The sequence below is a fragment of the Caulobacter sp. 1776 genome (genome assembly GCF_040545685.1).
GTDB lineage: Bacteria > Pseudomonadota > Alphaproteobacteria > Caulobacterales > Caulobacteraceae > Caulobacter.
This window is the reverse complement of sequence record NZ_JBEPMI010000005.1, coordinates 229,879-284,529: the sequence shown is the minus strand read 5'-3', so window position 1 is coordinate 284,529 and position 54,651 is coordinate 229,879. Positions and strand designations below refer to the sequence as shown.

Annotated in this window: 55 protein-coding genes and 4 pseudogenes (2 of these 59 cut by a window edge); 30 read left to right on the top strand and 29 right to left on the bottom strand. The window is 68.2% G+C overall.

The genetic code is table 11. The annotated features are described in order from the left end of the window. The 6 genes from ABIC66_RS15020 to ABIC66_RS14995 all read left to right on the top strand — a co-directional run. A protein-coding gene (locus ABIC66_RS15020; RefSeq protein WP_354071083.1) for a chorismate mutase crosses the window boundary here: on the top strand, positions 1-698 show its 3' portion. 103 nt of this gene lie to the left of the window's left edge; 698 of the gene's 801 nt are visible here — the last part of the coding sequence; its start codon lies beyond the left edge, outside the window; it ends in the stop codon at positions 696-698. Positions 699-740: 42 nt separating this feature from the next. Next, positions 741-1,862 carry a histidinol-phosphate transaminase gene (gene hisC / locus ABIC66_RS15015; RefSeq protein WP_354071082.1) on the top strand — a complete coding sequence of 374 codons (1,122 nt, stop codon included), beginning with the start codon at positions 741-743 and terminating at the stop codon, positions 1,860-1,862. 171 nt (positions 1,863-2,033) lie between these two features. Beyond that, positions 2,034-2,972, top strand: coding sequence for a prephenate/arogenate dehydrogenase family protein (locus tag ABIC66_RS15010; RefSeq protein WP_354071081.1), 939 nt, complete (start codon positions 2,034-2,036; stop codon positions 2,970-2,972). 650 nt (positions 2,973-3,622) lie between these two features. Beyond that, entirely contained in the window at positions 3,623-4,099 is a 477-nt protein-coding gene (locus tag ABIC66_RS15005; RefSeq protein ID WP_354071080.1) for a hypothetical protein, read from the top strand. A gap of 26 nt (positions 4,100-4,125) precedes the next feature. Next, on the top strand, positions 4,126-4,584 hold the full coding sequence (locus ABIC66_RS15000; protein ID WP_354071079.1) for a hypothetical protein: 459 nt from the start codon (positions 4,126-4,128) through the stop codon (positions 4,582-4,584). A 131-nt stretch (positions 4,585-4,715) separates the two neighbouring features. After that, entirely contained in the window at positions 4,716-5,348 is a 633-nt protein-coding gene (locus tag ABIC66_RS14995; protein ID WP_354071078.1) for a VOC family protein, read from the top strand. Here ABIC66_RS14995 and ABIC66_RS14990 read toward each other — a convergent pair. Next, entirely contained in the window at positions 5,345-5,974 is a 630-nt protein-coding gene (locus ABIC66_RS14990) for a glutathione S-transferase family protein (protein WP_354071077.1), read from the bottom strand. The two genes, ABIC66_RS14995 and ABIC66_RS14990, sit on opposite strands and share 4 nt — an antisense overlap. Positions 5,975-6,254: 280 nt before the next feature. Between ABIC66_RS14990 and ABIC66_RS14985 the strand changes: the two genes are divergently transcribed. Together ABIC66_RS14985 and purB are read left to right on the top strand one after the other, a co-directional pair. Beyond that, the gene (locus ABIC66_RS14985; protein ID WP_354071076.1) at positions 6,255-7,757 is read left to right on the top strand and encodes a spinster family MFS transporter; all 1,503 of its coding nucleotides are present in this window, start codon (positions 6,255-6,257) and stop codon (positions 7,755-7,757) included. Between the two features lie 155 nt (positions 7,758-7,912). Further along, a complete protein-coding gene (gene purB, locus ABIC66_RS14980) occupies positions 7,913-9,223 on the top strand; it encodes an adenylosuccinate lyase (protein WP_354071075.1) in 1,311 nt (436 codons plus the stop codon). Between the two features lie 33 nt (positions 9,224-9,256). On the opposite strand, the pseudogene ABIC66_RS24245 reads toward purB, so the two are convergent. Next, a pseudogene (locus tag ABIC66_RS24245) lies at positions 9,257-9,417 on the bottom strand (hypothetical protein); the annotation flags it as partial. A gap of 9 nt (positions 9,418-9,426) precedes the next feature. On the opposite strand from ABIC66_RS24245, the gene ABIC66_RS14975 reads away from it, so the two are divergent. Beyond that, on the top strand, positions 9,427-9,921 hold the full coding sequence (locus ABIC66_RS14975) for a DNA-deoxyinosine glycosylase (protein WP_354071287.1): 495 nt from the start codon (positions 9,427-9,429) through the stop codon (positions 9,919-9,921). Here ABIC66_RS14975 and ABIC66_RS14970 read toward each other — a convergent pair. From ABIC66_RS14970 to ABIC66_RS14955, 4 genes are read right to left on the bottom strand one after another with little or no spacing between them, the layout of a single operon-like run. Beyond that, entirely contained in the window at positions 9,900-10,664 is a 765-nt protein-coding gene (locus tag ABIC66_RS14970) for an anti-sigma factor family protein (protein ID WP_354071074.1), read from the bottom strand. The two genes, ABIC66_RS14975 and ABIC66_RS14970, sit on opposite strands and share 22 nt — an antisense overlap. Then, a complete protein-coding gene (locus ABIC66_RS14965) occupies positions 10,661-11,359 on the bottom strand; it encodes a sigma-70 family RNA polymerase sigma factor (RefSeq protein WP_354071073.1) in 699 nt (232 codons plus the stop codon). The genes ABIC66_RS14970 and ABIC66_RS14965 overlap by 4 nt, the downstream gene beginning before the upstream one ends. Positions 11,360-11,375: 16 nt before the next feature. Then, the gene (locus ABIC66_RS14960) at positions 11,376-11,726 is read right to left on the bottom strand and encodes a cupredoxin domain-containing protein (protein WP_354071072.1); all 351 of its coding nucleotides are present in this window, start codon (positions 11,724-11,726) and stop codon (positions 11,376-11,378) included. Positions 11,727-11,749: 23 nt separating this feature from the next. Further along, positions 11,750-12,682 carry a metallophosphoesterase family protein gene (locus ABIC66_RS14955; protein ID WP_354071071.1) on the bottom strand — a complete coding sequence of 311 codons (933 nt, stop codon included), beginning with the start codon at positions 12,680-12,682 and terminating at the stop codon, positions 11,750-11,752. A gap of 64 nt (positions 12,683-12,746) precedes the next feature. Between ABIC66_RS14955 and ABIC66_RS24240 the strand changes: the two are divergent. Continuing rightward, a pseudogene (locus ABIC66_RS24240) lies at positions 12,747-12,852 on the top strand (hypothetical protein); the annotation flags it as partial. A 35-nt stretch (positions 12,853-12,887) separates the two neighbouring features. Here the strand turns inward: ABIC66_RS24240 and ABIC66_RS14950 are convergent. From ABIC66_RS14950 to ABIC66_RS14940, 3 genes are read right to left on the bottom strand one after another with little or no spacing between them, the layout of a single operon-like run. Beyond that, positions 12,888-13,325 (bottom strand): cupin domain-containing protein, encoded by a 438-nt coding sequence (locus tag ABIC66_RS14950; RefSeq protein ID WP_354071070.1) that lies wholly within the window; start codon positions 13,323-13,325, stop codon positions 12,888-12,890. Positions 13,326-13,335: 10 nt separating this feature from the next. Further along, positions 13,336-14,688: a Gfo/Idh/MocA family protein gene (locus ABIC66_RS14945; protein WP_354071069.1), complete on the bottom strand. Its 1,353-nt coding sequence runs from the start codon at positions 14,686-14,688 to the stop codon at positions 13,336-13,338. Between the two features lie 11 nt (positions 14,689-14,699). After that, positions 14,700-15,851: a Gfo/Idh/MocA family protein gene (locus ABIC66_RS14940; protein ID WP_354071068.1), complete on the bottom strand. Its 1,152-nt coding sequence runs from the start codon at positions 15,849-15,851 to the stop codon at positions 14,700-14,702. 182 nt (positions 15,852-16,033) lie between these two features. Here ABIC66_RS14940 and ABIC66_RS14935 point away from each other — a divergent pair, with 182 nt between their 5' ends. Continuing rightward, complete coding sequence (locus tag ABIC66_RS14935; protein ID WP_354071067.1) at positions 16,034-18,028, top strand: M13 family metallopeptidase; 1,995 nt, start codon at positions 16,034-16,036, stop codon at positions 18,026-18,028. Between the two features lie 66 nt (positions 18,029-18,094). On the opposite strand, the gene ABIC66_RS14930 is transcribed toward ABIC66_RS14935, so the two are convergent. Then, positions 18,095-18,517: a DUF1842 domain-containing protein gene (locus ABIC66_RS14930; RefSeq protein ID WP_354071066.1), complete on the bottom strand. Its 423-nt coding sequence runs from the start codon at positions 18,515-18,517 to the stop codon at positions 18,095-18,097. Between the two features lie 394 nt (positions 18,518-18,911). Between ABIC66_RS14930 and ABIC66_RS14925 the strand changes: the two genes are divergently transcribed. From ABIC66_RS14925 to ABIC66_RS14915, 3 genes are all read left to right on the top strand, one after another. After that, positions 18,912-20,285 (top strand): ethanolamine ammonia-lyase subunit EutB, encoded by a 1,374-nt coding sequence (locus ABIC66_RS14925; protein WP_354071065.1) that lies wholly within the window; start codon positions 18,912-18,914, stop codon positions 20,283-20,285. Then, a complete protein-coding gene (gene eutC, locus ABIC66_RS14920) occupies positions 20,282-21,058 on the top strand; it encodes an ethanolamine ammonia-lyase subunit EutC (protein WP_354071064.1) in 777 nt (258 codons plus the stop codon). The genes ABIC66_RS14925 and eutC overlap by 4 nt, the downstream gene beginning before the upstream one ends. Before the next feature lie 225 nt (positions 21,059-21,283). Continuing rightward, positions 21,284-22,777, top strand: a complete 1,494-nt coding sequence (locus ABIC66_RS14915; protein WP_354071063.1) for an amino acid permease — start codon at positions 21,284-21,286, stop codon at positions 22,775-22,777. 61 nt (positions 22,778-22,838) lie between these two features. On the opposite strand, the pseudogene ABIC66_RS14910 reads toward ABIC66_RS14915, so the two are convergent. Continuing rightward, positions 22,839-22,956 (bottom strand): annotated as a pseudogene (locus ABIC66_RS14910) (hypothetical protein); the annotation flags it as partial. Between the two features lie 58 nt (positions 22,957-23,014). Next, entirely contained in the window at positions 23,015-23,332 is a 318-nt protein-coding gene (locus ABIC66_RS14905) for a DUF1476 domain-containing protein (RefSeq protein WP_354071062.1), read from the bottom strand. A 394-nt stretch (positions 23,333-23,726) separates the two neighbouring features. Between ABIC66_RS14905 and purC the strand changes: the two genes are divergently transcribed. The 5 genes from purC (at position 23,727) to ABIC66_RS14875 (ending at position 28,395) form a co-directional block, all read left to right on the top strand. Beyond that, positions 23,727-24,485 carry a phosphoribosylaminoimidazolesuccinocarboxamide synthase gene (purC, locus tag ABIC66_RS14900; protein WP_354071061.1) on the top strand — a complete coding sequence of 253 codons (759 nt, stop codon included), beginning with the start codon at positions 23,727-23,729 and terminating at the stop codon, positions 24,483-24,485. A gap of 155 nt (positions 24,486-24,640) precedes the next feature. Beyond that, complete coding sequence (gene purS / locus ABIC66_RS14890) at positions 24,641-24,880, top strand: phosphoribosylformylglycinamidine synthase subunit PurS (protein ID WP_354071059.1); 240 nt, start codon at positions 24,641-24,643, stop codon at positions 24,878-24,880. A 207-nt stretch (positions 24,881-25,087) separates the two neighbouring features. Next, positions 25,088-25,573 (top strand): DUF3291 domain-containing protein, encoded by a 486-nt coding sequence (locus ABIC66_RS14885; RefSeq protein WP_354071058.1) that lies wholly within the window; start codon positions 25,088-25,090, stop codon positions 25,571-25,573. 127 nt (positions 25,574-25,700) lie between these two features. Next, positions 25,701-26,363 carry a phosphoribosylformylglycinamidine synthase subunit PurQ gene (gene purQ / locus ABIC66_RS14880; protein WP_354071286.1) on the top strand — a complete coding sequence of 221 codons (663 nt, stop codon included), beginning with the start codon at positions 25,701-25,703 and terminating at the stop codon, positions 26,361-26,363. Positions 26,364-26,472: 109 nt separating this feature from the next. Further along, positions 26,473-28,395, top strand: coding sequence for a CocE/NonD family hydrolase (locus tag ABIC66_RS14875; RefSeq protein ID WP_354071057.1), 1,923 nt, complete (start codon positions 26,473-26,475; stop codon positions 28,393-28,395). A 70-nt stretch (positions 28,396-28,465) separates the two neighbouring features. On the opposite strand, the gene ABIC66_RS14870 is transcribed toward ABIC66_RS14875, so the two are convergent. Together ABIC66_RS14870 and ABIC66_RS14865 are read right to left on the bottom strand one after the other, a co-directional pair. Then, on the bottom strand, positions 28,466-28,636 hold the full coding sequence (locus ABIC66_RS14870) for a hypothetical protein (RefSeq protein ID WP_354071056.1): 171 nt from the start codon (positions 28,634-28,636) through the stop codon (positions 28,466-28,468). An 85-nt stretch (positions 28,637-28,721) separates the two neighbouring features. Then, positions 28,722-29,336, bottom strand: coding sequence for a peptidylprolyl isomerase (locus ABIC66_RS14865; RefSeq protein WP_354071055.1), 615 nt, complete (start codon positions 29,334-29,336; stop codon positions 28,722-28,724). 157 nt (positions 29,337-29,493) lie between these two features. Between ABIC66_RS14865 and ABIC66_RS14860 the strand changes: the two are divergent. The 3 genes and pseudogenes from ABIC66_RS14860 to ABIC66_RS14850 form a co-directional block, all read left to right on the top strand. Next, positions 29,494-29,694 (top strand): annotated as a pseudogene (locus ABIC66_RS14860) (hypothetical protein); the annotation flags it as partial. A gap of 129 nt (positions 29,695-29,823) precedes the next feature. Next, positions 29,824-32,031 (top strand): phosphoribosylformylglycinamidine synthase subunit PurL, encoded by a 2,208-nt coding sequence (purL, locus tag ABIC66_RS14855; protein ID WP_354071054.1) that lies wholly within the window; start codon positions 29,824-29,826, stop codon positions 32,029-32,031. A 17-nt stretch (positions 32,032-32,048) separates the two neighbouring features. Continuing rightward, positions 32,049-32,411 carry a hypothetical protein gene (locus tag ABIC66_RS14850; RefSeq protein WP_354071053.1) on the top strand — a complete coding sequence of 121 codons (363 nt, stop codon included), beginning with the start codon at positions 32,049-32,051 and terminating at the stop codon, positions 32,409-32,411. 12 nt (positions 32,412-32,423) lie between these two features. On the opposite strand, the gene ABIC66_RS14845 is transcribed toward ABIC66_RS14850, so the two are convergent. The 3 genes from ABIC66_RS14845 to ABIC66_RS14835 all read right to left on the bottom strand — a co-directional run bounded on the left by ABIC66_RS14845 (position 32,424) and on the right by ABIC66_RS14835 (position 36,958). Continuing rightward, on the bottom strand, positions 32,424-33,959 hold the full coding sequence (locus tag ABIC66_RS14845) for an MHYT domain-containing protein (RefSeq protein ID WP_354071052.1): 1,536 nt from the start codon (positions 33,957-33,959) through the stop codon (positions 32,424-32,426). A gap of 116 nt (positions 33,960-34,075) precedes the next feature. Continuing rightward, positions 34,076-35,899: a PAS domain-containing hybrid sensor histidine kinase/response regulator gene (locus ABIC66_RS14840; protein WP_502910360.1), complete on the bottom strand. Its 1,824-nt coding sequence runs from the start codon at positions 35,897-35,899 to the stop codon at positions 34,076-34,078. A gap of 132 nt (positions 35,900-36,031) precedes the next feature. Then, the gene (locus tag ABIC66_RS14835) at positions 36,032-36,958 is read right to left on the bottom strand and encodes a M20/M25/M40 family metallo-hydrolase (RefSeq protein WP_354071051.1); all 927 of its coding nucleotides are present in this window, start codon (positions 36,956-36,958) and stop codon (positions 36,032-36,034) included. A 144-nt stretch (positions 36,959-37,102) separates the two neighbouring features. On the opposite strand from ABIC66_RS14835, the gene ABIC66_RS14830 reads away from it, so the two are divergent. The 4 genes from ABIC66_RS14830 to ABIC66_RS14815 all read left to right on the top strand — a co-directional run bounded on the left by ABIC66_RS14830 (position 37,103) and on the right by ABIC66_RS14815 (position 39,143). Beyond that, a complete protein-coding gene (locus tag ABIC66_RS14830) occupies positions 37,103-37,339 on the top strand; it encodes a BolA/IbaG family iron-sulfur metabolism protein (protein ID WP_354071050.1) in 237 nt (78 codons plus the stop codon). A 10-nt stretch (positions 37,340-37,349) separates the two neighbouring features. Continuing rightward, a complete protein-coding gene (locus ABIC66_RS14825; RefSeq protein ID WP_354071049.1) occupies positions 37,350-38,240 on the top strand; it encodes an aldo-keto reductase family protein in 891 nt (296 codons plus the stop codon). Between the two features lie 68 nt (positions 38,241-38,308). Then, a complete protein-coding gene (gene grxD, locus ABIC66_RS14820) occupies positions 38,309-38,650 on the top strand; it encodes a Grx4 family monothiol glutaredoxin (RefSeq protein ID WP_354071048.1) in 342 nt (113 codons plus the stop codon). 73 nt (positions 38,651-38,723) lie between these two features. Then, complete coding sequence (locus tag ABIC66_RS14815; RefSeq protein WP_354071047.1) at positions 38,724-39,143, top strand: acyl-CoA thioesterase; 420 nt, start codon at positions 38,724-38,726, stop codon at positions 39,141-39,143. 127 nt (positions 39,144-39,270) lie between these two features. Here ABIC66_RS14815 and ABIC66_RS14810 read toward each other — a convergent pair whose 3' ends face one another. After that, on the bottom strand, positions 39,271-39,621 hold the full coding sequence (locus ABIC66_RS14810; protein WP_354071046.1) for a hypothetical protein: 351 nt from the start codon (positions 39,619-39,621) through the stop codon (positions 39,271-39,273). A 109-nt stretch (positions 39,622-39,730) separates the two neighbouring features. Here ABIC66_RS14810 and ABIC66_RS14805 point away from each other — a divergent pair, with 109 nt between their 5' ends. Next, the gene (locus ABIC66_RS14805; RefSeq protein ID WP_354071045.1) at positions 39,731-40,867 is read left to right on the top strand and encodes a serine hydrolase domain-containing protein; all 1,137 of its coding nucleotides are present in this window, start codon (positions 39,731-39,733) and stop codon (positions 40,865-40,867) included. 152 nt (positions 40,868-41,019) lie between these two features. Here the strand turns inward: ABIC66_RS14805 and htpX are convergent, their stop codons facing one another. The 9 genes from htpX to ABIC66_RS14760 form a co-directional block, all read right to left on the bottom strand. After that, complete coding sequence (gene htpX / locus ABIC66_RS14800) at positions 41,020-41,946, bottom strand: zinc metalloprotease HtpX (RefSeq protein WP_354071044.1); 927 nt, start codon at positions 41,944-41,946, stop codon at positions 41,020-41,022. An 11-nt stretch (positions 41,947-41,957) separates the two neighbouring features. Further along, complete coding sequence (locus ABIC66_RS14795) at positions 41,958-42,254, bottom strand: TFIIB-type zinc ribbon-containing protein (RefSeq protein WP_354071043.1); 297 nt, start codon at positions 42,252-42,254, stop codon at positions 41,958-41,960. Between the two features lie 275 nt (positions 42,255-42,529). Beyond that, complete coding sequence (rpsD, locus tag ABIC66_RS14790; RefSeq protein ID WP_058350036.1) at positions 42,530-43,147, bottom strand: 30S ribosomal protein S4; 618 nt, start codon at positions 43,145-43,147, stop codon at positions 42,530-42,532. Positions 43,148-43,306: 159 nt separating this feature from the next. Continuing rightward, positions 43,307-44,140, bottom strand: a complete 834-nt coding sequence (gene fghA, locus ABIC66_RS14785) for an S-formylglutathione hydrolase (RefSeq protein ID WP_354071042.1) — start codon at positions 44,138-44,140, stop codon at positions 43,307-43,309. After that, on the bottom strand, positions 44,137-44,679 hold the full coding sequence (locus ABIC66_RS14780; protein ID WP_354071284.1) for an RBBP9/YdeN family alpha/beta hydrolase: 543 nt from the start codon (positions 44,677-44,679) through the stop codon (positions 44,137-44,139). Before ABIC66_RS14780 ends, fghA begins: the two co-directional genes overlap by 4 nt. A gap of 14 nt (positions 44,680-44,693) precedes the next feature. After that, positions 44,694-45,803, bottom strand: a complete 1,110-nt coding sequence (locus tag ABIC66_RS14775) for an S-(hydroxymethyl)glutathione dehydrogenase/class III alcohol dehydrogenase (protein WP_354071041.1) — start codon at positions 45,801-45,803, stop codon at positions 44,694-44,696. A 68-nt stretch (positions 45,804-45,871) separates the two neighbouring features. Beyond that, entirely contained in the window at positions 45,872-47,149 is a 1,278-nt protein-coding gene (locus ABIC66_RS14770) for a DUF1254 domain-containing protein (protein ID WP_354071040.1), read from the bottom strand. A 120-nt stretch (positions 47,150-47,269) separates the two neighbouring features. Next, positions 47,270-47,686, bottom strand: a complete 417-nt coding sequence (locus ABIC66_RS14765; protein ID WP_354071039.1) for a host attachment protein — start codon at positions 47,684-47,686, stop codon at positions 47,270-47,272. 108 nt (positions 47,687-47,794) lie between these two features. Continuing rightward, complete coding sequence (locus tag ABIC66_RS14760; RefSeq protein ID WP_354071038.1) at positions 47,795-48,616, bottom strand: RNA methyltransferase; 822 nt, start codon at positions 48,614-48,616, stop codon at positions 47,795-47,797. Between the two features lie 77 nt (positions 48,617-48,693). Here ABIC66_RS14760 and ABIC66_RS14755 point away from each other — a divergent pair, with 77 nt between their 5' ends. Next, positions 48,694-49,686, top strand: a complete 993-nt coding sequence (locus tag ABIC66_RS14755) for a serine hydrolase (protein ID WP_354071037.1) — start codon at positions 48,694-48,696, stop codon at positions 49,684-49,686. A gap of 9 nt (positions 49,687-49,695) precedes the next feature. Here the strand turns inward: ABIC66_RS14755 and ABIC66_RS14750 are convergent, their stop codons facing one another. Then, on the bottom strand, positions 49,696-52,182 hold the full coding sequence (locus ABIC66_RS14750; RefSeq protein WP_502910354.1) for an ATP-binding protein: 2,487 nt from the start codon (positions 52,180-52,182) through the stop codon (positions 49,696-49,698). 195 nt (positions 52,183-52,377) lie between these two features. Between ABIC66_RS14750 and ABIC66_RS14745 the strand changes: the two genes are divergently transcribed. Continuing rightward, positions 52,378-53,592 carry an NADP-dependent isocitrate dehydrogenase gene (locus ABIC66_RS14745; protein ID WP_354071036.1) on the top strand — a complete coding sequence of 405 codons (1,215 nt, stop codon included), beginning with the start codon at positions 52,378-52,380 and terminating at the stop codon, positions 53,590-53,592. A gap of 59 nt (positions 53,593-53,651) precedes the next feature. Here ABIC66_RS14745 and ABIC66_RS14740 read toward each other — a convergent pair whose 3' ends face one another. Then, on the bottom strand, positions 53,652-54,248 hold the full coding sequence (locus tag ABIC66_RS14740; RefSeq protein WP_354071035.1) for a CAP domain-containing protein: 597 nt from the start codon (positions 54,246-54,248) through the stop codon (positions 53,652-53,654). Between the two features lie 359 nt (positions 54,249-54,607). On the opposite strand from ABIC66_RS14740, the gene ABIC66_RS14735 reads away from it, so the two are divergent. Continuing rightward, positions 54,608-54,651, top strand: partial view of a DUF2939 domain-containing protein gene (locus tag ABIC66_RS14735; RefSeq protein ID WP_354071034.1) — the 5' portion only. It continues 535 nt past the right edge of the window; 44 of the gene's 579 nt are visible here — the first part of the coding sequence; it begins with the start codon at positions 54,608-54,610; the stop codon falls past the right edge of the window.

Below are 54,651 nucleotides of genomic sequence, written 5' to 3'. Positions count from 1 at the left end.
GTTTGGCCGGCGCCGTCGCGGCGGCCAAGCGCGCCTCGGGCGACACCGGCTTTGGCCTGCGCCCCGGCCGCGAGGCCCACATCGTCCGCAAGTTGCTCGACACGCCGCGCAAGGCCGCCAGCGACGCCCTGGTCATCCGCATCTGGCGCGAGATCATGGCCGACAATCTGGCGCGCCAGGGCCCCTATCATCTGGCCGTCTTCGGCGGCCGCGAGCCGGCCCGCGCGGTCGAGCTGACCCGCCTGCGCTTCGGGACCGCCCCGCGCCTGTCCATCGTTCCCAGCGCCCAGGACGCCCTGGCCGTCGCCCGCTCGCCGTGGGGTGTGGCCGTCCTGCCGCTGGCCGCCGACACGCCCTGGTGGGGCCGCCTGCTGGCCGAGCCGAAGCTGAAGGTGTTCGCCGCCCTGCCGTGCCTGGCCTCGTGGGGGCCGCAAGCCGCGCTGGCCGTGGCCGAGGTCGAGGTCGAACCGACCGGCGGCGACCAGACCTTCTGGGTCACCGACTCGCCCAAGAGCGGCGCCGCCATCGCCGAGACCCTCAGCCAGACCGACATCGCCGCCGAGCTGATCGCCGAGGCCGGCGGGCTGAAGCTGTTCTCGCTGTCGGGCTATTTCCAGCCGCACGACGAGCGCCTGGCCCGCGCGCCCGGCCAGCTGACCGGCGTCATCGGGGCTGCGCCCGAACAGTTCGACGTGTAAGAGACGCCGTCCCGAAAGGACGTCCGTTAGCCGAGTATTCCGATGACCGCCGCCCCCACCGATCGCTTCGCCGCGCCCCGTCCCGTCCCCAAGCCCGGGATCATGGACATCCACGCCTATGTCGGCGGCAAGTCGAAGGTCGAAGGGATCGCCCATCCGGTGAAGCTGTCGAGCAACGAGAACATCCTGGGCAGCAGCGACAAGGCCAGGCAGGCCTATCGCGACGCCATCGATCGCCTGCACATCTATCCGGACGGCAAGTCGAACCTGCTGCGCGCCGCCGTGGCCGAGCGCTTCAAGCTGGAGCCCGAGCGCCTGACCTTCGGCGACGGCAGCGACGAGATCTTCGCCCTGCTGAACCAGGTCTATCTGGAGCCGGGCGACAACATCGTCCAGGGCGAGCACGGCTTCGCCGCCTACGCCATCGGGGCCCGCGCCTGCCAGGGCGAGGTGCGGATGGCCAAGGAAACCAATCACCGCATCGACATCGACGAGGTGATCAAGTGCGTGGACGAGCGCACGCGCCTCGTTTTCATCGCCAATCCCGCCAACCCGACCGGCACCTGGCTGACGGGCGAGGAGATCCGCGAGTTGCACGCGGCCCTGCCGCCGTCGGTGATCCTGGTTTTGGACGGCGCCTATGCCGAGTTCTGCAGCGATCCGCGCTTCGAGGACGGCCTCGACCTGGCCCGCACCGCCGAGAACGTGATCGTCACGCGGACCTTCTCGAAGATCCACGGCCTGGCTGCCCTGCGCGTCGGCTGGGGCTATGGGCCCAGCCACATCATCGAGCCGATCGAGCGCATTCGCCCGCCGTTCAACACCTCGATCCCCGGTCAGGAAGCCGCCATCGCGGCCCTGTTCGACGACGAATTCCAGGCCCGCTCGCTGGCCTTGGTCGAGCAGTGGCGTCCTTGGATGGCCCAGCAGTTGGGCGGCATCGGCCTGGAGGTGACGCCGTCGGCGGCCAACTTCGTGCTGGCGACCTTCCCGACCACGCCCGGCAAGACCGCCCGCGAGGCCGAGGCCTTCCTGGCGTCGAAGGGCTACCTGGTCCGCGCCGTGGCCAACTACAATCTGCCCGACGCCATCCGCATCACCATCGGGCTGGAAGAGCAGAACCGCGCGGTGATGGAGCTGCTGACCGAGTTCATGGGGCGATGAGCCCCTCATTTTCCGATCTCCCCGGCGAAAGCCGGGGCCCAGATCGAACCCATGAACACCTGCTTTCCAGGCGCCGCCCCTTGGCGCGTCATCCCCAACCGCTCCGGCTGAATCTGGGCCCCGGCTTTCGCCGGGGAGATCGGGTTGAAGGGCGGACCGAAAGTCGTTTCCATGTCTAACCCCGGGATCCTCTACCCCAAGCTCACCGTCATCGGCTGCGGCCTGATCGGCGGCTCGGTGATCCGCGCGGCGCGCGAGCACGGCGTCGTCGGCGAGGTCACCGTGGCCGACGCCAGCGAGGCTCATCGGGCTCGCGTCGTCGAGTTGGGCGTCGCCGACCACGTCACCGGCGACATCGCCGAGGCGGTGAAGGACGCCGACCTGGTGGTCATCGCCACCCCGGTGCTGTCGATCCCCGAGCTCGCCGCCGTGGTCATTCCGGCCATGAAGGCCGGCGCCACCCTGACCGATGTCGGCTCGACCAAGGCCAATGTCGGCGAGGCGTTCCGCGCCCAGGACCTCTCGAAGATCTACGCCATCCCCGGCCATCCGATCGCCGGCACCGAGCAGTCGGGCCCCGATTCCGGCTTCGCCGAGCTGTTCGAGAACCGCTGGACGATCCTGACCCCCTTCGAGAGCGACGACGAGCACTATGCCGCCGCCGTCGCCAAGCTGTCGGCCTTCTGGCGCGCCTTCGGGGCCCAGGTCGAGCTGATGGAGGAGAAGCACCACGATCTCGTCCTGGCCGTCGTCTCCCACCTGCCCCACCTGATCGCCTACACGATCGTCGGCAGCGCCGCCGACCTGGAGAACGTCACCGAGAACGAGGTGATCAAGTACTCGGCCTCGGGCTTCCGCGACTTCACCCGCATCGCCGCCAGCGACCCAACCATGTGGCGCGACATCTTCGTGGCCAACAAGGACGCGGTGCTGGAGATGCTGGGCCGTTTCACCGAGGACCTGCAGGCCATGAGCCGCGCGATCCGCTGGGGCGACGCCGACACCCTGCACGCCCACTTCACCCGCACCCGCGCCATCCGCCGCGGCATCGTGGCGGCGGGCCAGGAGAGCGCCGAGCCGAACTTCGGCCGCGATCGGGGCAAGCACTGAGGACACGGCTCCGCCGCTTCACGCGGAGACCGCTGAAGGTTCGAAAGGGACCGCGGAGCGCCGGGCGTCGCCCGGAATGTGAGTAGTGGAGTACCGTTTCGACGAAGTCCGAACGCTCCGCGTGGTCCGTTATCCGATGAGCCTCCGGGGCGCGGGGTTTTAACCCGCTCCGGAAGAGGCCCCCGACGGGCGGAGGGATTGGCCATCCCGTCCGGACCGCATGAGCGATTTCAGCCCATGCCTGCCGCGCCGCCGAAGCCTTCGCCGCCGGGGCTTCGTCCCGTGTTTCAGGGAGCCTGCCGCCGGATCCGTCGCGAAGGCGAGCCTCCCGAAGAAGACCCCGGCGAGCGCTTCCCGCTCGACCACCCCTGACAGCCGCCCAAGTCGCCGGCCGGACGTCCCTTTCAAGCCATCAGGTGGAATGATTATGACGCCAGGATTCAACGCGGATCATTCAGGAGCGTGTAAAAGTGAGAAGTGGTTGATTTCGTTGAATTCGATTTCACGAACGCCGGGGATACAACACGCTCAATCCCCGTGCTTCCTGCTTCCTCGTCGTAAAGGAAGTCGCCCAGCCGACACTTCTGCATCCTTCCCCCACCGGCCGCGTTGATGAGCCGAGGGACTTCGAAAAATCGGCGAGGAATACCATGCCCCGTCTCATCGTCATCGGCTTGGCCATCGGCGCCATGGCCCTTCCCGCCGTCATGGCGCCCACCGAGGCCGACGCCGCGACGTGTCACAGCCGCAAGGCCACCGGCACGGTGATCGGCGGCCTGGGCGGCGCCCTTGTCGGCAACGCCATCAAGCGTGGCGGAACCGGCCTGCTGATCGGCGGCGTCGGCGGCGCCCTGGTCGGTCGCGAGATCGGCAAGAGCGGCTGCCATCGCACCCGCACCGTCTACTACGACAGCGGTTCGCGCGGCGTGGCGCCGGCCAGGACCCAGCCACAACCGGTCCGGCAGGTCTATTACGACCACATGGGCAATCCGGTCACCGCCGGCGGCGGGACCGTCACCCAGGTCTCCAACACCACGGGCGGCGGCGTCTGCCGCGATGCGACGATCTCGTACTACGACGAGCGCGGAAAGCTGAACTCGCGCGCCGTCCAGATCTGCCCCCGCTGACCTTCGCTCACGAACGGAACGCCAAGATGATCCGCAAGCCCGTGCTGGCCGCCCTCCTCCTCGCCGCCCTGAGCGTGGCGGCGTGCGAGGATCGGCATGACGCCATGGCCAATCCCAAGATCTGCGCCGACTTCAAGACCAATCCGGGCGCCAGCGCCGCCGCCGATCCGTCGACGCCGGTCGAGGAGTGCGCGCGCCGCTGGGCCTACAGCCTGGCCGGCGCCAAGGACGGGGCCGAGGTCGTCGCCGACGCCGTGGTCGCCGCCTGCGCGCCCACGCTCAGCAAGTGGAACCAGGCCTCGCTGGGCCAGGCCGCGCCGGGGGGCGGCGAGCAAGCCCTGAGCCTGACCACCGGCCAGCCGACCAATCCGCTTGCCGAGCATAGCGCCTTCGCGCAAGGCCGGGCCTTGTTCTACGTGATCCAGGCCCGGGCCGGCCGCTGCAAGGCGCCGCCCGCGGTCAACGGCGCGCCCGAAGGCGTGTAGGCGCCCGAGACACCCCATTGGGTTCTCTGGACTTCCGGGCTCCTTGTGGCAGGGTCGCGGTCGGACACCGCTCCGCACCGGGTATGCGCACCGTCGCCCCTGCCCTCGCCCATCCAGAGAGACCGCGAGCGATGACCTCATCGACCTCGACCATCCGGTTCGGCCGCTTGGCCGCATCCGCCTTCACGCGCGACATCCACAAGGCCGAGGCCTTCTATCGTGACGTCCTGGGCTTTCAGAAGACCTTCGAGAACGGCGATCCCGTCGGCTTCATGATCCTCGAAAAGGACGCCGCCGAGCTGCATCTGAGCCTGGTGAAGGACCACAAGGCCTCCACGACCAACATCACCCACCTGATGGTCGACGACGTCGACGCCTTGCACGCCGTCTGCGTCGCCGCCGGCGCGCGGATCATCAAGTCGCTGGCCGACAAGGACTATGGCCTGCGGGCCTTCGTCTTCGCCGATCCGGACGGCAACCGTATCGACGTCGGCCAGCCAATCGGGCCGGCGGAGCCGACTTGCCTGCGAAACCGCGACCTGACCGGCGCGCGGTTCGACAATTGCCGACTGGCCGACGCCGTCTTCGACAACGTCAATCTGGGGGGCGCGAGTTTCACCAACATCAACCTGCGCGGCGCGCGGTTCGACGACGTCAACCTGTCGGGCGTGGCGATCGACAACGCCAATATCGAGGGGCTGACGATCTACGGGATCGACATCCACGCCCTGGTGCAGGACGCGCTGAAGCGCGGGACGTCCTAGCCGGCCAAGGCCTCGCGCTCCCAGTCCAGGAACGCCGGCGTCGCCAGCAGGCGCTCGCCATAGGCCGTGGCCGCGCCGGCGTCGCCATGGTCGGAGAGCGCGATTTCGTACGTCCGGAACCGCGTCGCCACCGGCGTGTAGAAGGCGTCGGCGATCGACCATTCCCCCAGCAGGAACGGGCCGCCCGATCGCGCCAACAGCTGGTTCCAGCGCTCGACGATCTTGCGCACGTCCTTCTGGGTCGCTTCGGAAATGTCCAGCTTGCGAGGCGCTTCTTCCAGCGCCATCGGACACTCGCCGCGCAGAGCGGTGAAACCCGAGTGCATCTCGGCCGCCGCCGAACGGCCGATGGCGCGCAGGGCCGGATCGTCGGGCCACAGCTTGGCCTGCGGGAACTTCTCGGCCAGGTACTCGCAGATCGCCAGCGAGTCCCAGACCACCAGGTCGCCGTCCTTCAGGGCCGGGGCCAGCTTGCTGGGCGAGATCCTGCCGATCTCGGCCGTGGTCGTCTCGCCCTGGCGCAGCTCGACCAGGGTCTCGGTGAACGGCGCGCCGGTGCGCTTCAGCGCCAGCCACGGGCGTAGCGACCAGCTGGACCACCGCTTGGTGCCGATCACGATTTCCATGGCGCGCTCCTTCGTCGAATCCGGTTCGCCGAGGGCTTAGCGCGCCTTGCCGCGCAAGGGAAAGCAATCCTCCTCAACCGTGAAACGGGGGAGGTGGCGCGGCGCGAATACGCGCCGTGACGGAGGGGGCGTTCGAGGCCGATAGCGCCCCCTCCGTCGGCTTCGCCGCCACCTCCCCGCTGCGCGAGGGAGGAGAAAATTAGCCTCTGGCGCTTTGGCTTCCGCTGCGTCTACAGTCCCTTCAAGAAATAGAACAAATGTTTGAAGGGAGAGAGTCAGCATGGCCGACGCGCGTGCGTCCGGCGGCGAACGGCCGCTTTATTCAAATGGTTACAAGGCCACGGTGCTGGGGCTGCTGCTGGCGGCCTACACCTTCAACTTCATCGACCGGACGATCATCGCCACCATCGGCCAGGCCATCAAGGTCGACCTCAAGCTGTCCGACACCCAGTTGGGCCTCTTGGGCGGGCTCTATTTCGCCCTGCTCTATACCATCCTGGGCATCCCGATCGCCCGCCTGGCCGAGCGCTGGAACCGGGTCAGCATCATCTCGCTGTCGCTGGTGATCTGGTCGGGCTTCACGGCCCTGTGCGGCGCGGCCGCCACCTTCGGCCAGCTGGCCCTGTTCCGTTTCGGCGTCGGCGTCGGCGAGGCCGGCTGCTCGCCGGCCAGCCACTCGCTGATCAGCGACTATTACGAGCCCAAGAAGCGCGCCTCGGCCCTGTCGATCTACTCGTTCGGCATCCCGCTGGGCACCATGTTCGGCGCGGTGGCCGGCGGCTGGCTGGCCCAGGAGTTCAGCTGGCGCGTCGCCTTCGTCATCGTCGGTCTGCCGGGCCTGATCCTGGCCGCGATCGTCAAGCTGGTGGTCAAGGAGCCGCCGCGCGGCCATTCCGAGATCATCGAGCGGCCGCTGGAGGCCGAGGCCCTGGTCGTCGAGCCGGCCGCCAAGCCGCGCTTCTCGATGGCCGCCGAGTTCTCCGAATTGTGGGCCGTGGCCAAGGTGCTGTTCGGCAAGTGGCCGGTGCTGCACATGGTGCTGGGCGTGACCATCGCCTCGTTCGGCTCATACGGTTCGGGCGCGTTCGTGCCGCCCTACTTCGTGCGCACCTATGGCCTGGGCCTGGCCCAGGTCGGTCTGATCGTCGGGTTGATCGGCGGCTTCTCGGCCGGCGTCGGCACCCTGGTCGGCGGCTTTCTCACGGACTGGGCCGGCAAGAAGAGCACCAAGTGGTACGCCCTGACCCCGGCCATCGGCCTCTTGATCTGCACGCCGATCTACATCGCCGCCTACCTGCAGACGAACTGGCAGACCACGGCCCTGATCCTGCTGGTCCCAGGCATCTTCCACTACACCTACCTGGCCCCGACCTTCGCCGTGGTGCAGAACTCGGTCGAGCCGCGCCGCCGGGCCACCGCCACGGCCCTGCTGTTCTTCTTCCTGAACCTGATCGCCCTGGGCGGCGGGCCGGTGTTCACCGGCTGGCTGATCGATCACCTGGCGCAGTTCAACTTCAACCACCCGACGTCCAGCGGCATCTTCCACGCCCTCTCCGGCGCGTTCGGCGAGCCGGGCGCGGCCAGCTTCGGGGCCAGCTGCCCCGGCGGCCTGGCCCCCAAGGGCTCGGCGCCCGAACTGGCCAAGGCCTGCGCTGGCGCCATGGCCCGCTCGACCCAGCAGGGCATCATCGTCTCGCTGTGCTTCTACGCCTGGGCCGCCGCGCACTACGCCCTGGCCGGCATCGGCATGGTCAAGCACATGAAGGAACGGGCGGGGGCGTAAAAGGCTTGCCCCCCCGGAGGGGGAAGAAGGATCGCGTCGTCTTCCCCCTCCGGGGGAGGAGCGCGAAGCGCGGAGGGGCGAGTAACCGCATCCCACGCTAAGTAATAACCCTCTTCCCTTGACTCCCGGGGCGGTCGGGCCGAAACGGCCGCCCCATGATCAGCCGCTACGCCCGCCCCGAAGCCGCCGCCATCTGGTCCAGCCAGACCAAGTACAAGATCTGGTTCGAGATCGAGGCCCACGCCGCCGACGCCATGGCCGAGATCGGGACCATCCCGAAGCTCGCCGCCGAGACGATCTGGGAAAAGGGCCGCGACGCGGTCTGGGACAGCGACCGCATCGACGAGATCGAGCGCGTCACCAAGCACGACGTCATCGCCTTCCTGACCCACGTGGCCGAGATCGTCGGTCCGGAAGCCCGCTTCCTGCACCAGGGCATGACCAGCTCGGACGTGCTGGACACCTGTTTCGCCGTGCAGCTCAGCAAGGCCACCGACCTCTTGCTGGAAGATGTCGACCTCGTCCTGGCCGCTCTGAAGCGCCGGGCGCTCGAGCACAAGATGACCGTCTGCGTCGGCCGCAGCCACGGCATCCACGCCGAGCCGCTGACCTTCGGCCTGAAACTGGCCGGCTACTACGCCGAATTCCAGCGCGCCAAGGAGCGCCTGGCGATGGCCCGGTTCGAGATCGCCACCTGCGCCATCTCGGGGGCCGTGGGCACCTTCGCCAATGTCGATCCGCGCGTCGAGCAGCACGTGGCCGACAAGATGGGCCTGGCGGTCGAGCCGGTCTCGACCCAGGTGATCCCGCGCGACCGCCACGCGGCCTATTTCGCCGCCCTGGGCGTGGTGGCCTCGTCGGTCGAGCGCCTGGCCACCGAGATCCGCCACCTGCAGCGCACCGAGGTCCTGGAGGCCGAGGAACCGTTCGATCCGGGCCAGAAGGGCTCGTCGGCCATGCCGCACAAGCGCAACCCGATCCTGACCGAGAACCTGACGGGCCTGGCGCGTCTGGTCCGCTCGGCCGTGGTCCCGGCCATGGAGAACGTCGCCCTCTGGCACGAGCGCGACATCAGCCACTCGTCGGTCGAGCGCGGCATCGGCCCCGACGCCACCATCCACCTCGACTTCGCCCTGCGGCGCCTGGCCGGCGTCATCGAGCGCTTCAACATCTATCCCGACAACATGGCCAAGAACCTGGACAAGCTGGGCGGCCTGGTCTTCTCGCAGCGCGTCATGCTGGCCCTGACGCAAGAGGGCGTGTCGCGCGAGGACGCCTATGCGGCCGTGCAGGGCAACGCGATGAAGGTCTGGCGCGGCGAAGGCCGGTTCATCGACTTCCTGAAGGCCGACCCGGTGGTCTCCAAGGCCCTGTCCGACACCGTGCTCGAAGAGCTGTTCGACTACGGCTATCACACCAAGAATGTGGACGTGATCTTCAAGCGCGTGTTCGGAGAGCAAGGGTAGAGGGTAGCCGCTACCGCTCATCCCAAATTTCACCGTCATTCCCGCCCTTGTGGCGGGAACCCCTGGTTCAGCTAACACGTGAGAAGCAAGCGGATCGCCAGCGATCCGCCCCTCCCCACCTGCGGCGGATAGAGGGGTTTCCGCCACAAGGGCGGGAATGACGGGCTATGGTGTGGGGTATGACGCCGTTCCAACCCACCCCCATGCGCAAGGCGGGCTTCCCTCCGGTCGTCGACGCGAGCACCCGCGTCCTGATCCTGGGCAGCCTGCCGGGCGAGGCCTCGCTGGCGGCGCGGCAATACTACGGCAATCCCAGGAACGCCTTCTGGCGACTGATGGAGAGCGTGCTGGATACGCCCCTCGTCCCGCTGGCCTATGACGACCGCCTGACGACGCTGCTCACCCACGGCGTCGGCCTCTGGGACGTGATCGCCGAGGCCGAGCGGCCAGGCAGCCTGGACGCCGCCATCCGCGATCCGGCCGCCAACGACCTGCTGACCCTGATCGAGACCCTGCCCGCCTTGCGCCTGGTCGCCTTCAACGGCGGGACGGCGGCGAAGCTGGGCGGGCGGCTGGTTGGCGGCCGCGTCCCGACCCTGGCCCTGCCCTCCTCCAGCCCGGCCCATGCGGCCCGGACTTTCGCGCAGAAGGCCGAAACCTGGTCGGCGCTTGGGGCCTATTTGAGCGCGTCGACATAGAGATCCCGGAATCGCCGCAGCTCGGCCGGGTCCAGGTCCGACACCGCCCAGTAGTTCAGGCCGCCGGCCCGCCAGTGCAGCAGCGCGTAGCCATTCCGTTGGCCGACCACGCCGAACCGGTCGGTCGGCGCGTCGCCCGGCCAGACGAACACGTTGATCACGTGCAGGCTACGCCGATAGACCAGCGCCGCCGCCGGCTGGCCTTGGACATAGTCCAGGCGTCCGCCGGCCAGCGGGAATCCCCGGTCGGCGAAGTCCACCACGGTGGGGGCGAAGGCGACCTTGCCGTCGAACCACGGCTTGACGACGTGGCGGTTGGACGTCTCCACATCGACCAGATGATTGGCTTGCAGCGAGCGGACATGGTCGGCGACCAGTTCGTCCGCCAGGCCGGTTCGCATCTGGCCGACGCCGGTCACAATCAGCACCGAGGCCATGGCGAGAGCGGCGAGGCTCGCAAGCGCACCGACGCCGGCGTACCCCGCCTGGCGCCTGGGCGCGTGTCTGGCCGCACGCGTCTCCGCGTCGATCGCGATTGCCATGCGCCGCTTGAAGGATTCTGGCGCGGCATGGGCGACGCCGGGCGTGGCCAAGGCTCCGCGCACCAGCCGCAGGTCTTCCAGCGCCTGGGCGCAGGCGGCGCAGGTCTTCAGGTGCTGCTCGACCCGCAGCACCCCGGCGGCGTCCAGTTCGCCATCCATCATCGCCTGCAGCAGCAGGCGGTTGGTGTCGCAATCGCTCATCGCGACTCCTCCGATATCGAGGCCGCGCGCAGCATCCGCGCCAGGAGCTCGCGCCCCCGGGCCAGGCGCGACATGACCGTGCCCTGGGGCACGCCCGTCATCTCGGCAACCTCGCGGTAGGACAGCCCCTCGATCTCGCGGAGGATCAGGCTCTCGCGGAACGGTTCGGGCAAGGCCTGCAGGGCGCGCTGGACGGTCGAGACGTCCGCGGCCCGCAGCAGCAGCGCCTCGGCCGAGTCCGAGGGGTCGGCGACATGGTCCCCGGCGTCCTCGGCCGTCTCGGCCTCGGAAAAGACCGCACGGCCCGCGCGGCGCGCGTTCGACCAGTCGATGAAGCCGCGCCGGACGATGGTCAGCAGCCAGGCCTTGGCGTTGTCGCCGCGATAGGTCGGAAAGCCGCGATAGGCCTTCAGCAGCGCGTCCTGGACGATGTCCTCGGCCAGCTCGACGTCACCGGTCAGGTAGCGCGCCAGGTTGTAGGCCGCGTCGATGTGGACCAAGACCACCGCGTCGAAGTCCTCGGGTCCGGTCGACACCGCCCGGGCGCGAGCGCGCCACCAGGCCCGCCCGCCGCCCCATCGCCCGCCCTGCGCGGCGACGGCCAGCAGCGGGCCCAGCATCAGGACCAGGACGCGCGCGCCCAACAGCTGGCCGGGCGCGCGGATCGTCGGGCGGAGGATGGCCAGGCCGGTCATCGAAAGCGCTCGCACCTCAGCTCGGCTTCACCACCACCTTGCCGATCATGTGGGGATGCAGGGAGCAGAAATAGCCGAATTCCCCGGGCTTGGTGAAGGTGAAGGAAAAGCGCTCGTCGGTGTCGAGGACCTTGGACTTGAACGACTTGTCGTTGGCCACGACCGTATGGGGGATGTCGTCCTGGTTGACCCAGGTCACGGTGGTCCCGACGCCGACCGTCAGGACCGTGGGGCCGAAGGTGAAGTTGTCGATCCGGACGGTCGGACCGGCAGGCACGGTCGCGGCGGCGACAGGCGTGACGACGGCGGCGCCGGCCGAGCAGAAGGCGAGCGCCAGGGCGCCGACGAGAGCGGGAAAGCGGGACATGAAGAGCCTTGTGATTTGAGGGATTAGGCGAGCGTGTCGTCGATCAGCGCGATGCGGTCCTGGCCGCGCACGAAGGTCGCGCTGGTGATCCCGAGCATCGAGCGCAGCTGCGCGGCGGGCACCTTCAGCGGCCCCGGCGACGGCCCCTCGCCGCCCACCGGCTGCGGGAAGGCGGTCGAACGGGCGGTGTGGAAGGCGATATTGCCCTCCACCTTCTGGGTGATCTGGTGGATGTGGCCGTTCAGCACGGTCACCGAGCCGAAGCGCTTCAGATAACCCAGCGCCTGGGCGGCGTCATCGGTGCCCCAGCCCCAGTCGGCATAGACCGTCCAGAGGGGGATGTGGGCGAAGACCACGATCGGTGTCGAGGCCGAGCGGCCGGCCAGGTCCTTCTCCAGCCATTCCAGCTGGTCCTGGCCGAGGCTGCCCATGCCGCCCGCCTTCAGGTTGACGACATTGACCAGGGCCACGAAGTGCACGCCGTTGTGGTCGAAGCTGTACCAGCCCGCGCCCTTGGTCCCCTTGCCATAGCGGTCGAGGAAGGCCTTGCCCGCGCCCTCGTCCAGCATGTCGTGCTCGCCCGGCACGTGAAACACGGTCAGGCCGGCCTCCTTGAGGATCTGGTCGGCGTCGTCGAACTCCTCGGGCCGCGACAGCTGGGTCACGTCGCCCGTGTGGATGATGAAGTCCGGCTTGACCGGCAGGGTCAGGATCTTGCCCACCGCCTCGCGAAAGGTGGCCCTGGCGTCCGGATTGGCCGGTTTGTTGAAGCCGATATGGCTGTCGCTGATCTGCAGGAAGGAAAAGCCCTTGGCCTTCGCGCCGTAGGGCTTGGCCGCGGCCTGGTCGAGGCTGATCGAGCTGGCCAGCCCGCCGCCCAGGGTGAACAGCGCGCCGGTTCCCGCCCAGGCCATGCACTTGAGGAATCCGCGCCGGTCTTCGTGATGATCGTCCATCTTGGCTCCTTGGACTCAAGGTCTGAGGAGCTAGACGGGGGTGGGCGCGGGGTTATTCCCGGCGGTGGTGAAAAACCTCGGCCGCGCCTCTCCGTGTCATCCCGACCGCAGCGAAGCGGAGAGCCGGGACCCAGGAGCCACGACCAGTGCGGCGGCCCCTGGGTCCCGGATAGCGCTACGCGCTTCCGGGATGACATGTTGAGGATTACCGCCCCGGCGGCTTCCAGTTGATCACATGATAGACCGCGTTGGTCGTCCCGACGTTCTTCAGCGCGTGCGGACTGTTCGAGGCGTTGAAGATCACGCCGCCCGGGCCGACCTTCTTCCATTCGCCGCCGGACAAGGTCTCGACCTGGCCCTCGCGGATGATCACCAGCTCCTCGTTCGGATGCTGGTGCGGCGGGTGCGAGCTGGTTCCGGGCTTCAGGGTGGTGACGTGCAGCTCCAGCTCGTCCAGCGTCGCGGTCGGGCCGCGGGCGATCTGGGCGTAGGTCCCGACGTCGGTGTCATGCGGCTTGAGGTCCTCCCAGCGCCAAACCGACGGGCCGATCAGGGCGGGCTTGGGCGCCTGGGCGACGGCGACGCCAGCCAGGGTCAGGACGGCCGCTCCGGTGGCGATCGCGAGGTCGCGCTTGGTGATCATCGCCATCTTCCTAGAACGTGTACGGCTTGCGCTGCGGGCGACCGAGCATCGCGTTGGCCTCGTCGTCGCCGAGGAAGCGTTCGGCCTTGGGATCCCACTTCAGACGGCGGCCGGTCTTCATAGCCGCGTGGTGCAGCAGGCAGGTCGAGCAGGCGCGATGGCCGACCTCGGCGGTGGCGGCGGGCGGTTTGCGGCTGCGGATCGAGTCCAGCCAGTCGCCGTGCTGTTCCTCCGAGCGGCGCAGGTGGATCTCGTTGGGGCCGATGACGCTGTCGAGGATCTTCGGATCGCTGGCGGCCAGGGACGGGGTCGGCTTCTGGCCGAAGCTGGGGTCGCTGCTGGTGACGGGCGCGTCGCGGGCCACGAAGATCCAGCCGTCGCTGCCGATGAACTTCACCCCGTTCGGGAAGTCGCCCGAGATGTCCATGGTCACGCCGTTGGCGTAGCGGGCGTGGGTCAGGAACTTGCCGTGCACGTTCCACAGGCCGCTCTTGGGGAACTCGGCCGAGCCCCAGACCTCGACCGGGCCCGAGTGCTCCATGTCCATGCCCCAGTGGGCGGTGTCGACGTGGTGGGCGCCCCAGCCGGTGATCATGCCGGCGGTGAACTGCTCGCAGCGCAGCCAGCCCGGCCGGTCGAACGAGCCCTGCGGGTGCACCCGCATCTCGGTGTAATAGACCTCCGGCGTCGAGCCCAGCCAGGCGTCGTAGTTCAGATTGGCCGGGATCGGCTGCTCCGGCGCCTCGGGGCCGGAAGGGTCGCCCGGCAGGCCGACCTCGACGTGCTTCAGCTGGCCGATGCGGCCGTTGCGGACCAGCTCGCAGGCGCGGCGGAACTGCGGCCATGGCTTGTCGGAGCGCTGCTGCGAGCCGATCTGCAAGATGCGGCCGGTGGCGGCGACCGCGTCGGCCATGGTCCGGCCCTCGGCGATGGTCAGCGAGGCCGGCTTCTGCAGATAGACGTCCTTGCCGGCCTTGACCGCGTGGACGGCCAGAATGGCGTGCTGATGGTCGGGCGTGGCGACGATGACGGCGTCGATGTCCTTGGCCGCCAGCAGTTCGTGATAGTCGCCATAGGTGCGGGCGCTGTCCCAGGTCCGACCGTATTTCTTGCTGTAGGTTTCGTCGACCAACTGCTTGCCCAGCGCCAGGCGCTTGGAGTCGACGTCGCAGACCGCCAGGATCTGGGCGTGGTCGTACTTGAAGGTCTCGGCCATGTCGTGGCCGCGGGCGATGCGCCCGACGCCGATGACGCCGATGTTGATCCGGTTCGACGGCGCGTTCTGACCGAACACCGTGGCCGGCACGATGGTCGGAAAGGCGATGCCGGCCCCGATGACGGCGCGGCGGGAAGGCTTCCTCATCGTCATCCTCCTCAACCCAGAGCCGGACGGGTGGCGGTCTTCTGGGCGGTCAGCACCAGCTCGGCGGCCAGCAGGGCCTGGGCCTGGTCCTGGGCGGTGGCGGTGCGCTCGACGATGTCGTTGACGAACTGCGGCCCGAACGGCAGGGCGACCTGGCTGCAGTCGATGTAGCGGGCCTGCTTCTTGTCGACGATCAGCAGGTGGTTGGCGCCCGGCCGCCCCGTCGGATCGATGTATTTTCGCAGCTCGATATAGCCCTCGGTCCCGAGGATGAAGAGCCGCCCGTCGCCCCAGACGCCCAGGCCGTCGGGCGTGAACCAGTCGACCCGGACATAGCCCGTCCCGCCGTCGCCCACGACGGTCATGTCGCCGAAGTCCTCGAACTTGGCGTGGTCCTTGTTGTTGACGTTGCCGGTCTGGCTGGCGACGACCTTGGCGGTCTTGCTGCCGGTGTAGAACAGGAACTGGTCGGCCTGGTGCGAGCCGATGTCGGTCAGGATGCCGCCGTAGCGGGCCTTGTCCCAGAACCAGTCCGGGCGGCCGGTCCCGATGCGATGCGGGGCCAGGTTGACGGTCTGGACGACCTTGCCGATCGCGCCCGCCTGGACCAGTTCGCCGGCCTTGATCGCCGCGGGCACCTCGAGGCGCTCGGAATACATGATCGCGTACTTGCGGCCCGTGGCCTTCACCGCCGCGCGGACCTGAGCCAGCTGCGCCAGGCTGATGATGCCCGGCTTGTCGGACAGGTAGTCCTTGCCCGCCGCCATCACCTTCAGGCCCAGTGGGACGCGCTGGTCGGGGATCGGGGCGGCGGCGACCAGCTGGATCGACTTGTCGTTCAGGATCTCGTCGATGCTCCGGGCCAACGGCACGTCGCCGTGCTGCTTTCTGAAGTCGGCCAGCTGCTTTTCGTCGTTGCCGTAGGCGTAGACGAAGACGCATTCGCCCCCGCCCCGCTTGACGGCCGCCGTCATGCTCATGATGTGATAGTGGTCGAGGCCGATCACCGCGAACCGGATCTTGTGGCGGGGCGTGACGATCGGACCGGGTCCGGCGACGTCCTGGCTGATCGTTCCCGACTGGGCCAGCGCCTCCCCGGCCAGGGCCGCGCCGCCGACGCCGGCGGCCATCAGGAACGTACGACGGCTCGCTAGGTCTTTCATCGCTTCCTCCACGCGCCAGTTTGGCCTGACCACCTATTGAAAGAGATCAGACCACTAAAACGCGACGGAGGAAATACCCTCCGAGGTCGTACGCGGTCGACACCACATTACGGGAAATTCATCTGCGCCGCCGTCGCGCTTGGTGCAGCATCCCGCCCTTCGAGGGGTTTGGGATCCTACACATGCGCATCTTCCTGCTGGCCGCCGTCTCGGCGGTCGCGATCTCCAGCGCGGCCGTCGCCGCCGACAAGCCGATGTACGGCGCCTGGGGCGTCGACCTGACGGCCCGTGACCTGGCGGTGAAGCCCGGCGACGACTTCAACAAGTACGCCAACGGCGCCTGGGAAAAGAAGACCACCATCCCGGCCGACCAGGCCTCGGCCGGCGTCGGCTATGACGTCTACAACCGCTCGCAGGATCAGCTGCGCACCCTGATCGAGACGGCGGACGCCTCGACCCCGATCGGCGCGCTGTACAAGGGCTTCACCGACGAGGCCAAGGTCGAGCAGATCGACGACGCGCCGCTGAAGGCCGACCTGGCCAAGATCGCCGCCGTCTCCAGCAAGGCCGAACTGGCCAAGGCCCTGGGCGCGGCCCATGGCGGCTTCGGCCCCGACCTGTTCTCGCTGGACATCTATCCGGACGCCAAGAACCCCGAGCTGAACACCCTCTATATCGGCCAATCGGGCCTCGGCCTGCCCGACCGCGACTACTATCTGACCGACGGCTTCAAGCCGCAGCTGGACGCCTACAAGGCCTTCGCCGAGCGGGCGCTGAAGATGGCCGGCTATGCCGATCCGGCCAAGTCGGCCGCCGACGTGATCGCCTTCGAGACCGCGATCGCCAAGGTCAGCTGGCCGGTCGCCGACCGCCGCGACATCGACAAGGTCTACAACCCCGTCACGATGGACGAGCTGAAGGCCTATGCGCCGGAAGTGCCGTGGACTGAGTATCTGGCCGCCGCCGGGATCACCGGCCGCAGCCAGGTGGTGCTTGGCGAGAAGACCGCCGTCCGCGACCTGGCCAAGCTGTTCGCCGACACGCCGCTGGAGACTCTCAAGGCCTGGCAGACGGTGCAGGGCGTGCAGGAGATGTCGCCGTATCTCTCCAAGCGCTTCGTCGACAGCCGCTTCGAGTTCATCAAGGTCCTGTCGGGCCAGACCCAGCTGCGTCCCCGCTGGAAGCGCGGCGTGCAGCTGGTCGACGGCAGCCTGGGCGAACTGGTCGGCCAGGCCTATGTCGCCAAGTACTTCCCGCCCTCGTCCAAGGCCCAGATGGTCGACCTGATCGCCAATCTGAAGACGGCCATGGCCGAGCGCATCCAGAAGGCCCCGTGGATGGCCCCGGCCACCAAGCAGGCGGCGCTGACCAAGCTGTCGAAGATGTCGGTGATGGTCGGCTATCCCGACAAATGGCGCGACTATTCGGGCCTGAAGCTGGACGTCAACGACCTCTACGGCAACGTCCGCCGCAGCGGCGCCTTCGAGTGGGCCTACACCCTCTCGGACCTGGGCAAGCCGGTCGACCACGGCAAGTGGGGCATGACCCCGCAGACCGTGAACGCCTACAACGGCGGGCTGGAGAACAAGATCGTCTTCCCGGCCGGCATCCTGCAGGCCCCCTATTTCGATCCGGCCGCCGATCCGGCGGTGAACTACGGCGCGATCGGCGCGGTGATCGGCCACGAGATCAGCCACGGCTTCGACGACCAGGGTCGCAAGATCGACGACACCGGCAAGTTGCGCGACTGGTGGACCGCCGAGGACGCCAAGCGCTTCGAGGCCCAGGCCGCCGTGCTGGGCGGCCAGTACGCGACCTACGAGCCCGTGCCCGGCATGAAGATCAATCCGGCCCTGACCATGGGCGAGAATATCGCCGACCTGGCTGGCCTGCAGGTGGCCTATGACGCCTACCACGCCTCGCTGAAGGGCAAGCCCGCCCCGGTGATCGGCGGCATGACCGGCGACCAGCGCTTCTTCCTGGCCTTCGCCCAAAGCTGGCAGGACAAGTCGCGCGACGACTCGCTGAAGCAACAGATGGCCTCGGACCCGCACTCGCCGTCGAACTTCCGGGTCATCGGCCCGACCCGCAACGTCGACGCCTGGTACGCCGCCTTCGGCGTCAAGCCGGGCGACAAGTTCTACCTGCCGCCGGAGAAGCGCTCGCGCATCTGGTAGGCGGTCCGTCGAACGATGCTCGCGCCGCCTGACCGGGCGGCGCGAGCGGAGGGGCCTGGTGAAGGTCTAGGCGATCTTCTTCACCGGCACGTTCTCGACGTGCGTCGTCACATAGTTGAACCCGCCCGAGCCGTCCCACTGCTGGTCCACCGACAGGGCGGCGGTGAACTTGGCCAGGAACGAGCCGATGGCCGGCGGCGGCACGCTGTAGACGAAGTCGCCCTGCAGCGAGACCAGCTGGTGGTTGGGCCCAAAGCCCGTCTGATAGATCTGGCCGGTGACGGGGAACCGGTGGTTGCCGCCGGGGATGGCCTGGGTGATCTCGGCGATGCCGGCGACATGGCCCGAGGCGGCTTGCACCGACAGGGCCAGGTTGACGAGCGGGGCGCCCGGCAGGCCGGCGTTCCCGACCACCGCCTTGACGAAATAGAGACCGATCACATCGCTGGCGGTCTTCTGGGTGTGAAGCGTACCGACTTCCGCGGTCATTGAACGTCCTCCCGTTTGGCCGGTCGGGACGACCGGTCCGGCGGGACATTGATCCTTCCCTCCGGCGATGCCAGTAAAACCTATGCGGAAACTTGAATTTCTAACAACTCATAAGTGCATTGCCTAAACGCACGCGCTGGACGCCGCGCGCCGAGGCCTTGAGTCGCAACCGTTGGACGGTTCGCTCCCGAAGCCCGGCGTTCGGGCGGTGTTTAGAATAAATCGACATCGGTCTTCCGGCCGTTGGCCGGATCCAGCCTGATCAAGAAGGAAGCACGGTCGCGCCGCGCGTCCGCGCCGCCGGCTTGGCGTTTGCGGCCGGACGTTTCTCGGGCCACCCTCCTGCTGGACGCGGCCCCTGAACGCGGCCCCTGAACGCGGCTTGTGAGGAAGCATGGCCTTCGCCTCGACCATCGGCGCGACGACGTGGCGGTTCGACAGCCTGGCCGATCTGATGGCCAAGGCCTCGCCGCCGCGTTCGGGCGACGCCCTGGCCGGGATCGCCGCGACCAGCGCCCAGCAGAACGTCGCCGCCAAGCAGGCCCTGGCCGACGTCCCGCTGAAGACCTTCCTGAACGAGGCTTTGGTTCCCTACGAGACCGACGAGGTCACTCGGCTGATCCTGGACGGCCACGACGCCGCGGCCTTCGCGCCGGTGGCGTCCCTGACCGTCGGCGAGTTCCGCGACTGGCTGCTGTCCGAGACCGCCACCCCGGCCGTCCTGGCCCGCCTGGCGCCCGGCCTGATCCCGGAGATGGCCGCCGCCGTCAGCAAGATCATGCGCAACCAGGACCTGATCCTGGCGGCCAGCAAATGCCGGGTGACGACAAGGTTCAGGAACACCATCGGCCTGCCCGGCACCATGGCCGTGCGCCTGCAGCCCAACCACCCGACCGACGATCCGGCGGGGGTTACCGCCTCGATCCTGGATGGCCTGCTGTACGGTTGCGGCGACGCGGTGATCGGCATCAATCCGGCCAGTGACAGCCCCGCGGTGCTGGCCGATCTGCTGCGACTGATGGAGGACCTGATCCGGCGGTTCGAGATCCCCACCCAGTCCTGCGTGCTGACCCACGTGACCAGCGCCATCGAACTGGTCGAGCGCGGCGCGCCGGTCGACCTGGTCTTCCAGTCGATCGCCGGCACCGAGGCCGCCAATACGAGCTTCGGCGTCACCCTGGACTTGCTGAAGGAAGGCCTGGACGCTGGCCGCTCGCTGCAGCGCGGGACCGTGGGCGACAACGTCATGTATTTCGAGACCGGCCAGGGCTCGGCCCTGTCGGCCGGCGCGCACCATGGCGTCGACCAGCAGACCCTGGAGGCCCGCGCCTATGGCGTCGCCCGCGCGTTCGAGCCGCTGCTGGTCAACTCGGTCGTCGGCTTCATCGGCCCCGAATATCTGTACGACGGCAAGCAGATCATCCGGGCGGGGCTGGAGGACCATTTCTGCGGCAAGCTGCTGGGCGCGCCGCTGGGGGTGGACGTCTGCTACACCAACCACGCCGAGGCCGACCAGGACGACATGGACAGCCTGCTGACCCTGCTGGCGACCGCCGGGGTCACCTTCGTCATGGGCGTGCCGGGAGCCGACGACGTGATGCTGAACTACCAGTCGACCTCGTTCCACGACGCCCTCTATGTCCGCGAGCTGCTGGGCCTGAAGCGCGCGCCGGAGTTCGAGGCCTGGCTGGCGCGGCTGCGGATCACCAGCGACGACGGCCGCCTGGTCCCTGCTCGCGCGAGCCATCCGCTGCTGGCCGGCGCATGAGCCGTCTCGTTCCGCCCGATCCCTGGAGCGCCCTGCGGACCCGCACCCCGGCCCGGATCGCCATCGGCCGCTCGGGATCCAGCCTGCCGACCCGCGAGGTGCTGGCCTTCTCCCTGGCCCACGCCCAGGCGCGCGACGCGGTCCACGCGCCGTTCGAGGCCGAGACGGTGGCCGCCGGGATCGAGGCGCTGGGTGTCTCCACCCTGCGCGTCGACAGCGCCGCGCCCGACCGCGCGACCTATCTGCGCCGGCCGGACTTGGGGCGCCGCCTGTCCGATCCCAGCCGCATCGCCCTGGCCGCCGCGCGCGGCCCGGCCGACCTGGCGATCGTCGTCGCCGACGGCCTGTCCGGCGCCGCCGTCCACGCCCACGCCGCGCCGCTGATCGCCGCCCTGCTGCCGCACGTCGAGGCCGAGGGCTGGAGCCTCGCCCCCGTCACGGTCGCCAGCCAGGCCCGCGTGGCGCTGGGCGACGAGGTCGGCGAGCTGCTGGGCGCGCGGCTGGTTCTGCTTCTGGTCGGCGAGCGGCCCGGCCTGTCCTCGCCCGACAGCCTGGGAGCCTATCTGACCTTCCAGCCCCGCATCGGCCGCACCGACGCCGAGCGCAACTGCGTCTCCAACATCCGCGCCGAGGGCCTCTCCTACGCACAGGCCGCATTCAAGCTGGCCTGGCTGATGCGCGAGGCCCTGCGCCTGTCGCTGACCGGCGTGGCGCTGAAGGACGAGAGCGATACCGCGTTGTTGGTCTCGCCGCCCATCCTGCCCTCCCCCTAGCTGTCATCCCGGCCGAAGAGCCGGGACCGCTACGGCGCCGACGCTTGCCGCGGTCCCGGGTCTACGCTGCGCTTCGCCCGGGATGACATTGATTTACGCGCCTTCCTCACCAGGCGCCGAAATAGTGGACGTCGCTGCGGGAGAACACCGTTCCCCAAAGGCCGAGAGTCGCCGACACTCTGGACGGGGCGCACCCTTGGCCTCGAGGCCATGGAGGGACGAGTCATGAGCGAACCAGCGGCGGGCGGCGGCGTCAGCTACGAGAAGGTCGACGACGGCTATTTCGAGAAACGCGGCCTCAAGCGCTATGCGGGCGTGTTCTCGCTGTGGGCGCTGGGCGTCGGGGCGGTGATCTCGGGCCAGTTCTCGGGCTGGAACCTGGGGATGGGCGTCGGCGGCTGGGGCGGCATGCTAATCGCCACCCTGATCATCACCGTCATGTATCTGGGCCTGACCTTCTCGATCGCCGAGATGGCCGCGGCCCAGCCGCATACGGGCGGCGCCTATTCGTTCGCGCGATCGGCCATGGGCCCCTGGGGCGGTTTCGTCACCGGCCTGTGCGAGAACGTTGAATACGTTCTGACCGCGGCCGTGGTCTGCTTCTTCATCGGCAGCTATCTGGGCGGCATCTTCGGGACGCCGGCCTGGGTGCAGCCGCTCTACTGGATCGGGGCCTATGTCGTGTTCGTCGGGCTGAACGCCGGCGGGGTGGCGATGTCGTTCCGCTTCACGGTGTTCATCACCCTGCTGGCCCTGGCCTGCCTGGCCGTGTTCTGGGTCAGCGCCCTGCCCCACGCCGACTTCGCCAAGTACGCCCTGAACGTCGGCCCGGGCGGGACCGAGCTGAAGGACGGCCACGGCCCGTTCCTGCCGGCCGGGATCGGCGGGGCCCTGGCCCAGCTGCCGTTCGCGGTCTGGCTGTTCCTGGCCATCGAGCAACTGCCCCTGGCCGCCGAGGAATCGCACACGCCGCAGCGCGACCTGCCCAAGGGCATCATCCTGGGCATGCTGACCCTGATCGCCTCGGCCCTGCTGGTGCTGTGGTTGAACAGTTCGATCCCGGCCGGGACCTTCGCCCTGTCCAAGTCGGGCGAGCCGATCCTGGACGGGTTCCGCGCGATCTATGGCGGCTCGCTGGCCAAGGTGCTGGCGGCGGTCGCCGTGGCCGGCCTGGTGGCCAGCTTCCACGCGATCATCTTCGCCTATGGCCGGCAGATCTACTCGCTGTCGCGAGCGGGCTACTTCCCCCGCGCCCTGTCGGTGACCCACGGGGTGCGCAAGACGCCGGACGTGGCGCTGATCACCGGCTCGCTGGCTGGTCTGGCGGTCATGCTGGTCGTCTGGTTCGCCCTCGGCGCCGAGAAGGGCGCGGCGGTGATCGGCGGGACCCTGCTGAACATGGCCGTGTTCGGGGCCATGCTGTCCTACGTCGCCCAGGGCGCGTCCTACATTCTGCTACGCCGGAAGCTTCCGGACCTGGAGCGGCCCTACAAGAGCATGTTCGGCGTGGCTGGGGCGGGTTTGACGGTGATCATCTCGCTGGTGACGATCGTCTACCAACTGAAGGACCCGGTCTATCGGACCGGCGTCATCGGCGTGGCGGTCTGGTTCGCGGTGGGAATCGCCTATTTCGCCGCCGTCGGCCGCAAGAAGCTGGTGCTGTCGCCCGAGGAAGCCTTCGCCATCAACGGCGGCAAGGCGGCCTACGAGAGCCACTAGGATCCGAATTCACGCGTCAGGATCCCAAAACCGTGTCATCCCGGAAGCCTCGCAGAAGCTATCCGGGACCCAGGGGCCGGCGCAGTGCGGTCGCCCCTGGGTCCCGGCTCTACGCGCTGCGCGCTCCGGCCGGGATGACACGAAAAGTGGACTTGGTTTGTGAAGCAAGGCCAGCCCAGACATGAAAAAGGCCGCCCCTTGGAGCGGCCTCGTTCTTAGCGCTGGAAGGCGTGGCGGTTACTCGCTGGCCTTGATCTGCTCGCGGGCGTGAGACAGCAGCTCGTCCATCTTCATGCGCACCTCGCCCTCGGACACCGAAACGCCCGAGCCTTTCAGGTCCTCGAAGACCTTGCGCAGCACGTCCTCGTCGCCCGGCTGTTCGAAGTCGGACTTGACCACGGCGCGAGCATATTCCTCGACCGTCGCCAGGCCCATCAGGCCAGCCGCCCATTCGCCCAGCAGGCGGTTGCGGCGCGCGGTCGCCTTGAATTCCAGTTCCTGGTCGTGCGCGAACTTGCGTTCGAAACCCTGTTCGCGTTCGTCGAAGGTGGTCATGAAGGCCCCAAAGTCGCCGAGAGCCCGTCGCCGCCAGATAAACCCTCTGGCGCGACAGGCTCCAATTCTAAACATTTAGAGCATGATGGTCGCCGAAAACGGCGTCCATTTTCGGCTATCATGCTCTTCAGCCGGCTGCATATCCCGTGGCGGTCTCCGCCGCAATCGGCGGATAGGCCGCAGCCGACGTTTCCGATCCGAGCATAGACCAAAAAGCCCCACCTTTGTTTGCGCGCTCGCGCTCATTCGGGTAGGTTCCATCGGACATTTTTCAGTGAGCGGCCTTGAGTCGAACGCCGCGCGCAGCTATCCGCCGCGCGCGCTTTTCGTTTCTCCGGGGACTTTCTTCCCGCCAGGGCCGGCGCGCGCTTCCAGAAGGGCCTCGACGAGAGCCATGACGACCCGTCGCAAGAAGATCTACGAAGGCAAGGCCAAGATCCTGTACGAGGGCCCCGAGCCGGGCACCCTAATCCAATATTTCAAGGACGACGCGACCGCGTTCAACGCGCAGAAGAAAGCGGTCCTGGAAGGCAAGGGCGTCATCAACAATCGGATCAGCGAGTACATCATGACTCGCCTGAACTCGATCGGCGTCCAGAACCACTTCATCCGCCGCCTGAACCTGCGCGAGCAGCTGATCAAGGAAGTCGAGATCGTCCCGCTCGAGGTCGTGGTGCGCAACATCGCCGCCGGCTCGATCGCCACGCGCCTGGGCCTGACCGAAGGTCAGCCCCTGCCCCGCTCGATCATCGAGTTCTACTACAAGGACGACAAGCTCGGGGACCCGATGGTCTCGGAAGAGCACATCACCGCGTTCAACTGGGCCGCCACCCAGGAGATCGACGACATGATGGCCACGGCCCTGCGGGTGAACGACTACCTGTCGGGCCTGTTCAGCGCCGTCGGCATCACGCTGGTGGACTTCAAGATCGAGTTCGGCCGCATCTACGAAGGCGACTTCTCGCGGATCATCCTGGCCGACGAGATCAGCCCCGACAGCTGCCGCCTCTGGGACGCCGCCACCAACGAGAAGCTGGACAAGGACCGCTTCCGTCGGGACCTGGGCAACGTCATCGAGAGCTATACCGAGGTGGCCCGCCGCCTGGGCATCATGAAGGAAATGCCGACCGTCATCCAAGGCGGCGTGCACTAAGCTTGGGTTCTCCTCCCCCGCCCGCGGGGGAGGTAGCGCGCGGCGAAGCCGCGTGACGGAGGGGGGCGCAAAGCCCGACGCGATGGATGGCCGGGCGACGCCCCCTCCACCGCTTCGCGGTCCCCCTCCCCCGTTTCACGGGTGAGGAGAAGATAGTGAAAGCCACCGTCCACGTGTTCCTGAAGCCCGGCGTGCTCGACGTTCAGGGCAAGGCCGTCGAGAACGCTCTGCATGGCCTGGGCTGGCCGTCGGTGAAGGACGCCCGCGTCGGCCGCGTCATCGAGTTCGACCTGGCCGAGACCGACGCCGAGAAGGCCAAGGCCGAGGTCAAGACCATGTGCGAGAAGCTGCTGGCCAACACGGTCATCGAAAGCTACCGCATCGACGTCACCTAGCCTCTGAGTTCCTGTCATCCCGGCCGCAGCGCAGCGAAGAGCCGGGACCGCCACGAGTTCAGCGCTTCTTGCGGTCCCGGATCGGCGCGCTTCGCGCTTGTCCGGGATGACAGCTCGTAGTGAGAGCGGAAAATTCTCCGCCCGCCCCCTTCCCCTCGCAGCTTCGCCGCACGATGTTCGGCGAGCAGACGAGAAGGGAGACCGTCGATGAGCGCGAAGTTCCACCTGGCCGAGGTCAATGTCGGACGCCTGAGGGCCCCGATCGACCATCCCATGATCAAGGACTTCGCGGACAATCTCGACCGCATCAACGCCCTGGCCGAATCCTCGCCGGGCTTCGTCTGGCGCCTGAAGGGCGACGGCAACAACGCCACCGACCTTTCGATCGGCGGCGACCCGCTCTACATCCCCAACCTCTCGACCTGGGAAGACATCCCTTCGCTGGGCGCCTTCGTCTATCGCAGCGCCCACGTCGAGATCATGCGCCGCCGCAAGGAGTGGTTCGAGCACCTGGACTTCTACATGGCCCTCTGGTGGGTCCCGGTCGGCCACGAGCCGACGGTCGAGGAAGCCATGGAAAAGATCGCTCTGATCGAGGCCCACGGCCCGACCCCCGCGGCGTTCACGTTCAAGACTCCCTTCCCCGCGCCAACCGGCGAGCCGGTGCGGCCCGAGCTGGACGAGTGCGCGTGAGGGATTGTCATCCCGGCCAAGCGCGCAGCGCGCCGAGCCGGGACCGCCGCAAGCTCGGCGTTTCTTGCGGTCCCGGGTCTTCGCCCGGGATGACAAATCAATGCGAACGGTGCTACAGGCCCGCGCCATGAAAGCCGCCGTCGTCGTTTTCCCGGGTTCGAACTGCGATCGTGACTGCAAGGTCGCTATCGAGCGCTCCGCCGGAGCGCGTGTCGAAATGGTCTGGCACCAGGAGACGGCCCTGCCGGACGACCTGGACCTGATCGTCCTGCCCGGCGGCTTCTCGTACGGCGACTATCTCCGCTGCGGCGCCATGGCGGCCCAGAGCCCGGTGATGAAGGAAGTCGTCTCGGCCGCGAACAACGGCGTCGCCGTGGTCGGCATCTGCAACGGCTTTCAGGTCCTGACCGAGGTCGGCCTGCTGCCCGGGGCCCTGCTGCGCAACGCCGGCCTGAAATATGTCTGCAAGCCGGTCGGCCTGGACATCGTCAACAGCCAGACCCGCTTCACCGCCGGCTACGGCGAGCAACGCCAGGCGGTGATGACCGTCGGCAACGGCGAGGGCAACTATTTCGCCGACGAGGAGACCCTGGACCGGATCGAGGGCGAGGGCCAGGTGGTGTTCCGCTACCAGGACAATCCGAACGGCTCGGCCCGCGCGATCGCCGGCATCGTCAACAAGGGCGGCAACGTGCTGGGCCTGATGCCCCACCCCGACCGCTCGTTCGACCCTGACCTGGGCTCGGAAGACGGCGCGCTGCTGTTCCGCAGCGTCTTCCAGAGCGCCTGACGCGCCCCGCCGCCCACGGATCAAAAAGTGGGCTGAGCGGCGCTGTTACACCGTAGCAGTCTAAAAATCCCGAGCCTAAGGTGCCCGCCTCAGTAGGAGGGCCAAATCCATGAGTCTCGTCTCCACCCTGCGCGCGGGCCTGCTGGCCGCCGTGGCCGTCACGGCGTTCGCCAGCGTCGCCGCCCAAGCGCAGACCCCGCCGCTCACGCCGGACATCGACGGCAAGTACGTCGCCGCCAAGGTCAATTACGACTACGAAAAGCGCGTCGTGATGATCCCGATGCGCGACGGGACCAAGCTCTACACCGTCATCGTCATCCCCAAGGGCGGCAAGAACCTGCCGATCCTGCTGACCCGCACGCCCTACAACGCCGCCAAGCGCACGGCGCGCTTCGACAGCCCGCGCATCACCGGGACGCTGGCCCAGGGCGACGAGGCCTTCGTGGGCGACGGCGGCTATATCCGCGTGATCCAGGACATCCGGGGCAAGTACGGCTCGGAAGGCGACTACGTGATGACGCGCCCCCTGAAGGGGCCGCTGAACTCGTCCGAGGTCGACCACTCCACCGACGCCTACGACACCATCGACTGGCTGGTGAAGAACGTCCCCGAGACCAACGGCAAGGTCGGCATGCTGGGCTCCTCGTACGAGGGCTTCACGGTCGTCATGGCCCTGGTCAATCCGCACCCGGCCCTGAAGGTCGCCGCGCCGATGAGCCCGATGGTCGACGGCTGGATGGGCGACGACTGGTTCCACTTCGGCGCCTTCCGCCAGCCGAACTTCGACTACTTCACCGGCCAGACCTCCGTCCGCGGCGCGGGCGAGAGCGTCCAGCGCCAGGGCTATGACGACTACGCCAACTTCCTGCGCGAGGGCTCGGCCGGCGACTACGCCAAGAACCATGGCCTGGACAAGCTGCCCTGGTGGAAGAAGCTCAGCGAGCACCCGGCCTATGACAGCTTCTGGAGCGAGCAGGCCCTCGACAAGACCATGGAAAAGACGCCGCTGAAGGTGCCGACCATGTGGATCCAGGGCCTGTGGGACCAGGAGGACATGTGGGGCGCGGTGCACTCGTACCCGGCCATGGAGTCCAAGGACGTCGGCAACGACAAGAACTATCTGGTGCTGGGCCCCTGGCGCCACAGTCAGGTCAATTACGACGCCTTCAACCTGGGTCCGTTCAAGTGGGACGGCGACACCGCCACCCAGTTCCGCCGCGATGTGCTGCGGCCGTTCTTCGACCAATATCTGAAGGACGGGCCCAAGGCCGACACCCCGCCGGTGCTGATCTACGATCCGGGCCAGAACAAGTGGAACCGCTACGCCAGCTGGCCCCAGAACAAGACCACCAAGAACCTCTATCTGGAGGCCAATGGCGGCCTGGACTTCACCGCCCCGGCCCCGGCCAAGGGCGCGGCGGCCTATGACGAGTACGTCTCCGACCCGGCCAAGCCCGTGCCCTACATCCCGCGCCCGCTGCAGTTCTCCGACCGCAGCCGCTGGACCCAGTGGCTGGTCACCGACCAGCGCGGCGTCGACGGCCGTCCCGACGTCCTGACCTACACGAGCGAACCGTTGAAGGAGCCGCTGAAGATCGCCGGCGTGCCGAAGGTGAACCTCACCGCCTCGACCAGCGGCACGGACAGCGATTGGGTGGTCAAGCTGATCGACGTCTATCCGGACGAGATGCCGAACCAGCCCGAGCTGGGCGGCTATCAGCTGGCCGTGGGCATGGACATTTTCCGCGGCCGCTATCGCGAAAGCTTCAGCGATCCCAAGGCGCTGAAGCCGAACACGCCGCTGAAGTACCAGTTCATCCTGCCGACCGCGAACTACACCTTCCAGCCGGGCCACCGGATCATGGTGCAGGTCCAGTCCAGCTGGTTCCCGCTCTATGACCGCAACCCGCAGACCTTCGTGCCGAACATCTTCTTCGCCAAGCCGACCGACTATGTGAAGGCGACGCAGCGGGTGTTCCACGCGGGCGACACGGCCAGCTTCATCGAACTGCCGGTGGTGGACGCGAAGTAGGCTCGTCTCAAAAGAAAGGGCCGGCGGGTGATCGCCGGCCCTTCCGTTCTACGGAGAGTATCTCGGTCCGTCAGCGTTCGCCGCGCCTGACGTTTTCATCCTGCTGGCCGGCTTGGCCACCCGGATTACGGCCTTGCTCATTCTGCTTGTCGCGCTGCTCACCCTGCTGCTGCTGCTGGCCGGGCGCTCGGCGCTGTTGGTCGTTCTGTTGCTGCTGTGGATTGCGGTTCTGTTCAGCCATCGGGCTTCTCCTTTTTCACAGCGCGCTCTCGACGCACGGTAAAAGAACGAACCCGGACTCGCGCCGTTCCTACGGCAGAGTCGCCTTATTTCCGGCTAAGCTCAAGAATTCTTACGGGTTTCTCGATCATCTGCCCCTTCATGTAGGGGTCGTCGGCGTTGGCGCGCGTCGGGGCGTCGTGGATGGCGCGAACCACGTCCATGCCCTCGATCACCTTGCCGAACGCGGCGAAGCCCTGGCCGTCCGGGTTGCGCGCCCCGCCGAAATCGAGGGCTGTATTGGCGCCGAGGCAGATGAAGAACTCCGAGGTCGCCGAACCCGGCGCGCCCCGCGCCATCGAGAGCGTCCCGTCCTGGTGCTTGAGGCCGGTCAGCCTGGTCGTCTCGTGGACGATCGCGGGCAGCTGCGGTCCGCCGTCGCCCAGCCCGCCCTGGATCACGCTGATCACGGCCGGGTTGTTGTCGTTCTTGGGCGAGACGGTCCGATAGAAGGTTCCGCCCCTCATCAGCCCCTTGTCGGCGTAGGCCAGGAAATTGGCCACGGTGACCGGCGCGCGGTCCGGATAGAGGGCGAGCACGATCGTTCCCTTCTCGGTGACCATCCTGACCCGCACCTCATGGTCGCGCTTCGCCGCGAACGCGGGGGCGGCGACCAAGGCCGCGGCGGCCAGGGCGGCGAGGATAGCGCGGCGGTCGAGCATGGCGGTCTCCGAACGATCCGCCCACCATGGCGCCCTTTCCCGCGAAAAGCTTCGCCCTAGACAAGAGAATTAGGGTTAAGCCGCACCGCCCAGGAGAGATCGGTGGAATCTCCGCCTCGAAAAGCCAAACTCCTCCCTCGCAAGGATTGGGGGATCCATGGCCGACCCGGAAGTGCGGTTTCCAGACACCTATGTCAGCGGCCTCCCTGTCTGGGCCAAGCGCCGCAAGCGCTCCGCCGTCCATCCGCTGCTGACCCTGGTCCTGATCCTGCTGGCCCTGTTCGGCGCCGTGGTCATCGGCGTGTCGCTGCGCATGGGCTCCGTCGAGAAGGGCGGCGTCGTGATCGATCACTGGCTCGGCGAGGGCGGCGCCCGCCTGGAACAGCTGATCAAGGCGATGTAGCGACCGCTCCCGTCGGCTAGACCGTCGGCAAGAAAAGCGACTGGCTGTAGCGGAATCTAGGCGAGCGGGTTAGAAGGCGCGCCCATGAGCACGCCCCAAAAGCCCATGGCCAAATTGGCCGCCGAGTTCGGCCTCAAACCCGCCGAGTACGACGTCGTTCTGAAGCGCCTGGGCCGCGAGCCCAATCTCGTCGAGTTGGGCGTGTTCTCGGTGATGTGGTCCGAGCACTGCTCGTACAAATCGTCGAAGAACCAGCTGAAGAAGTTCCCGATCAGCGGTCCGCGCGTCATCTGCGGTCCGGGTGAGAACGCCGGCGTCATCGACATCAACGACGGTCACGCCATCATCTTCAAGATGGAGAGCCACAACCACCCGTCCTACATCGAGCCCTACCAGGGCGCGGCGACGGGCGTGGGCGGCATCATGCGCGACGTCTTCACGATGGGCGCGCGGCCGATCGCTCTACTGAACGCCCTGCGCTTCGGCGATCCCAGCCACCCGAAGACCAAGCGCCTGGTCGATGGCGTGGTCGCCGGCATCGCCGGTTATGGCAACTGCGTGGGCGTGCCCACGGTGGCCGGCGAGACCAACTTCCATAAGGGCTACAACGGCAACATCCTGGTCAACGCCATGTGCGTGGGCCTGGCCGACGCCGACAAGATCTTCTACTCGGCCGCCCCCGGCCCGGGCCTGGCGGTGGTCTATTTCGGCTCCAAGACCGGCCGCGACGGCATCCACGGCGCCACCATGTCCTCGGCCGAGTTCTCCGAGGATTCCGAGGAAAAGCGCCCCACCGTCCAGGTCGGCGACCCCTTCGCCGAGAAGCTGCTGATCGAGGCCACGCTCGAGCTGATGGCCACCGGCGCCGTCGCCGCCATTCAGGACATGGGCGCGGCGGGCCTGACCAGCTCGTCGGTCGAAATGGCCGGCAAGGGCGGCGTCGGCATCGAGCTGAACATGGACATGGTCCCGCAGCGCGAAGAGGGCATGAGCGCCTACGAGATGATGCTGTCGGAAAGCCAGGAGCGCATGCTGGCGGTCCTGAAGCCCGGCCGCGAGCAGGACGGCCACGCCATCTTCGAGAAGTGGGGCCTGGACGCCGCCGTCATTGGCTACACCACCGACACCGGCCGCCTGGTGCTGAAGCATCACGGCGAGACGGTCTGCGACGTGCCCCTGGCCCCGTTGTTCGACGACGCGCCGCTGTACGACCGTCCGTGGGTGCAGCCCAAGCTCGACCCACGCCTCGATCCCGGCCAGGTCCCCGCCCCGATCGACTGGAACGAAGCGGTGCTGAAGATCGTCGGCTGCCCGGACATGGCCTCCAAGCGCTGGCTGTGGGAGCAGTACGACCGCCACGTGATGGCCGACACGCTGGAAGACAGCGCCACCGGCTGCGACGCCGGCATCGTGCGCATCCACGGCACCGGCAAGGCCATCGCCGTGACCAGCGACTGCACCCCGCGCTACGTCCAGGCCGATCCCTACGAGGGCGGCAAGCAGGCCGTGGCGGAAGCCTGGCGCAACCTGACGGCCGCCGGCGCCCTGCCGATCGCGATCACCGACAACCTGAACTTCGGCAGCCCCGAAAAGCCCGAGACCATGGGCCAGATCGTGCGCGCCACCGACGGCATGGCCGAGGCCTGCCGCGTGCTGGACTTCCCGGTCGTGAGCGGCAATGTCAGCCTCTATAACGAGACCAACGGCGTCGCCATTCCGCCGACCCCGACCGTCGGCGCCGTGGGCCTGCTGGAAGACTACGACCTGCGCATGGGCTTCGGGAACGTCGCCGAAGGCGACACGCTGGTGCTGATCGGCGACACCCACGGCGAACTGGGCGCCTCGATCTATCTGCGCGAGATCCTGGGCCGCGAAGACGGCGCCCCGCCGCCGGTCGACTTAGGCCTGGAGCGCAAGAACGGCGACTTCGTCCGTGGCCTGATCGGCTCGGGCCTGGTGGCCGGGCTCCACGATCTGTCGGACGGCGGCCTGCTGGTCGCGGCGGCCGACATCGCCCTGGCCAGCAAGGTCGGCGTCACCCTGAACGCCACCAGCGCCACCCACGCCCATCCCTACCTCTGCGGCGAGGACCAGGCCCGCTATCTGATCGCCACGCCGGACCCGGATGGCGTGCTGGAAGCGGCCAAGGCGGCCGGCGTCCACGCGATCGTCGCGGGCGTGGCCGGCGGCGAGGCCTTCGCTTCCAAGGACCTGTTCAGCATCCCGCTGGACGTACTGCGCGACGCTCACGAAGCCTGGCTGCCGGGCTATATGAACGCCCCCAGGGCCTGAACGAGAGTTTGAGCACCATGCGTATCCTCGCCCCTTTCGGCGCTTCTCTGGCGGCCGCCGCCCTGCTCCTCGCCGGCTGCGCCGCGCCCGCCACCCAGCCCGCCGCGCCGTCGGCCGACAATCTGGCGGCCGCGTGCTCGGCCAAGGGCGGCGCCATCCAGCCGGTCGGCAAGGCCCAGATCCCGACCTGCGTCACGCCCTATGCCGACGCCGGCAAGGCCTGCACCGACAAGAGCCAGTGCCAAGGCGCGTGCGTTCTGGAAGGCAATCTGGAGCCTCAGGGCGATGTCTCCGGAACCTGCCAGAAGACCGACCGCCAGTTCGGCTGCTACGCCAAGGTCGTGAACGGCAAGGCGACCGCCGCGATCTGCGTCGACTAGGCGGGCCGCTCCTCAGATTTCGTTCGCCGCGCTGCGCGGCGGACGGCCGATCGCGCGGGCGCTCAGACCGTCTCGCGATTTGACGTGCTGCTCGGGTCGCGGCGCGATTCCCGGCCGCTCGTCGCCCGTCACGTCGACATTGCAGCCCGTATGCCCCAGGAATGTCCCGTCGGCGTCGAACCGTGGCGTGCCCTCGCACCTCAGCCATAGGATTCGATCCTCGCGGTCGGTGACCCGTGTGTAGATCATGAACCCGCGCTGGTGGATCACCGCGTCGGAGAACTCCCGATGAAAGTTCGGACGATCCTCGGGCCGGATCGCGCCGGCCCATCGCGGCCCCGGCATCTCCTCGTGCGAGCGGCCGAACAGGACCTGGTAGTGGCGATTGACGAAAATCGTCCGCCCGCCCGCGTCGGTCATCCAAATCAGCGCCGGCGCGCTGTCGGCGATCAGGCGGAAGCGGTCCTCGCTTTCGGCGACGGCGGCGAAGGCGGTGTGGCGATCCGTGACGTCGAGCAGCACCCCGATTATGCGCAGAGGCCGGCCGCGTGAGTCGTTTTTGGCGCGTCCTCGGACATTGATCCATCGCACCTGGCCATCGGGCCGGATGACCCGGTATTCGGCGTCGTAGTCGACGTGCGCGGCCAGGGCCGCGACAAACTCGGCCTCACCCCGCTCTCGGTCGTCCGGGTGAACAGCGGCGGTCCATTCGGCGTATCCGAAGGTCTCGTCGGCGCCGATGCCGAGGATCTCCCGCGCGCATTCCGAAACGTGCAGAAACCGCTGCGGCAAGGCGAGCTCCCAGTAGCCCACCCGTCCGGCGTCCAGTCCGCCCAGCACGTCCAGTCGGCGATCGTAGAGCGCCGCCGCCAGGGCCAGGAACAGGATGACCGCGACGCCCGTGGCGACGCCGACCGCCAAGCCCAGCGAGGGGATACCCGCGCCTTCCAGGGCATGAACCTCGACCCGCGTCAGGCGCAGGGCGCTCATCGCCGTATAGTGCATCCCCACGATCGCCGCGCCCAGGAGGCCGGCGGCCACCGCGCGCCAGAGCTTCGAGCGCTCCTCCTGCGCGGCGACCAGAGCGGCGGTCGACGCGCCCACCGCGATCAGGAACGACAGCCCCACCAGGACATGATCGTAGCCTAGCGACACGGCGGTCCGCAGAGCCGCCATGCCGACATAGTGCATCAGGCAGATGCCCGCCCCCATCACACCGCCGGCGACGATCACCCGCCGCCACGACGCCCCGACCTCGGCGGCCGCGAAAAACGCGCAACCCGTGGCCATGATCGCCAGCGCTAGGGAGAGGGCGGTCAGCGGCAGATCGTAGCGAACCGGCGCGCCGGGGTCGAAACCCAGCATGGCGATGAAGTGCATCGACCAGATGCTGGCGCCCATGGCGAAGGCGGCGACGCCCAGCCAAACCGTCCGCGCCCGCCCCACATGCGTGCGCACGCGCCGGAACAGGTCCAGAGCGGTCCACGACCCCAGGACCGCCACCAGCAGAGAAAGCAGAACATAGGCCGGTTGGTGAACGTGCTGCATGGACATCCAACGTGGAACACGCCCGTCTTAGGCTTCCAAGCTTACGGTTCCGTGCATGCGTAACGCGCGGGGTTGCCGTTATGGATCCCCGCGCCGGATCAGGGCCGCGGCTTCCCCTAAGCCGCGTGCGCCCTTCCCGACCACCGCGCCACCGCCTCGAGCAGCTTGGTCGGATTGATCGGCTTTCCCAGGTGATCGTCCATGCCGGCCGCCAGGCAGGTGGCGATCTGTTCGGGCAGGACATTGGCGGTCATGGCCACGATCGGGGTGGCGACGCCACGCGCCCCTTCCATGGCCCGGATCTCGCGGGTGGCGGTCAGGCCGTCCATCACCGGCATCTGCACGTCCATCAGGACGAGGTCGTACTGGCCCTGGCGCATGGCCTCGACGCCCGCGACGCCGTCATGGGCGGTCTCCACGCCGATGCCGAACGGCTCCAGCATGGTGCGGATCAGCTCGCGATTGACCGCGTTGTCCTCGACCAGCAGCAGGCGCACCCCGGCGTCGGCGTTCAGCGGCGGCGCATCCTCGGCCTCGGGCGCGGGCAGGTCGGCCAGCGGTCCCCGGACCTCGAACCAGAAGGTCGAGCCTTGCCCTTCGATGCTGTCGACGCCGATGCGGCCCTCCATCCGCTCGATGATCCGGCGCGAGATCGCCAGGCCCAGGCCCGTGCCGCCGAACCGGCGCGAGACCGCCGCGTCGGCCTGCGAGAAGCGATCGAAGATGGCCTCGCGATGCTCGGGCGCGATGCCGATCCCGGTGTCGACGACTTCACCGCGCAGCACCGCCTGATCGCCCTCCACGACCTGGCCGAGCGCCACGGTGATCGTCCCGTGCGCCGTGAACTTCACGGCGTTGGACAGGAAGTTCAGCAACACTTGCGAAAGACGCGGGCCGTCCAGATTCATGGGCGCCAGGCCCTTAGCGGCGCGGACCACAACCTTCAGCCCCTTGGCCGTGGCGCGCTCCTGCACCAGGGCCGCGCAAGACGAGGCCATGGCCGCCGGGTCGAACGGGCCCGGATCCAGCTCCAGCCCGCCGGCCTCCAGCCGCGAGAAGTCCAGCACGTCGTTGACGACGCTGAGCAGCGTGTTGCTGGCGTCGAGAATGTGGCCGATCTGGCGAGCGGCGGTCCTGGTCAGGCCGCGCGAGCGACGCAACACCTCGGCGAAGCCTAGGATCGCGGTCAGTGGCGTGCGCAGCTCGTGAGTCATGTTGGCCAGGAAGTCGGACTTGGCGGCCGACGCGGCCTCGGCCATCTCCAGGGCCTTGGCGATGTCCATCTCGAGCTGCTTGCGCTCGGTGATGTCGCGCGAGGTGACCAGCAGGATGCCCGAGCCGTCGCCCAGCCGCGAATAGCTGCTCTCGAGCCAGATCGCGGAGCCGTCCTTGCGGAAGCACTCGTAGTCGGCGCTGGCCGGCGGGCCGCCGGGTGTCAGGCGGCCGATGACGCCCTGCACGCGCTTGAAGTCTGCGTCGCTGACCATGGCGGTGGGCGGCAGGGCCATGAACTCGTCGGCCGAATAGCCGGTGATCCGGGTGATGCTGGGCGAGCTGTAGAGTCGCTCGCCCTTCGGGGTCCACAGGGCGACGTGGTCGGTCAGGTTGTCGCCCAGCAGGCGGTAGAGACGTTCGGCCTCGCTCAGCTTGACCAGGGCGTCTTCGGCCTCCTGGCGGCGGCGGTCGGCCTCGTCCTTGGCCTTCTGGGTGGCGTCGAGGCTGGCGGAGAGATCCGCGTGCATCCGCTCCAGCCGGATCTTCTGGTCGGTCAGCCAGAAGGACAGCGGCCCGGCGATCGACGCGATGATGAAGATGGTCAGCGGCGTGAAGGCGTCCGGCCGACGCATGACGACGACATTGTACAGGAAGTCCATCGCCAGGGCGGCGCCCACGATGACGGCCACCGTCGGCGCGGCTCTGAAGATCCGGTCTCGCACCATGGCGGGGGTGATCGCGGCGACTCCCAAGTTGTCGGCGGCACGATGGCCACCTTCACATTAAGGAGCGATGAGCCGGGGCCGCCACCTCGGGCGACAATTCGCCGCGCCGTGAAATCCCAGTGAAACCGGCGTCTAGCGCCCCGACGTCTTGGATATGTCGTCAAGGTTCCGCTCCAGGGCCTGGCTGGCCTGGATCACCGTCGCCACCGATCGCTTGAAGAAGTCCCGCGGCACGGTCGCGAAGTCGTCGGTGGGCTTGTGATACTCGGGATGGTCCTCGACCCCGAAATAGACCCACGGCACGCCGTTCTCGGCGAAGGCGTAGTGGTCGGACTGGCTGGTCCAATTGTTTTCCTTGCCGTCGGCGTCGGTGTCGTGACCCAGCTTCAGGGTCACCGGCGCGGTCGTGGCGACCTTGACCAGGATCGGCTTCAGATACGGGAACGGCGCGGTCCCCGAGACAAAAAGCTCGTTCTTGGGGTTCTTGCTGAGCATGTCGAAATTGATGTCCAGCGCGATGCTGGCCAGCGGGACCGGCGGGGCGGCGACGAACGCCCTGGCGCCGCGCAGGCCCCCCTCCTCGGCGTCGACCACCGCCAGGATCACGTCGTGCTTCGGCGGCCTGGCCTTGAAGGCCTCGGCCACGGCCAGCAGGCCCGCCACGCCCGAGGCGTTGTCGTCGGCGCCGTTGTAGATCTCGCCGCCCCGGACCCCCAAGTGGTCGTAGTGGGCCGAGACGACCATCGCCTTGCCGCCCTGGCTTCCCTTGATGCGGGCCACCAGATTGATCCCGTTTACCGTCGCGCCGTCGCGCTTGGCGTAGCTGAAGGGCTGCTCGAACGTCTCGCCGATCGGCTTCAGGCCGATCTCGGCGAAGCGCGACAGGATGTAGGCCCGCGCCTTCTCCGACCCCGGCGTGCCGGGCGCGCGGCCTTGCATGTCGTCGGCCGAGAGGATGCGGACGTCGTCGATGGCCTTGTCGCCAGGCCCCGCGAAGGCCGGCGCGACGATCGCCAAGGACAGGACGGCGGCGGCGGTGAGTGAGGAAAGACGGATCATGACGCCTACATGCCGTGCGCCCGGCCGCGATTTCAATTAAATCTCCGACATTAGCCGCCAGCCTTCAGGACCAGCGCTGTCAAAGTTCAGCCTGTTCTTAAGGAATCACGGCCACATAGACCTTCCAAGGATCGGAGCCCTCCCGTGCCCATGTCCCATGCCGACCTCGAAGCGCGCCTCGCCGCGGCCTTTCCGGATTCCGAGATCGTGCTGACCGACCTGGCCGGCGACAACGATCACTGGAAGGCCCGCATCGTCTCGCCCGCCTTCAAGGGCCTGAACCGCGTGCGCCAGCATCAGCTGGTCAACAGGGCCCTGGCCGACGTGCTGGGCGGAACCCTGCACGCCCTGGCCCTCGAAACCGCCGCCCCGGCCGAATAGGAGGACACGCGTGCGCTACCGGCCCTTCGGCGTCTCGGGCATGGCGGTTTCGGCGCTCACCCTGCGCCTGGCCGACAGCTCGCGCCTGCGGGCCAACGATTGGCGCGCCCTGGTGTTCACGGCCCTGGAAAACGGCATCAACAGCTTCCAGATCGAGGGCGACTCGCCGGAACTGCTGCGCGGCGCCAGCGAAGCCTTCGCCTCGGTCGAGCGCCATCTGCTGTTCCTGACCTGGCGGGTGCGCGGCGACGCCGCCACCTTGGGCCAGCAGGCCGTCGACAGTCTGCTGGGGTCGGCCTTCGAGGGCCTGGGTCTCTCCTATCTGGACCTCGTTCTGGTCAACGACCCGCTGGGCCCGGCCCTGCCGTTCGCCTTCGACGCCGGCCTGCGCTCGCTGCACCACAGCCGCGCGGTGCGGGGCGTGGGCGTCGCCAGCCGTGGCGATATCGATCCCGGCCTGCTGAAGAGCGGCCTGATCTCCGCCGTCTCTTCGCCGTTCAACCTGTCGTCGGGCTGGGCCGATCGTCACCGCATCCGTCACGCCTCCCAGCACGACTTCGCGGTGATCGGCGAGGATTTCTGGCCCCAGGCCCTGCGCGAGGGCGGCGAGATGGCCGGCCCCAAGCCGTCGCTGTGGCGACGTCGGTCCGATCCGCTGGCCGATATCGGCGGCTACGAGTTCCTTCACGCCACCCAGGGCTGGAGCGGCGAGGACATCTGCCTCGGCTACGCCCTGACCGAGCCCTCGCTATCGACGATCCGCATCACCGCCGACACCCGCGCCGACGTCGAGCGCCTGGCCGCCGTGGTCGAGCGCGACCTGCCCAACGGCGTCTGCGCCCAGATCGAGATGGCCCGCTTCTCGGCCCAGGAACGCGAGAAGGCGGAGGGTCGCACCTGATCCGCCGCACTTGACCCGGAGCCTCGCGGCGCCTAGCTGAGAACTTCCGCCAAGGACCTGATTTTCCAATGACCGACGTCGCTTCCTCCCCCGCCCTGGACTTCATCGCCAAGACCGTCGCCGAACAGCCGGTCGTGGTCTTCATGAAGGGCGTGCCGGACCAGCCGCGCTGCGGCTTCTCGTCGGTCGTCGTGCAGATCCTCGACCATCTGGGCGTCGAGTTCGTCGGCGTCGACGTCCTGCAGGACGACGACCTGCGCCAGGGCATCAAGACCTTCACCGACTGGCCGACCATCCCGCAGCTCTATGTGAAGGGGGAGTTCGTCGGCGGCAGCGACATCATCCGCGAGATGTTCCAGTCGGGCGAGCTGAAGACCTTCCTGATCGAACAGGGCGTCCTGCAGGCGTGAGCCTCCAGGCGAAGTGCGAAGCGGTGAGCCGTCCGGGAGGCTCACCGTCCAAAGGGAACGCGCGGGGACGCGCGTGAGCCGGGTCTTCGTCCCGCCTTCGGACGCCTATTCCCTGACCATCCTGCCCACGGCGTCGGACATCGACGCCAACGGCCACGTCAACAACGTGGTCTATCTGAGCTGGGTCCAGGATCTGGCCATCGCCCACTGGGAAGCCTGGGCCACACCCGAGCAGCGCGCGCCCTGGACCTGGGTCTGCCGCCGCCACGAAGTCGATTATCGCCGCGAACTGCTGCTGGGCGAGACCGCCACCGGCTATACCTGGGTCGGCGAGCTGAAGGGTCCGCGCTTCGAACGGTTCGCCCGCATCGACGGCCCCGACGGCGAGATGTGCGCCCAGACCCGCACCGACTGGGTGCTGATCGACATCGCCGCCAAACGCCCGGCGCGGGTGGAGCCCTGGATGGTCGAACGGTTCACGCCGAAGGGCTGACAAACCCTCCTCCCCTGCGAAGCGGGGGAGGTGTCGCGATGCGGATACGCATCGAGACGGAGGGGGCGTCGTGCGACGGCTGCGCCCCCTCCGTCTCGCCGCTGCGCGCCGAGCCACCTCCCCCGTTTCACGAGGGAGGAGAAGCCACCGGATTGGCGATGACGATGCGCTCGCCACGCGTCAGGCCCAGCTCTTCATAGCGAAACACCAGGTCCGCGGCGCTCGCCGGCCCCCTGCAGGTCTCCAGCCGCCGCCGAGCGAACGCGACCACCGCGTGGCCGGCCTGGCGATCGACCCGGAACACGAAGTCCGCCTTGGCCGCGCAGCCCTTGGACGTCACCCGGATCTTCAGCGTCTCCGTCCCGGCTTCGACGGCCAGCAGCGGCTCCAGCTCCGGCCAAGTCTCGCCCGGCGCGGCGGTCAGCAGCCGGGGCGTCGTCGCGCAGCCAGTCAGGCTCAGCGCCGCGCCGGCGAGCACAAAACCTCTGCGTGAAATCCCGCCTGCCATCGACCTCTGTACGAACGGCCCAAACTGAGCTGAAGATCGCCCACCGCTGGCGAACTGACCAGCCTTCGGGGAGAGTATCGTGCGCGTTCGATCCGCTTTTCTAGCCGCATCGCTGGCCGCCGCCGTGGCCGCCCCGGCTCATGCCGCCGACTACAAGAAGCTCGACGCCGAGATCGAGCGCCTGCGGGTCGCCGGGAAGATTCCCGGCGTGGCCATGGCCGTCATCGACAACGGCAAGGTCGCCCATGTCGTGACCAAGGGCGTGCGCAACGCGAAAGGCGATCCCCTGACATCCGACACGATCATGTACGCGGCCTCGATCACCAAGGCGACGTTCGCCTATTACGTCTTGATGCTGGTCGACGACGGCAAGCTCGATCTCGACAAACCGATCGCCGAGATGCTGCCCAAGCCCTTGCCCGACTATCCGAAATACGCCGATCTCTCGGTCGACGACCGCTGGAAGACGATCACGCTCCGCCGCCTGCTGACCCACAGCTCGGGCCTGGCCGACCAGCGCTTCTACGATCCCGAGAACAAGTTCCGCTTCAACCTCGAGCCCGGCAGCCGCTACGCCTACTCCAACGAGGGCGTCAATCTGGCCCAGTTCGTCATCGAGCAGAGCCTCTCCCTGAAGGTCGGCGACGAGATGGACCGGCGGCTGTTCAAGCCGCTGGGCATGACCCGCTCCAGCATGATCTGGCGCGACGACTTCAAGGGAAACCTGGCCGACGGCCAGCACGCTGACGGCAAGTGGGAAGAGCACGACGACCGCTCCAGCGTGAAGGCGGCCGGGTCGCTGGACACCACCATCGCCGACATGTCGAAGCTGGCGGCGGCGATGGTCTCGGGCTGGGGGCTGTCGGCCAAGGCGCGGGCCGAGTTCGACAAGGGCAGCTTCCCGATCGTCAGCCTGAGCCAGTTCCCGCCGTTCCTGATCAAGGACAATCCCGACAACGCCAGGATCGGCCTGAAGGCCGGGACCGGCGTCGTGGTGTTCGACGGGCCGCAGGGCCACGCCTTCTACAAGGGCGGCCACAACGACATCACCGACAACCAGCTGGTCTGCGTCGAGAAGGGCAAGCGCTGCGTGGTGCTGCTGACCAACAGCGGCGTGGGCCAGAAGGTTTTCCCATCGCTGGTCAAGGCGGCGCTCGGGGACATCGGGGCGCCGTGGACGTGGGAGTATGGCGAGGTTCCGTCGGTCGGGCCGTAAGCCGCTCGGGGAACAATTTCCGTGTCATCCCGGCCGAAGGGCCGCGCAGCGGACCGTAGAGCCGGGACCTAGGGGTCACCGCACTGCGCCGACCCCTGGGTCCCGGACAGCCTCTACGAGGCTTCCGGGATGACACGAGTTTTAGAGCTTTGTCAGCCCCAGGGGCCGACGTTTGGCCCCTCGCTCGGCGGAACCAGCGTCGAAGCCGCCCGCCGCGTCGCTTGCCCCACGCCCAGTCGCATCAAGGCCTCGACGCGGTTGTGGGTCGCCGGGTGGGTCGAGAACAGGCTGTCGGCGCCCTTCCCGTTCAGCGGGTTGATGATGAACATGTGGGCCGTGGCCGGATTGCGCTCGGCATCGTAGTTGACGTAGCCGCCGCGCGCATAGGCCTCGATCTTCTCGAGGGCTCGGGCCAAGGCGGCGGGATCGCCGCCGATCGCCGCGCCAATCCGATCGGCCTCGTATTCACGGGCCCGGCTGATGGCCATCTGCACCAGCATCGCCGCGATCGGAGCCAGGATGGCGATGGCGATCGCGCCGATCACGCCGCCTCTATTGTCCTCGTCGCGGGAGCCGCCGAAGAAGAACGCGAAATTGGCAAGGGCCGAGATCGCGCCGGCGATGGTGGCCGTCACGGTCATGGTCAGGGTGTCGCGGTTCTTCACATGGGCCAGTTCGTGAGCCATCACGCCGCGGATCTCGTCGCGGGTCAGCAGGCGCAGCAAGCCCGTCGTGGCGGCGACCGCCGCGTGGGCGGGGTCGCGGCCGGTGGCGAAGGCGTTGGGCTGGTCGCTGTCGATCACGGTGACGCGCGGGCGCGGCAGGCCGGCCTTGGCGGCCATCTGGACCACGTCGGTCACATAGTTGCGGATCAGCGGTTCGGGGTGGCTCTCGTCGACTTCCTGCGCGCCATAGGTTCGCAGCACGATCTTGTCGGCGTTCCAGTACGAGAAGGCGTTCAGGCCCAGGGCGAAGACCAGGGCGACCAGCATGCCCGTCGGCCCGCCGATCAGATAGCCCGCGCCCATGAACAGGGCCGTCAGGCCCGCCAGCAGCATGTAGGTCTTGAGGTAATTCATCGGTCTAGTCGTCAGTCGAAGATGTCGAGGAGATCGAAGCGCTTTTTCTTGTGATGGCCGTGACGGCGGCGATCGTCGTCGTCATCGTCGTAGCGCTTGGAGTGATCGTGATGATGGTCGGGACGGCTGTAGGGGCGCGGCGCTGCGTAGGTCGCCTGGACCTCCTCGCGCTCGACCGCCATCAGCTTCTCGAGTTCGCCGCGGTCCAGCCAGACGCCGCGGCAGCGCGGGCACATGTCGAACTCGACGCCGACGCGCTGCACGGCCTGCATGGAGCCGTCGCAGTTGGGGCACATCAGAAGGGGCATTTAGAACCTCCGGTCCGAAAGGATGGATCGGGTGTCCTCGATGCAGGCGGCGCCTTTGGGGAGGGGGGCTGAGGCGGCCGGACCCAGTCATCGAGAACACCCGATGCGGTCCGACATCACGAGTGCTTGCATCACTCGCCAGAGGGGCCCGGTCCCGCCCGACTAAACTGGGATCGCCGGCGGAGGCTTTCAAGGGCGCCTCGGCCCTTAAGGGGGCGACAAAAAAGGCCCCGGATCGCTCCGGGGCCTTTTCCGTGTTGGTTCGGATCCGACGCTTACGAAGCGTAGAATTCGACGACCAGGTTCGGTTCCATCTTCACCGGATACGGAACTTCCGACAGTTCCGGAGCGCGGACGAAGGTGGCCGACAGGCCCTTGGCGTCGACCGAAACGTACTCGGCGAAGTCGCGCTCGTTCGAGGCGACGGCTTCGAGCACGAGAGCCATGTTGCGCGACTTTTCGCGGACCGCGATCACGTCACCGGCCTTGCAGCGGTACGACGGGATGTTCACGCGCTTGCCGTTCACGGTCACGTGGCCGTGGTTCACGAACTGGCGGGCGGCGAACACGGTCGGCACGAACTTGGCGCGATAGACGATGGCGTCCAGGCGCGATTCGAGCAGAGCGATCAGGTTTTCCGAGGTGTTGCCCTTGCGGCGGGCGGCTTCCTCGTAGGTGCGCGAGAATTGCTTCTCGGTCAGGTTGCCGTAGTAGCCCTTCAGCTTTTGCTTGGCGCGCAGCTGCAGGCCGAAGTCCGAAACCTTCTGCTTGCGGCGTTGGCCGTGCTGGCCGGGGCCGTACGAGCGTTGGTTGACCGGGGACTTGGGACGGCCCCACAGGTTTTCACCCATACGGCGGTCGATTTTGTACTTGGCGCTATGGCGCTTCGACATAGGTCACTCTTCTATTCGATCCGGGCCGGCTCCCCTTCAGAAAGAGGTGCGATCTCAACGGCGGCTTCGGGTCAATCCGTATGCGATATTCGCGCCGCGCGGCGAGCCGGCGGCGTGAAGGCGCGGGTTATGCCGAAGGGACATATCGGAGTCAATGTCTTAGAGCCGTTGCACGTGCCATCTCACGTGATCCCCGATGAAGGTCGTGATGAAGAAGTAGCTGTGGTCGTAGCCGTCCTGGCGGCGAACCGTGACCTTGCGGCCGGCCTTCTCGGCGGCGGCTTCGATCAGCTCGGGCTTCAGCTGGCTTTCCAGGAAGCTGTCGGCCAGGCCCTGGTCGATCAGGATGTCGTCGAAGCTGGCCCCCGCCCCCTCCTCGATCAGCGCGCAGGCGTCGTGAGCCCGCCACAACGCGCGATCGGGGCCCAGATAGGCGGTCATCGCCTTGTCGCCCCAGGGGCAGTTCAGCGGCGAGACGATCGGGGCGAAGGCGCTCACCGACTTGAAGAGCTCCGGGTTGCGCAGGGCGATGGTCAGCGCGCCGTGGCCGCCCATCGAGTGGCCGAAGATCCCCCGCCGGCCTGCGTCCAGTGGGAAGGCGCCGTCGACGGCCATCAGCAGGTCGCCGGTGACATAGGCGTACATCTTGAAATGCGGGGCCCACGGGGCCTGGGTGGCGTCGACATAGAAGCCCGCCCCCTGCCCCAGGTCATAGGCCGGGTCGTCGGCCACGCCCTCGCCGCGCGGGCTGGTGTCGGGCGCGACGATGGCCACGCCATGCTTGGCCGCGTGCTCATAGACGCCTGACTTCACCGTGAAATTGTCCTCGGTGCAGGTCAGGCCGGACAGCCAGACGAGATAGGGGAACGGCCCCTCTCCGTCCGGCGTCCACACCGTGAACCTCATCGGCGTGCCGGTGCTGGTGCTGGCGTGCCGGCAGTAGCGCAGGGTCCCGCCGTGGAGGCGATGGGTGTTCAGGGTCTCGACGGTCATGACGCAACTCGATCTTCGGACGCCAGCGAGGCGAGGAAATCCGACAGCAACGCCCGGCCCCGCGGCCAGTCGCCAAGGCCGCTGCCGGCGTTGACGTGGCCCAGGGCGCCGGCCTCGACCAGGCTCGCACCCCAGTCGGCGGCGCGGGCGGCCGCGTGATCCAGCGTCCCGTAGGGATCGTCGGCGCTGGCGATCATCCGCACGGGAAACGGCGCGGCGGTCCTGGGCGGATCGCGGAAGCTGGCGGCCTCCACGGCCGGGAACGCCGGCCCGTCAGGGTCGGGCGTGGCCACCAGGAACGCGCCCCGCGCGCCCTGCCCGCCTCGCGCCCACCAGTGGGCGACCAGAAGGCAGCCCAGGCTGTGGGCGACCAGCACCGGCGGCTCGGGCGCGGCGGCGACGGCCTGGTCGAGCGCCGCCAGCCAGTCCGCCAGATCGGGCTCGTCCCAGCTGCTCGGCGCGAAGCGGACCAGGTTCGGATCGGCGCGCTCCCACCGCGTCTGCCAGTGGGCGTCGCCGGATCCGCCGATGCCAGGGATGACGATGATCCGGGTCAGAACGTCACCACGGTCCGGATGCTCTCGCCGGCGTGCATAAGGTCGAAGGCCTTGTTGATGTCTTCCAGCGGCAGGACGTGGGTGATCATCGGGTCGATCTGGATCTTCCCGTCCATGTACCAGTCGACGATCTTGGGCGTGTCGGTGCGACCGCGCGCGCCGCCGAAGGCCGTGCCTCTCCAGACCCGGCCGGTGACCAGCTGGAACGGACGGGTGGCGATCTCCTTGCCGGCCTCGGCCACGCCGATGATGATGCTCTCGCCCCAGCCGCGATGGCAGGCCTCCAGCGCCTGACGCATGACCGTGGTGTTGCCGGTGGCGTCGAAGGTGTAGTCCGCGCCGCCGTCGGTCAGGGCCACCAGGTGGGCGACGATGTCGCCGTCGATGGTCTTCGGGTTGACGAAGTGGGTCATGCCGAACTTGCGGCCCCACGCTTCCCGGTCCGGATTGATGTCGACGCCGACGATCATGTTGGCGCCGACCAGTTTCAGGCCCTGGATGACGTTCAGGCCGATGCCGCCCAGGCCGAACACCACCGCGTTGGCGCCCGGCTCGACCTTGGCGGTGTTGACCACCGCGCCCACGCCCGTCGTCACGCCACACCCGCAGTAGCAGGCGGTCTTGAACGGCGCGTCGCGGCGGATCTTGGCCACGGCGATCTCGGGCAGCACCGTGTAGTTCGAGAAGGTCGAGCAGCCCATGTAGTGGTGGATGGTCTGGCCCCTGTACGAGAAGCGGCTCGTCCCATCGGGCATCAGCCCCTTGCCTTGGGTGGCGCGGATCGCCGTGCAGAGGTTGGTCTTGCCCGACAGGCAGCTTTTGCACTGCCGACATTCGGGCGTGTAGAGCGGGATCACGTGGTCGCCGACCGCCACCGAGGTGACACCGGGGCCCACCTCGACCACCACGCCCGCGCCCTCGTGGCCCAGGATCGAGGGGAACAGGCCCTCGCTGTCCAGGCCGTCCAGGGTGTAGGCGTCGGTGTGGCAGACGCCGGTGGCCTTGATCTCGACCAACACCTCGCCGGCGCGGGGACCTTCCAGGTCGACCTCGACGATCTCCAGCGGCTGCTTGGCGGCGAAAGCGACGGCGGCGCGGGTCTTCATCGGGCGTATCTCCAGCAAGGCGAGTCGGCGCGACTTTGCCGCTCCCCGTCGTTGGGGTCGAGCCCCGATCAGGCCTTGGTCACCGGCGGGAAGCGGAAGCGGCCGTCCAGCAGTTCCGCCCTCGGCAGATAGGCACGCAGGTATAGAGCGAACGGACCGCTCTTGGGCGCCGGCAGCCAGTTGGTCGCGCGCTCGCCGCCCGGGTCGATCCGGCCGATCCAGACGTCCAGCGACCCGTCGGCGTTGCGCTTCAAGCCCGGCGTGCGGTCGCCGACCGTGTAACGCTTGAGCGGGTTGTCGGTGAAGAAGAACTGGCCGTCCGGCGTGGCCTCGTACATCGACAGCGACCAGAAGCCGTCCAGCGGCAGCTGGGCCGGCAGGCTCAGGCGGTAGAGGCCGTCGCCGGTGAAGGTCCCCGTCCCGTCGTCGCCGGCCGCCTTCATGTACATGGCCTCGGCCACCGGCAGCGCGCCCAGCCCCTGCAGGGCGACGATGCCCCGATACAGATAGTCCTGGCCGTAGTCGCCGAGATTGGCGCGCGGATAGGACCAGCCATCGACGAAGGTCTGCCGCCCCCTGGCGAAGACGGCGATCGTCCGGGCCTGCTCGACGCCGGCGGTCGCCGCGGCCTCGTCGAACGGCCCCGCGCCCAGGAAGGTCGCGGTACGGGCCAGGATCCGCAGGTCGGTCGGCGGGGCTGGATCGCTGGCCAGCAGCGCGCGGGCGGTCGCGAAATAGTCGGACGGCTTAGCGTCCCGGTTGGCGTAGGCGGCGACCGCGCCTCCGGCCGGGCCCTTCACCGTGAAGCCGTCCTGGGCCTTGTGCGCGGCGTCGAGATCAGCGCCGCCGTCGGTCAGGGTGCGGATCAGCAGCCAGGCGTGCGGCGTGGCGATGCGTGTCGGGTTCGGCCCGGTCGAGGCCTGACCTGGCCCGACCAGGGTGAAGGTCCCGCCCTGGCCGCCGATGGTCCGGGTCCCCAGCACGACGTTGTTGTTGGTGAACATGTCCATCACCGCCACCGAGTAGTAGCGCTTGCCCAGCGGCGGGATGGTCAGGGTCACCGGCCCCTGGGTCAGGTCCAGGAAGGCCGAGGAATAGAGGGTGTCGTTGTTGGGCGTGGTCACCCTGCGGGCCGCGTGGTCCGACAGGGTCCGCGTGTGGGTCAGCTGGTTGATCCCCGCGCCCGGCGCCTTCAGCAGGCGCGCCCGCGTCGTGGCCATCTCGATCAGCGGCAGGGCGTAGAGATAGGCGTCCCGCGCGGCGGCGGCGTCGCCCACCGCCGCGCGCGCGACAGCTGGAGACAGGGCCAACGCGCTGGCCATGACCAGCAGCTCTCGACGGTTCATCGCACCCTCCCCGAACGTTTGTTTGAGGGCAGTGAACGCGCGATTGGCGCGAGGCGCAAGTTCGGGGCGCAAGTCGAGCGCGGTTCGGGGAAGGGCCGCGCCCCTCCCCGCCCCACACGGTCAGGCGGCGCTGGCGAAACGCGCGGCCTGGACCACGCTCTGCAACGTGATGATGGTGGCGTCGACACGCTCGTGGGCGTCCGAGCCGATGACCTTGCGGGCCACCGTCGTCGACAGGCCCCGGCGCAGGTGCCCCAGGGCCCGGGGTGGCGCCACCAGGATCACCTGATCGAAGCCATGGCGGGCGTTCAGGTCGTCGAGCCGCTTGGCCAAGTCGCGCAGGAAGGCCTTCTCGGCCCGGTCGCGCGGGTCGCCGGGATGGGTGATGTGACTGGGCCCGTCGCGCTCGTGATGCTCCTTCAGGCCCGACAGCCATTCGGGACGGTCGTGCAGCGGGCCGCCAATGCGCGGCTGCTCCAGCAGGCGGGCGCGATGTCCGTCGGCGACGACGATCAGGGTTCTTGCGTCGGGGATCATCCGAAACTCCTTGGCTTGACCACGCCAAGGACCCTGCGCGCTTCCCATCCGGCGGCGGATGATCAAGGTCAATTTTGCCGCCGCCCGCGCCCCCTTAGCGGAGCGTCCTTAAGGGGCCTCGCCCTCGCCGGCCTTCGCCTTCGAGGCCTTCTCGGCCAGCTTGGCCAGCACCCGGCCGCGCCCCTTGCTGAGGGCGGTGATCACCCCGCGGAAGGTGCGGACCTCCTGGTCGGTCAGCCGCGCGCGGGCCAGGGGGACGCGCAGGTTGCGGACCATGGACGGCTTCTTCTCCGGCGGATGGTAGAAGCCGGCCTTGTCCAGTTCGCCCTCGAGATGCTCGTACAGACCCAGCAATGTGGCCTGGTCGGCGGGCTCCTCGACGTTCTGCTCGAACTTCTTCCAGGGCCGGTCGTCCTGGGTCATTTTCCATTCGTAGGCGTTGATCGACACCGCCTGGGCCAGGTTCAGCGAGCGGAAGCGCTCGTCGATCGGGATCGAGACGATGGCCTGGCAGAGGGCGATGTCGTGGGTCTCGAGGCCCGCCCGCTCGCCGCCGAACAGCAGGCCGACCGCGCGGCCCAGGGCGACGTCCTCGGCCAGGTGTCCGGCGCTCTCGCGCGGCGTATAGACCGGCAGGCGCGTTTCGCGCGGGCGGGCCGTGGTGGCGTAGACCAGCTTCAGGTCGGCGATCGCCGCCTCCAGGCTGTCGAACACCTTGGCGTCGTCCAGCGGCCAGGTCGCGCCCGAGGCGCTGGCCCAGGCCCGCTCTTGCGGCCAGCCGTCGCGCGGCCGCACCAGGCGCAGGTCGTAGAGTCCGAAATTGGCCATCACCCGGGCCACCGCGCCGATGTTCTCGGCCAACTGAGGCTCGTTGAGGATCACGCACGGGGGCGTGAGCTTGGGCGGAACGGGCTTGGTCGCGTCGGTCATCCGCGTCCTTTGCCGCCGAGACCGCGCCGGATGCAAGTGCTCAGCAGCCGAAACCCCTACGGCCGCGTTTAGCGGGGATGTCACGCCGCGCCCTTCTGACCGCCCTCCTCGCCCTGCCCCTGTTCGCCGCCTGCGAAGCGCCGATGCTGGGCCAGCAGGAGCCGAAGATGAAGCCCAAGCGCCTGCAGAAGCGGATCGAGGCGATCGCCGCCCGCGCCGCGCCGGCGCGGCTGGGCGTGGCGGTCGAGGACCTGACCACGCGCCAGCTGTGGACGTTCAACGGCGACCAGGCCTTTCCGATGGGCGCGGCGGCGCGGGTCCCGATCCTGGCGGCGGTGATGGCCGAGACCGCCGCCGGGCGTTTGCGGCCCGAGGAGATCCTTCCGGTCCGCGACGTCGACCTCTCGCCGCCGCCCAGCGCCGTAGCCGACGCCTGGCCGGGCCGACAGACCTGGAGCGTCGCCGACCTGGAGGCCCTGGCCCTGCACGGCGACACCACCGCCCTCGACGTCCTGACCAAGCGCATCGGCGGGCCGGGCGCGGTCAATGGTTGGCTGGACGTGCAGCGCATCGTCGGGGTCAGCGTCGACCGCTATCGCCGCCAGATCGCGACCGAGGCGCGGGGTCTGGCCTCGTTCCGCGCCGACTGGAAGGGCGAAGCCGCCTGGCGGCGGGCGATCGACGCTGTTCCGGCCGCCGATCGCGCCAGCGCTCTCGGCCAGCGCGAGATCGATCCGCGCGACACCGCCACGCCGGTCGGCATGGCTCGGCTGCTGGAGGCCTTCGCCTTCCGCGAACTGAACGTGACGCCCGACTTCGATCGGCTGCTGGGCCACGATCCGGGCCATCTGGCGCTGGCGCTGCCGAACGGCGCGCGTCTGGTCCAGGCGGCTGGATCGGCGCCGCCGGATCTTGGCGTCACGCCGGGCAGCCACGCCCTGGCCATGGTCGAACTGAAGGACGGCCGCCGCGTCGCGTTCGTGATCTTCCTGACCCGCTCGCCCGCCGACGCCGCGCGCCGCGAGGCGTTGATCGCCGACATCGGCCGGGCGGTGCTGGAAGAGTTCTAGCGTCCCGATCTACCGCCGGGGCGCCCGCGCCAGGGCTTCCAGCAGCTGCGCCGGGTGCAGCGGCTTGGCCAGATGGAGATCCGCGCCGGCGGCCTCGGCGGCGGCGATGTGCTCTTCCATGGCGTTGGCGGTCAGCATGACGATCAGCACCGGCGGCGCGCCCGAGGCGGCTTCGCGGGCGCGGATGGCGCGCGTGGCCGTCAGGCCGTCCATCACCGGCATCTGCATGTCCATCAGCACCGCGTCGAAGCTGGCCGCGTCCAGCGCGTCGAGCGCCGCCTGGCCGTCCTCGACCATGGTCAGGTCGACGCCGAACGGCTCCAGCACGATCTCGACGACCTTGCGGTTGGTCGGATGGTCCTCGGCGACCAGGATCCGCATGCCCTCCAGCGAGATCTCGCGGTCCTCCTCGGCCGCGACCTCGGCGAGGTCGGCGCAGCGCTTCAGCGGCAGCAGGACCTCGAAACGCGCGCCCTCGCCCGGCGTGGCGTCGGCGCTGATCCGGCCGCCCATCATCTGGGCCAGGGCCGCGCAGATCGACAGGCCCAGGCCCGTGCCGCCGAATTGGCGGGTGATCGACTGGTCGGCCTGGACGAAGCGCTTGAACAGGCGGTCGCGCACGCCGTCGTCGAAGCCGACGCCGGTGTCGCGCACCATGAACCGCACCGCGTCGCCAACCTGATCGACGTCCAGCGACACCTGGCCCCGCGCGGTGAACTTCACGGCGTTGGCCAGCAGGTTGGACAGGATCTGGCTGATCCGCCCGGCGTCGCCCTCGTAGGTCCCCGCCGCGTCGGGCGCCACCGACCATTGGAAGCTCAGGGACTTGGCCTCGGCGGCGGCGGCGTGCAGCTCGGCCATGCCACGCACCAGTTGGACCAGGTCGAACGGCGCCGGGGTCAACTGGAACTCGCCGGCCTCGATCTTGGAGACGTCCAGGATGTCGCCCAGCACCTGCTCCAGCAGGCGGCCCGACGACGAGACCAGGGCCGCCAGTTCCCGGCGGGCCTCGGGATCCTCCTCCTCGGCCAGCCGGTCGCCGATGGCGATCACCCCATTCAGGGGCGTGCGCAGCTCGTGAGACATGTTGGCCAGGAACACCGACTTGGCCTGGTTGGCGCGTTCCAGCTCGGCGGTGCGCTTGGCGACGCGGTCCTCCAGCGAACGGCGCAGCTCCTCGTTGCGCTCTCGCTGGCGCCGCAGGGCGCGGGCCAGGGAGCCGATCTCGTCGGGACGCTTCTCGAACGGCTCGGCCGCCTTCGGGTCGCCCTGCTGTTGGGCCTCGGCCAGCGCCTCCAGCGGCGTGGCGACCATCTGGTTGGTCAGGCCGTAGAGCAGCAGGACCTGCAGGGCCACGCCCATGAAGCCGAACAGCAGCACCCACGACGCGGTCTTCAGCGACGACCAGACGATGTCGCCCGACGGGAAGGTCATCAGGAACCACCAGCCCGGCTCGACCAGCCGGCCATAGGCCACCAGCCGGCGGCCATCGGGCGACAGCACCGCGCCGACGTCACGCTTCTGGTCGCGGATGCGATCGACCAGATTCTTGAGATCGTTGGCGGCCTCGAACTTGCGCAGGACCCCAACATCGACCACGCCGTTGCGCGCCAGGCCCTGGGCGGCGACCAGCTCGCCGTCGTCGGCGACGATCAGGTTGCGGCCGCCCGGCAGGGCGTCGGCCACCGCGCGCAGCAGGTAGGAGTCCAGCGACAGGCTGGTCCCAAACGCCCCCATGAACTGGCCCTTGTAGTAGAAGGGCGTCATGCAGGCCGCGTTCAGGCCTCGACCGCTGGGATCCGAGATCAGCCGCCGCAGCTTGGTGCACTTCATCACCCGGTCCGGGTTGTTCTCCGGCAGGGTCAGGAGGGTCATTTCCTCCTTGGCGATGCTCAGGGTCGGCGGGGCGTCGCGCCGATAGAACAACAGCTTGTCCTGCCGGCGGGGCCCGAACATCACCAGCCGCGTCTTGGGCGTGAAGAAGTAGAAGTTGTCGTAATGCCGGATCTCGGTCTCGCCGGTGGCGGCGACGACGTCGGCGGCCGACACGAACAGCGACTGCTCGGGCAGGCTCATCGTATCGGCGTTCGGCAGATAGGCTCCGACGCCGTAGACATAGCGGTTGCCGATCCGCGCGCCGTCGAACAGGCCCGGCGCCGAGCGCCGCGTGCCGTCGCCCTTTTCCGGAAACAGCCGCTCGAACTGGTCATGGACCGAGGGGTCCTCTTCCATGGCCAAGCGCCGGGTCAGAGCCTCGGAGGCCGCGTCATGCACCTTGACCAGGTCGGAGAACAGGCGGTCCTCGGTCTTGACCCGCTCGCCGACATATTCGGCCAGGTGCCGGGTCTGGGTGTCGGCGGCGCTCTTGCGCACGAAGACGAAGGCCGCCGCGGTAGCAAGACCCGTCACGGCGATCGACAGGATCGCCACCATGGTCAGCAGCCTTCGCGCCAACGGCGCGGTCACCCCGGCAATCGCTTCGGGACTCTTGTTCAAACCCCCTCCATGGCCAACCTGCGTGGGCCGACCGTTTGGATTCCCATGCTCGAACGCTGAAGTTACCGACGCTGGTCCAACCGATCGGCTTTTCCGCCGCGACGCAACAGTCTATAGCCTCCCGGTCCGCGCCGCTTCCTGGCCCTGTGCGCCAGATCGCCACAGGCGCGCCACCGCCAGAGGAACATCCCCGCAATGGCCAAGATCAAAGTCGCCAACCCCGTCGTCGACATGGACGGGGACGAAATGACCCGGATCATCTGGAAGCTCATCAAGGATAAGTTGATCTTCCCGTACCTGGATCTGGAACTGGACTACTACGACCTGTCGGTCGAGAACCGCGACGCCACCAACGACCAGGTGACCATCGACGCGGCCGAGGCGACGAAGAAGCATGGCGTGGCCGTCAAGTGCGCCACCATCACCCCCGACGAACAACGCGTCACCGAGTTCAATCTCAAGAAGATGTGGAAGTCGCCGAACGGCACGATCCGCAACATCCTGGGCGGCGTGATCTTCCGCGAACCGATCATCTGCCAGAACGTGCCGCGTCTGGTGCCGGGCTGGACCCAGCCGATCATCGTCGGCCGTCACGCATTCGGCGACCAGTACAAGGCCACCGACTTCCTGTTCCCGGGCAAGGGCACGTTGTCGATCAAGTTCGTCGGCGACGACGGCCAGACCATCGAGCACGAAGTGTTCAAGGCCCCGGGATCGGGCGTCGCCATGGGCATGTACAACCTGGATGAGTCGATCCGCGACTTCGCGCACGCCTCGTTCGCCTACGGCCTGAACCGCAACTATCCGGTCTACCTCTCCACGAAGAACACGATCCTCAAGGCCTATGACGGCCGCTTCAAGGACATCTTCCAGGAGATCTTCGACGCCGAATACGCCGACAAGTTCAAGGCCGCCGGCATCCACTACGAGCACCGCCTGATCGACGACATGGTCGCTTCGGCGCTGAAGTGGTCGGGCGGCTACGTCTGGGCCTGCAAGAACTACGACGGCGACGTGCAGTCGGACATCGTCGCCCAGGGCTTCGGCTCGCTGGGCCTGATGACCTCGGTGCTGATGACGCCGGACGGCAAGACGGTGGAAGCCGAGGCCGCCCACGGCACCGTCACCCGCCACTACCGCCAGCATCAGAAGGGCGAGAGCACCTCGACCAACTCGATCGCCTCGATCTTCGCCTGGACGCGTGGCCTGGCCCACCGCGCCAAGCTGGACGACAACCAGGCCCTGGCCGATTTCGCCCACACCCTGGAGAAGGTCTGCGTCGACACCGTCGAAAGCGGCTTCATGACCAAGGACCTGGCCCTGCTGGTCGGCGACAAGCAAGGCTGGCTGACCACCGAAGGCTTCCTCGACAAGATCGACGAGAACCTGAAGAAGGCCATGGCCGCCTAAGGCCACCCGCCGATTGAGGACAAGACGCCCCCGGGTTATCCCCGGGGGCGTTTTTCGTTTCAGCGCTGGACGATGGCCCCGGCGAAGTCGATCACGCACATCGAGCCCCACTGGCGATGCTCGCCGCAGGCCACCCCGGCGGCGCTGTAACCGGACGAGAAGATGTTGCGCCGGTGACCTCTGCCCGCGACGCGGCTGTCGATGATCAATTGGCGGACGATGGCCCGCGCGTCCTGCTGGCCATACGAGATGTTCTCGGCGCACAGACCCGCGAAGACGCCGTTGGCGCGCAGGCGCTGGCCGAGGCTGCCGGCGGGGCCGTGACCGACGTCGCCGCGCAGGCCTTGAGCCTGGGCGTGGGCGCGCGCCGCGGCGTCCAGGCGCCGGTCGCCCTTCAGCGGGGCCAGCGATGGCTGGCGCTCCAGGAACTCGATCGCCTCCTCCACCGCCCCAGGCTCCTCCTGCTCGAACGCCCAGTCGGGCGCGCGGCGCAGCTCGCGGGCGTATTCGGCCGGACGGGCGCGGGCGTAGTTGATCTCGTCCAGCACCGCGTCGTCGAGGTCGGCGGCCTGGACCAGGGTGGGAACGATGGCGGGAAGCAGGAAGGCGGCCGCCACGGCGGCGGCGCGAACAAGCAAGGGACGGCACAAGAACACGGGTCGCGACTCTCGATACTGACGCGTCCCCCAAGACCGCTGATACCAGCGGAGACGCCCTCGCGCGAGGCGCGCCTTGTCGCGGCGAGGCCGACCCAGGGAAACAATTCCAGAGCGATAATTGACATATACAACCGTGAAGCGTTCAATCGCACGCGAAGCGCCTCGGCTCGCCGGAACGCCTTCCCTGATCCGTCGAGAACTCCTCCCCGACGGGATCCTCCTCCCGCGCCGCTTCCCCCTGGAGCGGCGCTTTTTTTGCCTTTCGCCGATATCCTTTGGACCGCCCCTCTCGCGCGAGCGCCCTTGCGGCGAACGGCGATAGCTGGTCTATCCGCGTTAACCTTTGGGGAGGCGGCATGACCCTGCAGAAGCGGATCTGGGACCTGATCGTTCTGGCGAT

Coding starts and splice junctions, on each gene's coding strand:
- ABIC66_RS14955 (WP_354071071.1), bottom strand. CDS start 12,682: ATGGACGATCATCACGAAGACCGGCGCGGATTCCTCAAGTGCATGGCC.
- ABIC66_RS14795 (WP_354071043.1), bottom strand. CDS start 42,254: ATGCCCCTTCTGATGTGCCCCAACTGCGACGGCTCCATGCAGGCCGTG.
- hisC (WP_354071082.1), top strand. CDS start 741: ATGACCGCCGCCCCCACCGATCGCTTCGCCGCGCCCCGTCCCGTCCCC.
- ABIC66_RS14845 (WP_354071052.1), bottom strand. CDS start 33,959: ATGCAGCACGTTCACCAACCGGCCTATGTTCTGCTTTCTCTGCTGGTG.
- ABIC66_RS14965 (WP_354071073.1), bottom strand. CDS start 11,359: ATGACCGGCCTGGCCATCCTCCGCCCGACGATCCGCGCGCCCGGCCAG.
- ABIC66_RS15000 (WP_354071079.1), top strand. CDS start 4,126: ATGATCCGCAAGCCCGTGCTGGCCGCCCTCCTCCTCGCCGCCCTGAGC.
- purC (WP_354071061.1), top strand. CDS start 23,727: ATGACGACCCGTCGCAAGAAGATCTACGAAGGCAAGGCCAAGATCCTG.
- ABIC66_RS14835 (WP_354071051.1), bottom strand. CDS start 36,958: ATGATCCGTCTTTCCTCACTCACCGCCGCCGCCGTCCTGTCCTTGGCG.
- ABIC66_RS14770 (WP_354071040.1), bottom strand. CDS start 47,149: ATGAACCGTCGAGAGCTGCTGGTCATGGCCAGCGCGTTGGCCCTGTCT.
- ABIC66_RS14915 (WP_354071063.1), top strand. CDS start 21,284: ATGAGCGAACCAGCGGCGGGCGGCGGCGTCAGCTACGAGAAGGTCGAC.
- ABIC66_RS14990 (WP_354071077.1), bottom strand. CDS start 5,974: ATGGAAATCGTGATCGGCACCAAGCGGTGGTCCAGCTGGTCGCTACGC.
- ABIC66_RS14765 (WP_354071039.1), bottom strand. CDS start 47,686: ATGATCCCCGACGCAAGAACCCTGATCGTCGTCGCCGACGGACATCGC.
- rpsD (WP_058350036.1), bottom strand. CDS start 43,147: ATGTCGAAGCGCCATAGCGCCAAGTACAAAATCGACCGCCGTATGGGT.
- grxD (WP_354071048.1), top strand. CDS start 38,309: ATGACCGACGTCGCTTCCTCCCCCGCCCTGGACTTCATCGCCAAGACC.
- ABIC66_RS14760 (WP_354071038.1), bottom strand. CDS start 48,616: ATGACCGACGCGACCAAGCCCGTTCCGCCCAAGCTCACGCCCCCGTGC.
- ABIC66_RS15010 (WP_354071081.1), top strand. CDS start 2,034: ATGTCTAACCCCGGGATCCTCTACCCCAAGCTCACCGTCATCGGCTGC.
- ABIC66_RS14885 (WP_354071058.1), top strand. CDS start 25,088: ATGAGCGCGAAGTTCCACCTGGCCGAGGTCAATGTCGGACGCCTGAGG.
- ABIC66_RS14970 (WP_354071074.1), bottom strand. CDS start 10,664: ATGAGCGATTGCGACACCAACCGCCTGCTGCTGCAGGCGATGATGGAT.
- ABIC66_RS14875 (WP_354071057.1), top strand. CDS start 26,473: ATGAGTCTCGTCTCCACCCTGCGCGCGGGCCTGCTGGCCGCCGTGGCC.
- ABIC66_RS14925 (WP_354071065.1), top strand. CDS start 18,912: ATGGCCTTCGCCTCGACCATCGGCGCGACGACGTGGCGGTTCGACAGC.
- ABIC66_RS14870 (WP_354071056.1), bottom strand. CDS start 28,636: ATGGCTGAACAGAACCGCAATCCACAGCAGCAACAGAACGACCAACAG.
- ABIC66_RS14775 (WP_354071041.1), bottom strand. CDS start 45,803: ATGAAGACCCGCGCCGCCGTCGCTTTCGCCGCCAAGCAGCCGCTGGAG.
- ABIC66_RS14960 (WP_354071072.1), bottom strand. CDS start 11,726: ATGTCCCGCTTTCCCGCTCTCGTCGGCGCCCTGGCGCTCGCCTTCTGC.
- ABIC66_RS14975 (WP_354071287.1), top strand. CDS start 9,427: ATGCGCAAGGCGGGCTTCCCTCCGGTCGTCGACGCGAGCACCCGCGTC.
- ABIC66_RS14840 (WP_502910360.1), bottom strand. CDS start 35,899: ATGGTGCGAGACCGGATCTTCAGAGCCGCGCCGACGGTGGCCGTCATC.
- ABIC66_RS14930 (WP_354071066.1), bottom strand. CDS start 18,517: ATGACCGCGGAAGTCGGTACGCTTCACACCCAGAAGACCGCCAGCGAT.
- ABIC66_RS14755 (WP_354071037.1), top strand. CDS start 48,694: ATGTCACGCCGCGCCCTTCTGACCGCCCTCCTCGCCCTGCCCCTGTTC.
- ABIC66_RS14745 (WP_354071036.1), top strand. CDS start 52,378: ATGGCCAAGATCAAAGTCGCCAACCCCGTCGTCGACATGGACGGGGAC.
- purB (WP_354071075.1), top strand. CDS start 7,913: ATGATCAGCCGCTACGCCCGCCCCGAAGCCGCCGCCATCTGGTCCAGC.
- ABIC66_RS14945 (WP_354071069.1), bottom strand. CDS start 14,688: ATGAGGAAGCCTTCCCGCCGCGCCGTCATCGGGGCCGGCATCGCCTTT.
- htpX (WP_354071044.1), bottom strand. CDS start 41,946: ATGAATTACCTCAAGACCTACATGCTGCTGGCGGGCCTGACGGCCCTG.
- ABIC66_RS14940 (WP_354071068.1), bottom strand. CDS start 15,851: ATGAAAGACCTAGCGAGCCGTCGTACGTTCCTGATGGCCGCCGGCGTC.
- ABIC66_RS14985 (WP_354071076.1), top strand. CDS start 6,255: ATGGCCGACGCGCGTGCGTCCGGCGGCGAACGGCCGCTTTATTCAAAT.
- ABIC66_RS14935 (WP_354071067.1), top strand. CDS start 16,034: ATGCGCATCTTCCTGCTGGCCGCCGTCTCGGCGGTCGCGATCTCCAGC.
- ABIC66_RS14865 (WP_354071055.1), bottom strand. CDS start 29,336: ATGCTCGACCGCCGCGCTATCCTCGCCGCCCTGGCCGCCGCGGCCTTG.
- ABIC66_RS14995 (WP_354071078.1), top strand. CDS start 4,716: ATGACCTCATCGACCTCGACCATCCGGTTCGGCCGCTTGGCCGCATCC.
- ABIC66_RS14905 (WP_354071062.1), bottom strand. CDS start 23,332: ATGACCACCTTCGACGAACGCGAACAGGGTTTCGAACGCAAGTTCGCG.
- fghA (WP_354071042.1), bottom strand. CDS start 44,140: ATGACCGTCGAGACCCTGAACACCCATCGCCTCCACGGCGGGACCCTG.
- purQ (WP_354071286.1), top strand. CDS start 25,701: ATGAAAGCCGCCGTCGTCGTTTTCCCGGGTTCGAACTGCGATCGTGAC.
- eutC (WP_354071064.1), top strand. CDS start 20,282: ATGAGCCGTCTCGTTCCGCCCGATCCCTGGAGCGCCCTGCGGACCCGC.
- ABIC66_RS14850 (WP_354071053.1), top strand. CDS start 32,049: ATGCGTATCCTCGCCCCTTTCGGCGCTTCTCTGGCGGCCGCCGCCCTG.
- ABIC66_RS15005 (WP_354071080.1), top strand. CDS start 3,623: ATGCCCCGTCTCATCGTCATCGGCTTGGCCATCGGCGCCATGGCCCTT.
- ABIC66_RS14950 (WP_354071070.1), bottom strand. CDS start 13,325: ATGATCACCAAGCGCGACCTCGCGATCGCCACCGGAGCGGCCGTCCTG.
- purL (WP_354071054.1), top strand. CDS start 29,824: ATGAGCACGCCCCAAAAGCCCATGGCCAAATTGGCCGCCGAGTTCGGC.